This window comes from Pseudomonas sp. AOB-7 (assembly GCF_003696305.1).
Taxonomy (GTDB): domain Bacteria; phylum Pseudomonadota; class Gammaproteobacteria; order Pseudomonadales; family Pseudomonadaceae; genus Aquipseudomonas.
Genome location: NZ_RFFK01000014.1, coordinates 1 through 54,910 on the forward strand (window position 1 = coordinate 1; position 54,910 = coordinate 54,910).

At 64.7% G+C, this 54,910-nt stretch carries 58 protein-coding genes and 2 pseudogenes (1 of these 60 cut by a window edge); 44 read left to right on the plus strand and 16 right to left on the minus strand.

Annotation, left to right across the window (positions count from 1 at the left end; genetic code table 11):
* Window positions 1-213 (plus strand): annotated as a pseudogene (locus EA796_RS19980) (JAB domain-containing protein); the annotation flags it as partial.
* A gap of 372 nt (window positions 214-585) precedes the next feature.
* On the opposite strand, the gene EA796_RS19985 reads toward EA796_RS19980, so the two are convergent.
* Window positions 586-1,092: a putative adhesin gene (locus tag EA796_RS19985; RefSeq protein WP_122109859.1), complete on the minus strand. Its 507-nt coding sequence runs from the start codon at window positions 1,090-1,092 to the stop codon at window positions 586-588.
* Between the two features lie 176 nt (window positions 1,093-1,268).
* Between EA796_RS19985 and EA796_RS19990 the strand changes: the two genes are divergently transcribed.
* The 8 genes from EA796_RS19990 to EA796_RS20025 all read left to right on the plus strand — a co-directional run bounded on the left by EA796_RS19990 (window position 1,269) and on the right by EA796_RS20025 (window position 8,248).
* Complete coding sequence (locus tag EA796_RS19990; RefSeq protein WP_122109860.1) at window positions 1,269-1,790, plus strand: GNAT family N-acetyltransferase; 522 nt, start codon at window positions 1,269-1,271, stop codon at window positions 1,788-1,790.
* Window positions 1,791-2,074: 284 nt separating this feature from the next.
* Window positions 2,075-2,587 (plus strand): antirestriction protein ArdA, encoded by a 513-nt coding sequence (locus EA796_RS19995; protein ID WP_122109861.1) that lies wholly within the window; start codon window positions 2,075-2,077, stop codon window positions 2,585-2,587.
* A 505-nt stretch (window positions 2,588-3,092) separates the two neighbouring features.
* Complete coding sequence (locus EA796_RS20000; protein ID WP_122109862.1) at window positions 3,093-3,464, plus strand: AlpA family transcriptional regulator; 372 nt, start codon at window positions 3,093-3,095, stop codon at window positions 3,462-3,464.
* Window positions 3,465-3,475: 11 nt separating this feature from the next.
* Window positions 3,476-4,303 (plus strand): replication initiator protein A, encoded by an 828-nt coding sequence (locus tag EA796_RS20005; RefSeq protein ID WP_122109863.1) that lies wholly within the window; start codon window positions 3,476-3,478, stop codon window positions 4,301-4,303.
* A 244-nt stretch (window positions 4,304-4,547) separates the two neighbouring features.
* Window positions 4,548-5,186: a ParA family partition ATPase gene (gene parA / locus EA796_RS20010; RefSeq protein WP_122109864.1), complete on the plus strand. Its 639-nt coding sequence runs from the start codon at window positions 4,548-4,550 to the stop codon at window positions 5,184-5,186.
* Window positions 5,183-5,425 carry a hypothetical protein gene (locus EA796_RS20015; protein ID WP_122109865.1) on the plus strand — a complete coding sequence of 81 codons (243 nt, stop codon included), beginning with the start codon at window positions 5,183-5,185 and terminating at the stop codon, window positions 5,423-5,425. The genes parA and EA796_RS20015 overlap by 4 nt, the downstream gene beginning before the upstream one ends.
* Window positions 5,422-5,949, plus strand: coding sequence for a S26 family signal peptidase (locus EA796_RS20020; RefSeq protein WP_122109866.1), 528 nt, complete (start codon window positions 5,422-5,424; stop codon window positions 5,947-5,949). The genes EA796_RS20015 and EA796_RS20020 overlap by 4 nt, the downstream gene beginning before the upstream one ends.
* Window positions 5,950-6,298: 349 nt before the next feature.
* Window positions 6,299-8,248, plus strand: coding sequence for a relaxase/mobilization nuclease and DUF3363 domain-containing protein (locus EA796_RS20025; protein ID WP_122109867.1), 1,950 nt, complete (start codon window positions 6,299-6,301; stop codon window positions 8,246-8,248).
* A 17-nt stretch (window positions 8,249-8,265) separates the two neighbouring features.
* Here EA796_RS20025 and EA796_RS20030 read toward each other — a convergent pair whose 3' ends face one another.
* Window positions 8,266-9,120, minus strand: a complete 855-nt coding sequence (locus tag EA796_RS20030; protein ID WP_122109868.1) for a helix-turn-helix transcriptional regulator — start codon at window positions 9,118-9,120, stop codon at window positions 8,266-8,268.
* Between the two features lie 156 nt (window positions 9,121-9,276).
* On the opposite strand from EA796_RS20030, the gene hemA reads away from it, so the two are divergent.
* The 6 genes from hemA to EA796_RS20060 all read left to right on the plus strand — a co-directional run bounded on the left by hemA (window position 9,277) and on the right by EA796_RS20060 (window position 16,185).
* Complete coding sequence (hemA, locus tag EA796_RS20035; RefSeq protein ID WP_122109869.1) at window positions 9,277-10,509, plus strand: 5-aminolevulinate synthase; 1,233 nt, start codon at window positions 9,277-9,279, stop codon at window positions 10,507-10,509.
* A 1-nt stretch (window position 10,510) separates the two neighbouring features.
* Window positions 10,511-11,014: a GNAT family N-acetyltransferase gene (locus EA796_RS20040; RefSeq protein WP_122109870.1), complete on the plus strand. Its 504-nt coding sequence runs from the start codon at window positions 10,511-10,513 to the stop codon at window positions 11,012-11,014.
* Window positions 11,011-12,081, plus strand: coding sequence for a Gfo/Idh/MocA family oxidoreductase (locus tag EA796_RS20045; protein ID WP_122109871.1), 1,071 nt, complete (start codon window positions 11,011-11,013; stop codon window positions 12,079-12,081). The genes EA796_RS20040 and EA796_RS20045 overlap by 4 nt, the downstream gene beginning before the upstream one ends.
* 22 nt (window positions 12,082-12,103) lie before the next feature.
* Window positions 12,104-13,957, plus strand: coding sequence for an asparagine synthase (glutamine-hydrolyzing) (gene asnB, locus EA796_RS20050; RefSeq protein ID WP_122109872.1), 1,854 nt, complete (start codon window positions 12,104-12,106; stop codon window positions 13,955-13,957).
* Window positions 13,958-14,042: 85 nt separating this feature from the next.
* Window positions 14,043-15,242: an MFS transporter gene (locus EA796_RS20055; RefSeq protein ID WP_122109873.1), complete on the plus strand. Its 1,200-nt coding sequence runs from the start codon at window positions 14,043-14,045 to the stop codon at window positions 15,240-15,242.
* Between the two features lie 13 nt (window positions 15,243-15,255).
* Entirely contained in the window at window positions 15,256-16,185 is a 930-nt protein-coding gene (locus EA796_RS20060; protein ID WP_122109874.1) for a LysR family transcriptional regulator, read from the plus strand.
* A 725-nt stretch (window positions 16,186-16,910) separates the two neighbouring features.
* On the opposite strand, the gene EA796_RS23155 is transcribed toward EA796_RS20060, so the two are convergent.
* Window positions 16,911-17,675 (minus strand): histidine phosphatase family protein, encoded by a 765-nt coding sequence (locus EA796_RS23155; RefSeq protein WP_147459066.1) that lies wholly within the window; start codon window positions 17,673-17,675, stop codon window positions 16,911-16,913.
* 764 nt (window positions 17,676-18,439) lie between these two features.
* Here EA796_RS23155 and EA796_RS20070 point away from each other — a divergent pair.
* The 15 genes and pseudogenes from EA796_RS20070 (at window position 18,440) to EA796_RS20140 (ending at window position 30,885) form a co-directional block, all read left to right on the plus strand.
* A complete protein-coding gene (locus tag EA796_RS20070; protein WP_122109875.1) occupies window positions 18,440-20,428 on the plus strand; it encodes a conjugal transfer protein TraG in 1,989 nt (662 codons plus the stop codon).
* Window positions 20,425-20,859 (plus strand): CopG family transcriptional regulator, encoded by a 435-nt coding sequence (locus tag EA796_RS20075; protein WP_122109876.1) that lies wholly within the window; start codon window positions 20,425-20,427, stop codon window positions 20,857-20,859. Before EA796_RS20070 ends, EA796_RS20075 begins: the two co-directional genes overlap by 4 nt.
* A complete protein-coding gene (gene trbB / locus EA796_RS20080; protein ID WP_122109877.1) occupies window positions 20,856-21,863 on the plus strand; it encodes a P-type conjugative transfer ATPase TrbB in 1,008 nt (335 codons plus the stop codon). Before EA796_RS20075 ends, trbB begins: the two co-directional genes overlap by 4 nt.
* Entirely contained in the window at window positions 21,860-22,201 is a 342-nt protein-coding gene (locus EA796_RS20085; RefSeq protein ID WP_122109878.1) for a TrbC/VirB2 family protein, read from the plus strand. Before trbB ends, EA796_RS20085 begins: the two co-directional genes overlap by 4 nt.
* Complete coding sequence (locus tag EA796_RS20090; RefSeq protein ID WP_122109879.1) at window positions 22,198-22,470, plus strand: VirB3 family type IV secretion system protein; 273 nt, start codon at window positions 22,198-22,200, stop codon at window positions 22,468-22,470. Before EA796_RS20085 ends, EA796_RS20090 begins: the two co-directional genes overlap by 4 nt.
* 11 nt (window positions 22,471-22,481) lie before the next feature.
* Window positions 22,482-24,910 (plus strand): annotated as a pseudogene (gene trbE, locus EA796_RS20095) (conjugal transfer protein TrbE).
* Window positions 24,907-25,641 carry a P-type conjugative transfer protein TrbJ gene (gene trbJ / locus EA796_RS20100; RefSeq protein WP_122109880.1) on the plus strand — a complete coding sequence of 245 codons (735 nt, stop codon included), beginning with the start codon at window positions 24,907-24,909 and terminating at the stop codon, window positions 25,639-25,641. The pseudogene trbE and the gene trbJ overlap by 4 nt, the downstream one beginning before the upstream one ends.
* Before the next feature lie 11 nt (window positions 25,642-25,652).
* Window positions 25,653-25,838, plus strand: a complete 186-nt coding sequence (locus EA796_RS20105; RefSeq protein ID WP_122109881.1) for a hypothetical protein — start codon at window positions 25,653-25,655, stop codon at window positions 25,836-25,838.
* Window positions 25,835-27,010 carry a P-type conjugative transfer protein TrbL gene (gene trbL / locus EA796_RS20110; RefSeq protein ID WP_122109882.1) on the plus strand — a complete coding sequence of 392 codons (1,176 nt, stop codon included), beginning with the start codon at window positions 25,835-25,837 and terminating at the stop codon, window positions 27,008-27,010. The genes EA796_RS20105 and trbL overlap by 4 nt, the downstream gene beginning before the upstream one ends.
* A 12-nt stretch (window positions 27,011-27,022) precedes the next feature.
* On the plus strand, window positions 27,023-27,730 hold the full coding sequence (trbF, locus tag EA796_RS20115; protein WP_122109883.1) for a conjugal transfer protein TrbF: 708 nt from the start codon (window positions 27,023-27,025) through the stop codon (window positions 27,728-27,730).
* Window positions 27,727-28,713, plus strand: a complete 987-nt coding sequence (gene trbG, locus EA796_RS20120) for a P-type conjugative transfer protein TrbG (protein ID WP_122109884.1) — start codon at window positions 27,727-27,729, stop codon at window positions 28,711-28,713. The genes trbF and trbG overlap by 4 nt, the downstream gene beginning before the upstream one ends.
* 2 nt (window positions 28,714-28,715) lie before the next feature.
* The gene (locus EA796_RS20125) at window positions 28,716-29,978 is read left to right on the plus strand and encodes a TrbI/VirB10 family protein (protein WP_122109885.1); all 1,263 of its coding nucleotides are present in this window, start codon (window positions 28,716-28,718) and stop codon (window positions 29,976-29,978) included.
* Window positions 29,975-30,208: a DUF2274 domain-containing protein gene (locus EA796_RS20130; RefSeq protein WP_122109886.1), complete on the plus strand. Its 234-nt coding sequence runs from the start codon at window positions 29,975-29,977 to the stop codon at window positions 30,206-30,208. Before EA796_RS20125 ends, EA796_RS20130 begins: the two co-directional genes overlap by 4 nt.
* Window positions 30,209-30,301: 93 nt before the next feature.
* Window positions 30,302-30,580, plus strand: a complete 279-nt coding sequence (locus EA796_RS20135) for a type II toxin-antitoxin system RelE/ParE family toxin (RefSeq protein WP_019339397.1) — start codon at window positions 30,302-30,304, stop codon at window positions 30,578-30,580.
* 17 nt (window positions 30,581-30,597) lie between these two features.
* Window positions 30,598-30,885 (plus strand): HigA family addiction module antitoxin, encoded by a 288-nt coding sequence (locus tag EA796_RS20140; RefSeq protein WP_003108490.1) that lies wholly within the window; start codon window positions 30,598-30,600, stop codon window positions 30,883-30,885.
* Between the two features lie 309 nt (window positions 30,886-31,194).
* Here EA796_RS20140 and EA796_RS20145 read toward each other — a convergent pair whose 3' ends face one another.
* Both EA796_RS20145 and EA796_RS20150 read right to left on the minus strand, forming a co-directional pair.
* Window positions 31,195-32,391 carry a type II toxin-antitoxin system HipA family toxin gene (locus EA796_RS20145; RefSeq protein ID WP_122109887.1) on the minus strand — a complete coding sequence of 399 codons (1,197 nt, stop codon included), beginning with the start codon at window positions 32,389-32,391 and terminating at the stop codon, window positions 31,195-31,197.
* Window positions 32,391-32,642: a helix-turn-helix transcriptional regulator gene (locus tag EA796_RS20150; protein WP_122109888.1), complete on the minus strand. Its 252-nt coding sequence runs from the start codon at window positions 32,640-32,642 to the stop codon at window positions 32,391-32,393. The genes EA796_RS20145 and EA796_RS20150 overlap by 1 nt, the downstream gene beginning before the upstream one ends.
* A gap of 201 nt (window positions 32,643-32,843) precedes the next feature.
* On the opposite strand from EA796_RS20150, the gene EA796_RS20155 reads away from it, so the two are divergent.
* Window positions 32,844-33,128, plus strand: a complete 285-nt coding sequence (locus tag EA796_RS20155; protein WP_122109889.1) for a pyocin activator PrtN family protein — start codon at window positions 32,844-32,846, stop codon at window positions 33,126-33,128.
* On the opposite strand, the gene EA796_RS20160 is transcribed toward EA796_RS20155, so the two are convergent.
* Window positions 33,094-34,296, minus strand: coding sequence for a site-specific integrase (locus EA796_RS20160; RefSeq protein WP_122109890.1), 1,203 nt, complete (start codon window positions 34,294-34,296; stop codon window positions 33,094-33,096). The two genes, EA796_RS20155 and EA796_RS20160, sit on opposite strands and share 35 nt — an antisense overlap.
* Window positions 34,297-34,362: 66 nt before the next feature.
* On the opposite strand from EA796_RS20160, the gene dusA reads away from it, so the two are divergent.
* The gene (gene dusA, locus EA796_RS20165) at window positions 34,363-35,373 is read left to right on the plus strand and encodes a tRNA dihydrouridine(20/20a) synthase DusA (protein WP_122109891.1); all 1,011 of its coding nucleotides are present in this window, start codon (window positions 34,363-34,365) and stop codon (window positions 35,371-35,373) included.
* On the opposite strand, the gene EA796_RS23220 is transcribed toward dusA, so the two are convergent.
* Window positions 35,343-35,486: a hypothetical protein gene (locus EA796_RS23220; RefSeq protein ID WP_158603103.1), complete on the minus strand. Its 144-nt coding sequence runs from the start codon at window positions 35,484-35,486 to the stop codon at window positions 35,343-35,345. The genes dusA and EA796_RS23220 overlap by 31 nt on opposite strands.
* Window positions 35,487-35,600: 114 nt before the next feature.
* On the opposite strand from EA796_RS23220, the gene tal reads away from it, so the two are divergent.
* Window positions 35,601-36,527: a transaldolase gene (tal, locus tag EA796_RS20170; RefSeq protein ID WP_122109892.1), complete on the plus strand. Its 927-nt coding sequence runs from the start codon at window positions 35,601-35,603 to the stop codon at window positions 36,525-36,527.
* A 51-nt stretch (window positions 36,528-36,578) separates the two neighbouring features.
* Here the strand turns inward: tal and rssC are convergent, their stop codons facing one another.
* Entirely contained in the window at window positions 36,579-37,061 is a 483-nt protein-coding gene (rssC, locus tag EA796_RS20175) for an anti-sigma factor antagonist RssC (RefSeq protein ID WP_031302906.1), read from the minus strand.
* Window positions 37,062-37,069: 8 nt separating this feature from the next.
* Window positions 37,070-38,254, minus strand: a complete 1,185-nt coding sequence (gene rssB / locus EA796_RS20180) for a two-component system response regulator RssB (protein ID WP_021443175.1) — start codon at window positions 38,252-38,254, stop codon at window positions 37,070-37,072.
* Window positions 38,255-38,467: 213 nt separating this feature from the next.
* On the opposite strand from rssB, the gene EA796_RS20185 reads away from it, so the two are divergent.
* On the plus strand, window positions 38,468-38,767 hold the full coding sequence (locus tag EA796_RS20185; protein WP_031302907.1) for a PilZ domain-containing protein: 300 nt from the start codon (window positions 38,468-38,470) through the stop codon (window positions 38,765-38,767).
* 55 nt (window positions 38,768-38,822) lie between these two features.
* On the opposite strand, the gene EA796_RS20190 is transcribed toward EA796_RS20185, so the two are convergent.
* Complete coding sequence (locus EA796_RS20190) at window positions 38,823-39,527, minus strand: VacJ family lipoprotein (RefSeq protein WP_021443177.1); 705 nt, start codon at window positions 39,525-39,527, stop codon at window positions 38,823-38,825.
* Window positions 39,528-39,632: 105 nt separating this feature from the next.
* Here EA796_RS20190 and EA796_RS20195 point away from each other — a divergent pair, with 105 nt between their 5' ends.
* The 3 genes from EA796_RS20195 (at window position 39,633) to EA796_RS20205 (ending at window position 41,222) form a co-directional block, all read left to right on the plus strand.
* Window positions 39,633-40,043, plus strand: a complete 411-nt coding sequence (locus EA796_RS20195) for a thioesterase family protein (protein ID WP_021443178.1) — start codon at window positions 39,633-39,635, stop codon at window positions 40,041-40,043.
* Window positions 40,044-40,118: 75 nt separating this feature from the next.
* Entirely contained in the window at window positions 40,119-40,838 is a 720-nt protein-coding gene (locus tag EA796_RS20200) for an HAD family phosphatase (RefSeq protein ID WP_122109893.1), read from the plus strand.
* A 117-nt stretch (window positions 40,839-40,955) separates the two neighbouring features.
* Entirely contained in the window at window positions 40,956-41,222 is a 267-nt protein-coding gene (locus tag EA796_RS20205) for a DUF4404 family protein (protein WP_021441956.1), read from the plus strand.
* Window positions 41,223-41,397: 175 nt separating this feature from the next.
* On the opposite strand, the gene queF is transcribed toward EA796_RS20205, so the two are convergent.
* Window positions 41,398-42,228: an NADPH-dependent 7-cyano-7-deazaguanine reductase QueF gene (gene queF / locus EA796_RS20210; RefSeq protein WP_122109894.1), complete on the minus strand. Its 831-nt coding sequence runs from the start codon at window positions 42,226-42,228 to the stop codon at window positions 41,398-41,400.
* Between the two features lie 255 nt (window positions 42,229-42,483).
* On the opposite strand from queF, the gene EA796_RS20215 reads away from it, so the two are divergent.
* The 3 genes from EA796_RS20215 (at window position 42,484) to EA796_RS20225 (ending at window position 43,776) form a co-directional block, all read left to right on the plus strand.
* A complete protein-coding gene (locus EA796_RS20215) occupies window positions 42,484-43,206 on the plus strand; it encodes a 1-acylglycerol-3-phosphate O-acyltransferase (protein WP_122109895.1) in 723 nt (240 codons plus the stop codon).
* 112 nt (window positions 43,207-43,318) lie between these two features.
* The gene (locus EA796_RS20220) at window positions 43,319-43,513 is read left to right on the plus strand and encodes a hypothetical protein (RefSeq protein WP_122109896.1); all 195 of its coding nucleotides are present in this window, start codon (window positions 43,319-43,321) and stop codon (window positions 43,511-43,513) included.
* Between the two features lie 17 nt (window positions 43,514-43,530).
* Window positions 43,531-43,776: a hypothetical protein gene (locus EA796_RS20225; RefSeq protein WP_122109897.1), complete on the plus strand. Its 246-nt coding sequence runs from the start codon at window positions 43,531-43,533 to the stop codon at window positions 43,774-43,776.
* A 45-nt stretch (window positions 43,777-43,821) separates the two neighbouring features.
* Here EA796_RS20225 and EA796_RS20230 read toward each other — a convergent pair whose 3' ends face one another.
* Complete coding sequence (locus EA796_RS20230; RefSeq protein ID WP_021441961.1) at window positions 43,822-44,547, minus strand: amidotransferase; 726 nt, start codon at window positions 44,545-44,547, stop codon at window positions 43,822-43,824.
* Between the two features lie 870 nt (window positions 44,548-45,417).
* Here EA796_RS20230 and EA796_RS23755 point away from each other — a divergent pair.
* From EA796_RS23755 to EA796_RS20245, 3 genes are all read left to right on the plus strand, one after another.
* Window positions 45,418-45,597, plus strand: a complete 180-nt coding sequence (locus tag EA796_RS23755; protein ID WP_371921482.1) for a hypothetical protein — start codon at window positions 45,418-45,420, stop codon at window positions 45,595-45,597.
* 361 nt (window positions 45,598-45,958) lie between these two features.
* Window positions 45,959-46,150 (plus strand): type III secretion system co-regulatory protein PtrC, encoded by a 192-nt coding sequence (gene ptrC / locus EA796_RS20240; protein WP_122109898.1) that lies wholly within the window; start codon window positions 45,959-45,961, stop codon window positions 46,148-46,150.
* A gap of 10 nt (window positions 46,151-46,160) precedes the next feature.
* On the plus strand, window positions 46,161-46,388 hold the full coding sequence (locus EA796_RS20245) for a PepSY domain-containing protein (protein WP_122109923.1): 228 nt from the start codon (window positions 46,161-46,163) through the stop codon (window positions 46,386-46,388).
* Between the two features lie 54 nt (window positions 46,389-46,442).
* Here EA796_RS20245 and EA796_RS20250 read toward each other — a convergent pair whose 3' ends face one another.
* The 3 genes from EA796_RS20250 to EA796_RS20260 all read right to left on the minus strand — a co-directional run bounded on the left by EA796_RS20250 (window position 46,443) and on the right by EA796_RS20260 (window position 51,416).
* Window positions 46,443-48,587 carry a 3-hydroxyacyl-CoA dehydrogenase NAD-binding domain-containing protein gene (locus tag EA796_RS20250; protein ID WP_122109899.1) on the minus strand — a complete coding sequence of 715 codons (2,145 nt, stop codon included), beginning with the start codon at window positions 48,585-48,587 and terminating at the stop codon, window positions 46,443-46,445.
* Between the two features lie 159 nt (window positions 48,588-48,746).
* The gene (locus tag EA796_RS20255) at window positions 48,747-49,952 is read right to left on the minus strand and encodes an acetyl-CoA C-acetyltransferase (RefSeq protein ID WP_122109900.1); all 1,206 of its coding nucleotides are present in this window, start codon (window positions 49,950-49,952) and stop codon (window positions 48,747-48,749) included.
* A gap of 576 nt (window positions 49,953-50,528) precedes the next feature.
* The gene (locus EA796_RS20260; RefSeq protein ID WP_021441968.1) at window positions 50,529-51,416 is read right to left on the minus strand and encodes an AEC family transporter; all 888 of its coding nucleotides are present in this window, start codon (window positions 51,414-51,416) and stop codon (window positions 50,529-50,531) included.
* 110 nt (window positions 51,417-51,526) lie between these two features.
* Here EA796_RS20260 and EA796_RS20265 point away from each other — a divergent pair, with 110 nt between their 5' ends.
* Window positions 51,527-52,321 carry a cytochrome c gene (locus EA796_RS20265; protein WP_178082581.1) on the plus strand — a complete coding sequence of 265 codons (795 nt, stop codon included), beginning with the start codon at window positions 51,527-51,529 and terminating at the stop codon, window positions 52,319-52,321.
* Between the two features lie 158 nt (window positions 52,322-52,479).
* On the opposite strand, the gene EA796_RS20270 is transcribed toward EA796_RS20265, so the two are convergent.
* Window positions 52,480-54,910 carry the 3' portion of an RND family transporter gene (locus tag EA796_RS20270; RefSeq protein WP_122109901.1) on the minus strand. It continues 50 nt past the right edge of the window, so 2,431 of the gene's 2,481 nt are visible here — the last part of the coding sequence; its start codon lies off the right edge, out of view — the gene reads right to left on this strand; the stop codon is at window positions 52,480-52,482.

Genomic DNA, 54,910 nt, shown 5'->3' on the forward strand with positions numbered 1-54,910 from the left:
AAGGTGATCGATCAGAAGGTTCAGCGAGGAGCAGCCTTCACGTCTTCGGAGTTGGTCAAGGACTACCTGATCGCGAAACTGGGTGGCTTTGAGCACGAGGTTTTCGCAGCGCTGTTTCTGGATGCCAAGCATCGCCTGATCCAGTACGTCGAGATGTTTCGCGGCACCATCGACAGTGCCTCTGTGTACCCGCGCGAGGTGATCAGATCTTCGCCGCTGTCGTGACGTAAAAGCTCGGCATACGCCTCCAGGCAGGTTTGCCGTTCCCGATTGCAGATGATCTCGACACCGTTGAAGGTGCCGGGTTCATAGCCCTCAACCGTACGCCAACTGCCCCATACCAGCAGATTATCGCCCTGCAGGATACGCAGCGGTGGCACCGTCACGGGCTGAGATTTCAGAGGTGTTGGTGCGGATAGCCACATGGTTGTGTACACAACGACCAAAGCGGCGGCACAAGCAACATAGAGGTAGCGATGATAGGCGGGCATGGTCGAATCCCCTTCGTAGCGTCGGCTGTCCTAGCCAAGAGATGGTTCAGAACCTGAGAGCAGTGCAGCTACGGCGCGAGCTCCAAGTCAGATCTCAACTCGCCTTGAAGTAATCAGGCTCACGCGTGTAGTTGAAGCCATCGACAAACAAATTGTCCTCCACGCCTCTGACAGCTCTGCAAGGTAGCCAGAGATAGGTGGCGGGGCCGGTGCCATATTGCTTAAAGAGCGCCTCAAGCCGCTCGCCTTCGGGCTTGGCCGTGGTAATGATCTGGCAGACTGCGGCGACTGTTGGATCAAGCGGGTCAGGCGCGTAGACATCCCCCGAGGGAGGTAGCAGTCGATAGTTCCGAATTCGTGCGCCCTCGGGTTTGATACGGCGCAAGTTCCGCTCCTCATGAAGATCGAAATAATCGTTCTTGATGATGTTCTCGACGCCTCGATCAATCCCTTCGGTCACCGCGTACAAAATGCTATCCATTCGTTTCGTGTTGATCTCTTCCTTGTGGCGAGCGAAAAAGTACAGTTGGCTGCCTTGCGGAATGAAGGTATGGCCGTCTTCCGGCCCCCAGTCACCATGCCCCCAGAAAATGAAATACATGACCGCCTCCATGCTGAAGTGATGAACGCCCAATAGACTGTAGCTCCGATCAAGAAACCTGTGACCGCCATTGACGCGGCCTGTAGGCGCTCTGAAGGGCGCTCTTTTGATAACCAGAGGGATGGTATGACTAGCTACTGCAAGACCTGTCGGCGTAGCCGGCTTAGGGCGATACTTTGAACATTCGCCAAGCCACTGACTCCTGTATCGCCCTGCTCGCCCGATGCGATTTCTCGTTTCTGGTGGATGCTAAATTTGCCGAGCCGTTCGACGACACACGAACCGTTCCGGTCGTACCTCCTTACCAAAAGGCGTATGGCTTTGATCCTGACGAACTAACCGAGTATCTGGAAGGACCAGACTCGGAGCTTTTTGTCGCCGAGCTAAACGGGAGGCCTGTGGGCTATCTCGCCGTTTCCCGTGGCTGGAATCACTTCGCTGTCATTGAGGACATAGCAGTCGATGCTCAGCACAGAGGCAGCGGCATTGCCCGCCGTCTAATGGATGCCGCCGTTGGCTGGGCACGCCGAGAAGATCTTGCAGGTGTGCGGCTCGAGACGCAGTCGAACAATGTCACCGCATGCCGCTTCTACAAACGCTACGGATTCAAACTGGGCGGTTATGACCGCTACCTGTACAGCGGGATGGACTCCGGCAGGCAGGAGATCGCAATGTTCTGGTATCTGTTGAATCCGTGACGCTGCCCTCCTCTTGATCCCCATAATCAGATGGCTCGCGGACGATGACCTAGCCAAACAGGCTCCCCTTATCGTTTGGAACCTCCATCAGTCGTGGGTCAAAAAATGCAGGGGTTCTTGCCCCCTCAAAATCAAGAAAAATAGACGGTTTCCACCCGGCCGCTGCGCTGGGTGGAGCCTCCGCGATTTTTCCTGATTTTTTCACGACCGCCTTAGTCGCCCTAGTCGGCAGGGGTTCATGCGCAGCGCAAGCGCAGAACCCTGAAGACGAAGGAGCGAAAGCCATGAGCGAACACATCAAGATCTACGTTGCCGACCTGGCCGCCTACAACACCGGTTACCTGCATGGCGTCTGGATTGATGCCACCCTGGAGCTGGACGACATCCAGGCGCAGGTCGACGCCATGCTGGCGGCCTCCCCGGTCGAGAGGGCGGAGGAATACGCCATCCATGACTTCGAGGGCTTCGACGGCTATCGCCTCGGCGAACACGAGGGCCTCGAGAACGCCCATGAGATCGCGTGTTTCATCGAGGAGTACCCCGCATTCGGCGGCGCCCTGCTCGCTCATTTCAATGACCTTGAGCAGGCACGCAAGGCAGCCGAAGAAGATTACTGCGGCTGCTACAGCTCGCTGGCCGAATATGCCCAGGAACTGACCGAGGAAACCACTAGCATTCCGCAACACCTGGCCATGTATATCGACTACCGCGCCATGGCCCGCGACATGGAGTACAGCGGCGACCTGTTCACCCTGGAGACCGGATTCGAGCAGGTGCATGTGTTCTGGAATCGCTAGGCCAGCGGAAGGCACCAGGGCGACCCGGTGCCTTGTTTTTTGCGCCCCTGTCCTGCCGGCCACCCGCGCGCCCACCCGGAAGGCTGATGCTAGGGGGCGAACACACGGTGATCAGTCTGGAGCAACCGCGTTGTGCTGCCAGTTGATTGAGATCGTTACGGTCTTACGGTTTTGCCCAAATCCGTCGATCCGTATCCACGGATTTACGGATCTGTGGGGAAGCGGATTTACGCTTTTACGGATTTACGGAAATCCGCCGATGCGGTTTTCCGGTTTTGTGGAAAGCCGCAGATCCGCAAATACGTAGGGCTTCGCCAATGCGGCTTTGCGCGCTTGGGCACCGTGACCGGTGATGTGCGTAGATGGGCGTACCCGGTCAGCGTCCAGACCTTCCCGGTATTAATCCTCGCCCCTCCTGCCTGCGCATTCGCCCAGACCCAACCCGGCATGATCGGGCGCGACGGCTGCCGCACGGTGCACCTCCCACGTCAACGGAGGACACACCATGTCGCACTCAACCGATCTTTCCCGCCAGCCGCGTCGCATCGATCTCGACGCCCCACTGCACCGCAAGGCCGGGCCGACGGCGCATGCCATGCGGCCCGTGGAGGGCGCTGACGAGGCCCAAGCGCCACAGACCTGCCCTGCCCCTCGCTACCTCACCAACAACGAAGCAGCGGCCTTCCTGCGGCTGTCTCCGCGCACGCTGGAGAAGCAGCGGGTAATCGGCGGAGGGCCGCGCTTTCACAAGTTTGGCCGGCGGGTGATGTATGCGCTCACTGATCTCGAAGCCTGGGCCAGTGAGCGCAGTTTCGAGACCACCTTCGATCCCGAGTACATCGACCGCCACCCGGGAGCGCAGCGTGATGATCAGTGAAACCTTCGCCTATGAATTGTCGGCATCTCGATTTGACTTCGCAGAGCGAGCAACTGGATCTGTTCCGCGCCCTGCCGGGGGATATGGCGCCACGCGACGCCCAGGATCTGATGGCACATCCGTTCTTCTCGCTGGCCAAGTCGCGGCGCACCGTGCCCATCGACTTTCGCTCGGGCGAGGTGACGGTGCGTGTGGAGGGCACGCTGGAGCATGGCATCGCCACGATCTGGGATGCCGACATCCTGATCTGGGCAGCCAGCCAAATCGTCGAGGCGCGCGATGCGGGCATTCCCACTTCGCGGCTGATGCGCGCGACGCCCTACCAGATTCTGCGATTCATCGGCCGTGGTACCTCGCTGCGCGACTACCAACGCCTGAAGGCCGCCTTGGATCGGCTGCAGTCGACCAGCGTAGCTACCTCGATCCGCGAGACCACTGGCCGGCGGCTGCACCGTTTCTCCTGGATCAACGAGTGGAAGGAGCTGGCCGCGGCGGATGGCCGGCCACTGGGTATCGAGCTGATCCTGCCGGACTGGTTCTACAGCGGGGTGCTGGATCAGGCCCTAGTGCTAACCATCGACCCGGCCTATTTCCGCCTCACCGGCGGTATCGAGCGCTGGTTGTATCGCCTGGTGCGCAAGCACGGCGGCAAGCAGGAGGACGGCTGGCAGTTCGACTTTCGCCACCTGTACCGCAAATCCGGCAGCTCGGCGCGCTATTCGGACTTTGCTTTGGATGTGCGTGCTCTGGTGGCCCGGCAACCACTTCCGGGGTATCGCCTGGAGGTCGTTCACCTGCCCCCATCGACCGAGCTGCTCGCCTTCCGGCGCGTGCCGTAGACGGCACGGGGATAACTTGCGCAAAAGCTGTGAATGCAGTCGTGCTATCAGGCGCACGCCGGCACGTGCTATCAGGCGCATCCCCCTCGTGCTATCAGGCGCACGAACTCCGCTGCAGGCCACGGCTGGCGGGGCTTCCAGCCGCCCTTAACTTAACTAACTTAAAAGCTCTAACTTGTTATTGGGGCAGCGCCTGTGTGTGGACAGGTGCTGATCGGGGCGGTTTGGCCAGGGGGAACCGGCCATGATCATCGCCCTGCTCAACCAGAAAGGCGGGGTGGGCAAGACCACCCTGGCCACCCATATCGCCGGCGAACTGGCCCTGCGCGGGCAGAACGTCATCCTGCTCGATGCCGACCCGCAGGGCTCAGCACTGGACTGGACGCAGCGGCGCAGCCAGCAGGGCTTGCCCAGGCTGTTCAGCGCCGTCGGCCTGGCGCGCGAGACGCTGCACCAGGAAGCCCCGGAGCTGGCTCGTCGTGCCGATCATGTGATCATCGACGGGCCACCGCGCATCGCCGCCCTCGCCCGCTCGGCGTTGCTGGCGGCAGATCGCGTGTTGATCCCGGTGCAGCCCAGCCCCTACGACCTGTGGGCCAGCGCGGAGATGGTCAACCTGATCCGCGAAGCGCAGGTGTTCAGGCCAACGCTGCGCGCGGCATTTGCCATCAACCGCCGCGTCAGCACCACGGTGATCGGCCGCGAAGCGCGCGGCGCCTTGGCCGACCAACCGCTACCGGCGCTGCAGGCGGAAGTACGCCAGCGCATCGTCTTCGCCGAGAGCGTGGCAGCCGGTCGCCTCGCGCGTGAACTGGCGCCGGACAGCGCCGCCGCGCGCGAAGTCAGCAGTCTGGTCGACGAGCTGCTGAGGTGGTCGCCATGAGTGGCAAACGCATCGGTATCGGCGCACGTCCCTCGGCCGACCCGCAGGCCGAAGCCTGGATACGCCAGGGCGCTGGCGTCGCCCATGGCAAGGCCGAGCGCTACAGCGCCCGGCTGACGCTGGACGTGACGCCGGCACTGCGCACGCGGATCAAGCTGGCGGCCTTCGAGCGTGGCATGACGATGGCGGAGATGCTGCGTGAAGTGCTGGAGCGGCAGTTTCCTGAGGCCACGTCATGATGCAGGGTGCTCACGGCGTGCGCTGGCCACTGGCGCTGCTCGCCGGCAGCCTGGCAGCACTGGGTTGGGCAACGATTGCGACGTCGCCACCCCAGCTGATCTACAACGCCTCCGACAGCGTGCCCGTCGGCTGGTACCGCATTTCGCCGGCCAACTCGTTGGCGTCTGGCGACCTGGTGCTGGTTCATCTGCCGCCGGAGGTGAGGCCGCTGGCAGCGCAGCGCGGCTACCTGCCGGCGAACGTGCCGTTGCTGAAGACCGTGGCGGCGATGGCGCCGCAGCAGGTATGCGTGCTGGGCAATCAGGTGCGCATTGATGGCGTCGTGGTTGCCAGGCGCTTGAGGTGGGATCGACAGGGGCGCGCGCTACCGACTTGGCAGGCCTGCCGGCGCCTGGTTGGCGATGAGCTGTTCCTGCTCAGCAGCAGCAACCCGGCGTCGTTCGACAGCCGCTACTTCGGCCCGGTCTCCGCCGAGGCAGTGCTCGGCCAGGCGCAGCCCCTGTGGTTGGAGTCGCGTCGATGAACAGGCCTTCTCCGTGTCGACCCGCCTGCCGCCCTCACGCGCTCGACGTGCGCAGTCGCGGGCCGCCTGGCTGCAGATACCTCTACCCTCGCCTGCCGGCCAGGGGCTGTGGAAGTCGTCGTCCCGCCTCTCCTGATTACCCAACCCAGCAGCGCCAAGGCACGGAAAAAGCGGAGGGCAAGATAAAAGGGGGCGGCACTTCGTTGGCCCGGAAAGCAGTCTGCACGGGGGGTGGCGGCGACACGGCGCCGGTGTCGGCAAGTGCCGAAATCGTGTTCGCCCCACAGCGGAAACGGCCTGGGAGCGTGCCTGATACGCCGTACTGCGATCAACTTGGAGGAGTCTAAACATGAGCAAAGGAAGCCGTCCGGACGACGAATTGCGCTTTCGGCCGCAGCCGGGCAAACCGCAGCAACGCGGCCAACACTTCGTCAACCAGGTGCTGCGCCAGGCCAACAAGGCCGGCACCGGCAAGCCGCGCAAGGCAGGCCACCAGCCTGGCGCCCGCCTCGGCCGCGGGCATGTCGCCGCTCGTTTCAGCGCGCAGCAACTGCCGTCCAACGCCCGCCGCGTCACCATCAAGACGCGCCTGGTGAACCTGCGCCAGGCCGGCAAACGCTCGACGCTCAGCCACCTACGCTACATCGAGCGCGACGGCGTCAGTCGCGAGGGCGATCCGGGCCAGGCCTACGGGCCGCTGACCGACCAGGCTGACCTCAATGCGTTCGAGGAACACGGCCGGGACGACCGCCACCAGTTTCGCTTCATCGTCTCGCCCGAGGATGCCGAGCAGCTCGACGACCTACGCACCTATACCCGCCACCTGATGAACCGGATGGAGGCCGACCTCGGCACCCGCCTCGACTGGGTGGCGGTCGACCACTGGAACACAGACAACCCGCACACCCACATCGTCCTGCGCGGCAAGGACGACACCGGCAAGGACCTGGTGATCGCTCGTGACTACATCGCCGAGGGCATGCGCAACCGCGCCGCGGAGCTGGCCACCGAATGGCTCGGCCCGCGTACTGAATTGGAGATCCGGCAGAGTCTGCAGCGCGAGGTGCAGCAGGAGCGCTTTACCAGCCTGGATCGCACCCTATTGCGCGAACGCCAAGCCGGCGTGCTCAGCCTGAAATCGCTTGCCAACCATCCACGTCGGCAGCTACTGATAGGCCGCCTGCAACAGTTGCAGCGGCTCGAGCTGGCCCATGAAGTTCGACCCGGACAATGGATCCTACGTGACGACGTCGAGGCCACTCTGCGCGCCATGGGCGAGCGCGGCGATATCGTGCGCACGATGCAGCGGGCCATGGGTAGCCTGCAGCACGAGCTGGCTGTATTCGAGCCGGGCAAGGGTACTCCCAGGGTGGTCGGCCGGATCGTGGCCAAGGGCCTGGCTGACGAGTTGCGTGACCGCGGCTACCTGGTGGTCGACGGTCTCGACGGCAAGGCGCATTACCTGACGCTGCCGGCCCGTGCGGAGCTGGCCGACTACCCCATCGGCGGCGTGGTGGAAACACGCAGCCTGAGCGAGCCGCGCGCGGTGGATCGCTCGATTGCGGCGTTGGCTGCGGGCGGCCTTTATCGCACCGATCATCACGCGGCCCTGGCACGATCACAGGCAGTCGAAGGACAGGATCCCGAGGCATTGGTTGAACGCCACATCCGGCGACTGGAAGCCTTGCGCCGGGCCGGAATCGTCGAGCGGCTGGCCGAAGGCGTCTGGCGGGTGCCGACCGATCTGCCCGAGAAAGGCCGGCAGCATGACGCCCGTCGCCTGGGCGACGTCGCCGTCGAACTGCGCACGCCGCTGCCCCTTGAGCAGCAGGTGCGCGCCGTCAGCGCGACCTGGCTGGACCAGCAGCTGCTCGGTGGCAACCGCGAGCTGAGCGACCAAGGTTTCGGCAAGGAGGTGCGCGAAGCGTTGCGGCAGCGCGTCGACTTCCTGGTGGAACAGGGCCTGGCCCAACGCCAGGGCCAACGCGTGGTGCTCGCACGCAACCTGCTGGCCACCTTGCGCGGTCGGGAGCTGACCGCGGCGGCGCGCGAGATCTCGGCGCAGACGGGCACGAAGTATCGCCCTGCGGTCGAGGGCAAGCGCGTCAGTGGGATCTACCGGCGCAGCGTGCAGCTGGCCAGCGGCCGCTATGCCCTACTCGACGATGGTGTAGGCTTCAGCCTGGTGCCGTGGAAGCCGGTGATCGAGCAGAGGCTCGGGCAGAGCGTGTCGGCGGTGATCCAGGGCAACAGCGTCTCCTGGCAACTGGGTCGCCAGCGCGGGCCGTCGATTGGTTGAGCAACAGGCGCCGGGCCCTATACCAGCGCCGGCTCCTGCTGCAGCCACTGCTCGAACGATCGGCTTTGCGGCTTGCCCTCCTTGGCCGCGTAGTAGACCAGCCGCAGGTGGCGATCCTCGTCGATGGTCAGCGTGGTGTGTTCGAACACCACCTGGCCAACCGCTTCGATGTGCAGGTGGCGTATCCCCTGGCACGGGCCGTGGATGTCCTGCTGCCGCCACCAGTCCCTGAAGTCCGGCGAGGCCTTCTCCAGATCCCTCACCAGCGCAGCGATATCCGGATCCTGGGTCGCCCGCACGAAGTCGCGGCGGAAGCTGGAGAGGATCTGCAGCGCCTGTTCTTCCCAGGGGTCGAACAGCTCGCGCATGGCCGGACTGGTGAACAGCATCCACAGCAGGTTGCGGCGGTCCGCCGGCAGCGCGGAGAAACCGAACACCCGATCCGCTGCGGCGTTCCAGGCCAACACATCCCAGCGCAGGTTGAGTACGTAGGCCGGACGTGACGGCAGGTCGGCCATCAGCCGGTGAATCAGCGCCGGCACCGTGCACCAGGTCTTGCCCGGCTCGGGCGGCAGGCGCTGGTGGGCGAGCAGGAACAGGTGACGACGCTCGGTGGCATCCAGCTTGAGCGTGCGCGAGAGGTTGTCGAGGAAGGTAGCGGACACGCTGATGTCCCGTCCTTGTTCCAGCCAGGTGTACCAGGACAAACCCACCCCGGCCAGGGCTGCGACCTCCTCGCGGCGCAGCCCCGGCGTGCGCCGCCGACTACCGGCGGGCAGGCCCACCTCCTCCGGCGAAATGCGTTCGCGGCGACTACGCAGGAATTCGGCCAGCTCTACCCGAGTGCGTTCGGCTGTGCGGGGCGCGCTCATCCGGTTACCTCCAGTAATAGGATAAACAGTCAAATTGTAACCCCTATAAATCCCGAGAAGAATACCCCGACCTGGCCGCGAATGCCCGAGCCAGGGCTCTTGCTTGATGAGGAACCACACAGAGACGTGTCATCAACTCGCTAAGGAGATAAACGGATGTACCAAGCACTTCTTCGGGAACAACTGGAGACATTGAAGTCTTCCAACCAGTACCGCACCTTCACCACCCTCAGCCGCATCTGCGGCCAGTACCCACTGGCCAAGCTGGATGGTCGCAAGCAGGAGCCGGTGGTGGTCTGGTGCAGCAACGACTACCTCGGCATGTCGCAACACCCCGCCGTGCGCGAGCAAATGCACGACGCGCTGGAGACCTACGGCGCTGGCTCCGGCGGCTCACGCAATATCGGCGGCTCGCACGAGCTGTACGCCAGCCTGGAGGCGAGCCTGGCCGACTTGCACGACAAGGAAGCGGCGCTGGTCTTCCCCACCGGCTTCGGCTCTAACGATGCCACCCTCCAGTGCCTGCTGCGGCGCATCCCCGACTGCGTGGTGATCAGCGACGAGCTGAACCACGCCTCCATCGTCAATGGCATCCGCTCGACGCCCAACGAACGCAAGATCTTCCGCCACAACGATGTCGCGCACCTCGAGCAGATCCTCGCCAGCTACCCGCAGGGCCAGCCGAAGATCGTGGTGTTCGAGTCGGTCTACTCGATGGACGGCGACATCGCCCCTATCGCCGAAATCGTCGCGGTCGCCAAGCGCTACAACGCCCTCACCTACCTCGACGAGGTACATGCAGTGGGCATGTACGGCCCACGCGGCGCCGGTATCGCCGCCGAGCTGGGCGTGGCCGATCAGGTGGACATCATCCAGGGCACCATGGCCAAGGCCATCGGCGTGATCGGCGGCTATATCGCCTCGGACCAGGTGATCGTCGATGCTGTGCGCTCCTTCGCGACCGGGTTCATCTTCACCACTTCGCTGCCGCCGGCGATCACCGCCGGCTGCCTGGCCAGCGTCGAGCACCTCAAGGCCAGCCGCTTCGAGCGCGATCGCTTGCATGCCCAGACCGCCAAGCTGCGCGAGCGGCTCAAGCACTACGACGTGCCAGTGATGCCCTGCTCGCAGACCCACGTGCTGCCGGTGCTGGTGGGCGAGGCCAAGCGCTGCAAGGCGGCGGCAGAACGCCTGCTGCATACCCATGGCGTGTACCTGCAGCCGATCAACTATCCCTCGGTACCGGTGGGCACCGAGCGTTTCCGCGTCAACGCCACGCCGAACCACAGCGATACGCAGATCGAGCACCTGGCGCGGTCGCTGCGCGAGACCTTCGAGCATTTCAGCATTCCGCTGGCCTCCGAGGCGTTCGCTGCGGAGGTGGCCTGAGATGGAGCAATCCTTCCTCACCGTGCGCCCGGCGATCCAGGCCGACCTGGCCAGGTTGGTGGAGCTGCGCGCGTATCTGCTGGACGGCACCACCGCCAGCTATTCGAGCAAGACGCCGGAGGACGCAGCGCGCTGGCGAGCGGCCTACCGCACCTGGCTGAGCAGCCGCCTGAGCGAGAGCGACTGCGTGCAGATCCTCGCCGCCGAGCACAGGGAATCCGGCCAGGTGCTGGGCTGCGCGACGGCCATCATCGACCAGCGCGCGCCGGCGCCAGGCTGCCTCAATGGCCTGTCCGGCTGGGTGCAATCGGTGGTGGTGGAGCCGCAGTGGCGCGGCCGTGGCATCGCCCGGCAGTTGATGCAGCACCTGCTGCGCTGGTTCGCCAACCGCGGCGTCGGCTGCGTGGTACTGCAGAGCACCGAGGCCGCGGGCACGCTCTACCAGGCCCTGGGCTTCGTCGCCAGCGACGAGCGCCTGCTGATCCGTCAGGAGGCCTCGGCATGAAGATCCTGATCATCGGCCTGGGCTACGCCGGCAACCGCTACCGCCGCGCCTTCGAGCATATCGCCACGAGCACTGGCCTGCCGCTGTCGCTGGCCTATGTCGGGCGCCAGCAGAAGACGACCGAGCTGCCCTACTTCGACAGCGTCACCCGCGCACTGGAAGGCTTCGCGCCGGACATCGTCGTGGTCAGCGTCAACGACCACAGCCATGCGCCGGTGCTCAAGCAGCTGGCCGGCTACCGGGGCTTCGTGCTCTGCGAGAAGCCGCTGGTCACGCCCAGTGACGACTTGGACGAGCTGCTCGCCGCACTGGAGCAGATCGGCGGCTTTGCCCTAGACCTGGTAGAGCGCTATTCGGACGCGACCCAGCAGTTGCGTGAGTGGGTCGAGCGTCACGACTGGCAACTGGTCCGCGCCAACTTCCACTGGGGCAAGGACCGCATCAACGACTACCGCCCCACCTGCGGCGTGACCAGCGAGGTGATCCATGCCCTGGACCTGCTCGGCTGGATCTGCCCTCGCGCCGGCCAGCTCCGGCTCGATGGCGTGCTCGGCGTGCGCTCGGATTTCTCGGTCTCCGGCGCAGAGGTACTCGACACCGTGCAGCTCACCGCCAGCCTGGGCGAGGCGCGGGTCACCGGCTACGCCAGCTTCGTCAACATCGTGCGCCAGCGCACCGTGGATTTCAGCTTCGTCGATCGCGATGCTCGGCTGATCCATGCGCGCCTGGTGTTCGACACGCCGCGCTGGGATCACGACCAGCTGCGCATCTGGACGCGCGGCACCAACGGCACCGAGGAGCTGCTGCACGCGTTCGCCACCGCGCCCGACGAGCCTGGCCTGGACACCCTGCACAAGCTCTCACGGCTGTGCCGGCAGGTGGTGCGCGCCGTGGCGCTCAAGGAGCCGCCCCGCCAGCCCTTCGCCGGCCTCGACACCGCAGTGGCGCTGCAGCGCCTGCTCAACGACCTGGAAACCCACGCCCAAACCCCAGCACCGGCGCGCTACGTCCATGGCGAGACGCGCGTGCTGCTGGCCGAGGACAGCGACCTGGAAAGCCTCGGGTAACCCAATCACAAGGAGAACGACTATGTGTGGAATCGCTGGATGGCTGTCCTACAGCCAGAACCTGGAAACGCAACGCGACACCCTGCAGCGCATGACCGACACCATGGCCCTGCGCGGCCCGGATGCTGGCGGTCTGTGGATCGAGGGCCCGGTGGGCCTGGGCCATCGGCGCCTGTCGATCATCGACCTGGAGGGTGGTCGCCAACCGATGACCGCCATGCACGGTGGTCCGCGCGAAGCCGCCGCCATCACCTACAGCGGCGAGGTCTACAACTTCCGCGAGCTGCGCACCGAGCTGCAACGTCTCGGCCACCGCTTCGAGACCCGCAGCGACACCGAGGTGGTGCTGCGCGCCTATGTCGAATGGGGCGAGGCCTTCGTCGAGCGGCTCAACGGCATGTATGCCTTCGCCATCTGGGACCTGCGTTCGCAAGAGCTGCTGCTGATCCGCGACCGCATGGGCGTCAAGCCGCTGTACTACTTCCCCACCGCGGACGGTGTGGTGTTCGGTTCAGAGCCCAAGGCGCTACTGGCCAACCCGCTGGTACCGCGCAAGGTGCGTGCAGACGGCCTGCGCGAGATCCTGGAGATGGTGAAGACGCCGGGCCATGCCGTGTTCGACGGCATGCGCGAGGTGATGCCAGGCGAGATCGTGCGCATCAACCGCCAGGGCCTGGGTCGCCGCCACTACTGGAAGCTGGAGGCGCGCGAGCACGCCCACTCGCTGGACGAGACCATTCGCCATACCCGCGACCTGCTGGAGGACATCGTCGATCGCCAGATCGTCGCCGACGTCCCGCTGTGCAGCCTGCTCTCCGGCGGCCTCGACTCCTCGATCATCACCGCGCTGGCATCGAAGAAGCTGCTGGCCGCCGGCAAGGAGAACATCCGCTCCTTCTCCGTCGACTTCGTCGATCACGGCAGCGGCTTCACCGGCGACGCCGTGCGCGGCACCCAGGATGCACCCTTCGTGCGCGACCTGGTGGAGAAGACTCGCTCCAGCCACCAGGAGATCGTCCTCGACAGTCGCGAGCTAGCCGATCCGGCGCTGCGGGCACAGATCGTCCGCGCCCTCGACCTGCCGCCGGCCTTCTGGGGCGACATGTGGCCGTCGCTCTACCGGCTGTTCCAGGAGGTGCGCAAGCACTCGACGGTGGCACTGTCGGGCGAGAGCGCGGACGAGGTGTTCGGCGGCTACCGCTGGTTCCACGATCCCGAGGCGATCCAGGCCGACAACTTCCCCTGGCTGGCCTCGGTCACCGGCAAGTACTTCGACGGCAAGACCCTGTTCGACCCGGGCCTGCTGACCCATCTCGACATGCACAGCTTCCTGCGCGACAGCTACGCCCAAGCCATCGCCGAGGCGCCGGTACTGCCAGGCGAAAGCGCGCTCGACCAGCGCATGCGGCAGATGAGCTACGTCAACCTGACCCGCTTCGTGCAGACCCTGCTCGACCGCAAGGATCGCATGAGCATGGCCGTCGGCCTCGAGGTGCGGGTGCCGTTCTGCGACCACCGCCTGGTCGAGTACGCCTTCAACATCCCCTGGGCGATGAAGGCCTTCGACGGGCGGGAGAAAAGCATCCTGCGCGCGGCGACCCGCGACCTGCTGCCGGAGTCGATCAGCGAGCGGGTCAAGAGCCCCTACCCCTCGACCCAGGACCCGGCCTACGAGCAGGCGCTGCGTGATGCCCTGGCCGCCATTCAGGCGGATCGCAACGCGCCGGTGACGCCCCTGCTCGACAGCGGCCGTATCCAGCAAACCCTGGCCAAGCCGCTCGGCAGCGTCTCGCCCATGTACGAGCGCATGGGCATGGAGCTGGCGGTCGGCCTCAACACTTGGCTGAACGAGTACGACGTCAGCCTCGAACTCTAGTCCCCAACCGGATGCGGCCCCGGTGCGGGGCCGCATCCCTTCGCTGTACCACCCACGCGTTCCTGCAACGCAAGCGAGTCCGAGCATGCACACACCCAACCAATCACCCATCTACCTCATAGCGCTGGGGGCCTTCGCCCTCGGCATGGCCTCCTACGTCACCGCCGGGTTGATCCCGATGATCGAGGCCTCGTTCGCGGTCTCCGTCGCGGTGGCCGCACAGCTGGTCACCGCCTTCACCCTGGCCTACGGCCTGGGTTCGCCGATCTTCGTTGCCCTGACCCCGGCGCATCGTCAGCGCGCCGGCTTGTTGCTGGCCCTGGGCCTGTTCGTCATCGCCAACGCCGCCAGCGCGTTGGCCGAGAGCTTCACCGCGCTGATGGTCTGGCGCGCCATCGCCGGTATCGGCGCCGGTGTCTACCTGGCCATGGGCATCGGCGCCTCGGCCGCCGTGTCTTCTCCTGAACGCCGTGGCAAGGCCATCGCCATCATCATGGGTGGCATGGCCAGTGGCGTAGTGCTGGGCGTGCCGCTCAGCCTGTTGATCGCCGAACAGCTCGGCTGGCAGGCCGCCCTGTGGCTGGTCACCCTGCTTGGCCTGGTGGCCTTCTTCGGTCTGCTGCTGAAGCTCCCGTCCCTGCCGGCAGCCACCGCCACCACGCTTGGCCAGAAGCTGGCGATCCTCGGCGACGGCCATGTGCTGGTCATCCTGCTGGTGTCGCTGCTCGCCGCCATCGCCAGCCTGGGCATGTACACCTTTATCGCCCCGCTGCTGGCTGACCCGGCCTACGGCGCGGTGCGTTCGGTCACGCCCTATCTGTGGGTCTGGGGCATCGGCGGTGTGCTGGGCAGCTTCCTGATCGGCCCGCTGGTGGATCGCATCAAGGGCCCGGTGCTGACCTTCGCCATCATGCTGATCCTCGCCGTGTCGCTGTTCGTGCTGCCGCTGGCGGCGGCCCTCAGCACCTGGCTGGTGATGCTGCCCATCGCCCTTTGGGGCGCGGTCGGCTGGGCGCTGCAGGTGCCGCAGAACAACGAGCTGATCCTGGCCCGCCAGGCTCAAGGCGACGGCAACCTGGCCATCGCCCTGAACGAGTCGGCGCTCTACCTGGGCAGCGCCATCGGCGCCGCGGCCGGCGGCTTCGTGCTGCTGTTGCAGATGCCCACCTGGACCCTGGCCGCCAGCGCCGGTGGTGTCGCAGCCCTCGGTGCCCTGCTGCAGATCGTCAACCTGCGTCGCCAGCCGACCTGGAACGGCGACGTGCAAGCCGAACCCTACAACTGACGGAGGAAAGGCCGTGGAACTGCGCCACCTTCGCTGTTTCATTGCCGTAGCAGAAGAACTGCATTTCGCCCGTGCCGCCGCACGCCTGCATATCGAGCAATCGCCCCTGTCGCGGATCATCAAGGAACTGGAATACCGCCTGGGCGTCCAGCTGTTCGAGCGCACTACGCGGCGCACGCGCCTGACCTGGGCCGGCAAGGTGCTCTTGGAAGAAGCGCGCCGGGTGCTGGCCGTGGTCGACCAGGCCAAGGCCAGCGTCAAGAGCGCGGCGGCCGGCTACCGCGGGCGCATCCGCGTCGCGCTGTCCGACGGCATCCCCCAGGCGCGCCTTGCCGCCCTGCTCGCCCAGTGCCGCGAGGAAGAACCCGAGGTCGAGATCTGCCTGTCGGAAGTAACCTTCAGCGAACAGGTCAGAGGCCTGAGCGACGACCTGTTCGACATCGGGCTTGCACAGTCCGACGAGGTTGGTGATGGCCTGGTGGCCGAGCCAGTCTGGTTCGATCCGCTGGTAGTGGCGGTGCCGGCCCGCCACCCACTGCTGACTTATCGGCGCGTACCGCTCGACGAGGTGGTGCGCTACCCGCTGGTGCTCTGCGATCCGCAGGTGTGCGAAGGCTTCTGGCAACAGTTGCAGCGGGTGCTTGGCGCCGCAGATACGCGACTGACTATTGCCGACCGCGTTCCAACCCTGGACCTGATGATGGCGCTGGTCGCCGCTGGTTACGGGCTGGGTTTTTCCAGCCTGGCGCGCATCACCGAGCTCAACAATCCGGACGTCGTAGCCCGCCCACTGGCCGGTTGCCCCACGATGCTGACCACCTACTTGGTGCGGCGCGAAGGCGAGCCGGCCGAACAATTGGCGCGGTTTATCGGGCGGGTATGCCCGGCGAAAAACGAGGCGTTGCTGCCGGATCACGCTTCCCGCGAGGAGATCGCTTGTTGAAGAGGATATTGTTGCTGCTGACTGCCTTGCTGTTAAGCGCATGCGAAAAGCCGACGCCGTTTGAGTCGGCTGAAGCGCTGGCGGAAGACCCCGAGCGGCTAAAGGAGCTGCGATTGCAGTGCTGGGACAATAGAGAAAAGCTGGGTGAGGCCCAATGCAACGCGGTTGGCGACGCCGAGCGCATATGCTTTATGGGCAAAGGCACACCCTACACTCCGCACTCCGCACTCCGCACTCCGCACTCCACCAAATTCTTCCACTCTGACACTGAAAAGTGGAGGGCCTCCTGCGAGCAAGACTGCTGGGGGCTGCGGATTTCCCGCACCCCCTATCTCCGCGGCAGCCGAAAGGATTCGGCCGGGGAGGTGAGCCTGCACGCTAAAGCCGCGCTAGACCTGCTTGGCTCTCCTCCGCAACCAATCACAACCGGCTGAAATCGGCCCAGGCCGCGTAAACCCGTCGGCATCGACCTTGCTATGATTTGATGGATTCAAATCAGCGAGGGATATCAATGGCGCGTTATATCAAGGGAGAGCATGGAGACCACAGCGCGCTGCTTCCTAGAGTTTGGTCATCACTGCAACGTCGCCCCATCTTTTGTTGTGGCGGAGAAACAGGTCTGCGGTCAGTTCCAAGCAGCATCCGGAAATTTGTAACGCCACCATGCAGCCCCTAACTTGTCATCACGCTTATTCTAGCTACTCGGATTTTTCGCGCAGAACCTACTAGTCCTGCGCAAATACGGGATGCACATTGTCCTGCACTGCTTGCCTGCTTTTCACATCTGAGGGACTTGCTTGGCTAACCCTCTGCGCGTATAGGTTCAGTGCAACGCTCCAGTCGTCAGCGTCAAGAAAACCTAGGGCATCCAAAGATCCCGAGCCAGAACTATAGATAAAGAACAATGAAGTCCCATAAGCAGGCTTGTCACTGTCATAACCCAACTCCCGCTCGAAAGCGGAGATACAACTGCTATGAGTAACGAGAATCAAGTTTTTACTAGGCACTTTATGCCGTAGAGCGTCACTCACCATCGTCTCTCGACATTTATACAACCAGTCTTTATCTACTCCCACGTCGTCAAATACGATTGCTTCTGTCTGGGCCGTCCGCTTGAGCGGACTGTTGTAAATGTCGGTTTTACCGAGGCCAAGCTGGGCGAAACTGTCGGCTAGAACATTTCCAACCGCCACAGACCTAGAGGTGACACCTTCCGTACCCTCCAGACAGGGATAGCTTTCCTTGTCGCACCTCTCAAGGTGTCGGAGCAAAACAATCACATTGCCATTTTCCCATTGGGTTAACAGGTCGGGCAACTTGCCCCTTCCCTCCGCTGAGAGATCTACTATTTCAGGCGGATGAAATATAAGCGCACCAGCTGCAACCGCAAGAGAAACTCCGACCGACCAGATCAGTGCCCGTTTGCGCTGACTGGCATTGAAGTCGTGTAACCATTGCCTGGACAGGCTTAGCAATGAAACCTGAAACATGACACCTCTTCATGTAAATCGTGTGCAGTGAGAGGCGCATCCTGCGACAATGAGCCCACAGAGCCCATAGGAATGGTCTGAAAACGTTACCCCTATAAACTATGAGCCAATAACCATACTGATTACAGACCTCAATTTCCAAAAAATTAGGCCTTATCAGAGCGCCCTGACATGTAATTAGTTACGACAAAAATTTTAAAAATACTATCGAAGACTTGCTACGCATAATTAATCACACTGATCCGAGCCGGCTTTCCATTACTCCATAGGTGACGCAGTCGCCTGTTCCCATATTCCACCGGGGCTATCACGAACCACAGCATGTAATTAATCACTGGAAACTAGGAATGGTCTGAAGTAGCCCTGCATTTTCGGTCGACTTCAGGCCCGCCGTTTTTTTTGAAAGCGGAGAGTTGATCAGAAACGATCAAAACACCCGCTTATTTCTGTGCTTGTAGCCACCGCGAGCACCTCAGGGCGATCATTTCCCCGCATTGAAAACGTACCTTTCCTGCATTCGTTAGCAAATATCGGCGCGCCATCCACAGGTGTGAGATTGAGGATCGCCAATTAGCGTTGCATTCATTCGTCAGGTCGTATCTGTCCCCCTGACCGCCTCTCCTCCACCCTGCAATTGGATATGCCGTCCCCTCGACGATAATCCTCCACGAAACGGTCTTTGACCCTTCCTCCCCCAGTACCGAACCTCTCGCCCGCGGCACATCTGCGTGCCGTGCGTTTTGCCAGGGAGGTTGGGTTCAGGGATGCAAGCGACTACGTTGCTGTACGGCCAGGTGCTGGTGGTATTGGCCATTACCCTGTCCGGGGTGTGGAGTGCCACGCAGTGGACGGCTGCCGCGCTCGGCTACCAGGTGCGCCTGGGGGCACCTTGGTTCGAACTGCTGGGCACGCCGGTGTATCATCCCTGGCGTCTGTTCGAGTGGTGGTTCGTCTTCGATGCCTATGCGCCGGACGTCTTCAACGTCGGCGGCAGCATCGCCGCCTGCAGCAGTCTGCTGGCATTGGTGGTGGCCATCGGCATGGCGATCTGGCGGGCGCGCCAGGCACGCCGCGTCACCACCTACGGCTCGGCGCGTTGGGCCGATGCGGATGAGGTGCACAAGGCCGGCCTGACCCAGCCCGCGGGTGTGTTCCTCGGCCAGCTCGACGACCAATACCTGCGTCACGAAGGCCCCGAACATGTGTTGACCTTCGCACCGACGCGTTCGGGCAAGGGCGTCGGCCTGGTGGTGCCCACCCTGCTCTCCTGGCCGGCCTCGGCGGTCATCCACGACATCAAAGGCGAGAACTGGAGCCTGACTGCGGGCTGGCGATCGCGCTTTTCCCACTGCCTGCTGTTCAACCCCACCGACCTGGCATCGGCAGCCTACAACCCGCTGCTGGAAGTGCGTCGCGGCGCCCATGAGGTGCGCGACGTGCAGAACATCGCCGACATCCTGGTCGACCCAGAAGGCGCGCTGGAGCGGCGCAACCACTGGGAGAAGACCAGCCATGCGCTGCTGGTCGGCGCCATCCTTCACGTGCTCTACGCCGGCCAGGACAAGACCCTGCGCGGCGTCGCCAACTTCCTTTCCGATCCGGCCTGCACCTTCGAGCTGACCCTGCATCGGATGATGACCACGCCGCACCTGGGCGATGCACCGCATCCAGTGGTGGCCTCGGCCGCGCGGGAAGTGCTCAACAAGAGCGACAACGAGCGCTCGGGCGTACTGTCCACTGCGATGTCGTTCCTCGGCCTGTACCGCGACCCGACAGTGGCCGAGGTCACCTCACGTTGCGACTGGCGCATCGCCGACCTGATCTCGGCCGAGCATCCGGTTTCGCTGTACCTGGTCGTGCCGCCCTCGGATATCAGCCGCACCAAGCCGCTGATCCGCCTGATCCTCAACCAAGTCGGCCGGCGCCTGACCGAGTCGCTCGACGGCTCTGACGGCATCGAGCGTCGGCACAAGCTGCTGCTGATGCTCGATGAGTTTCCAGCGCTAGGGCGGCTGGATTTCTTCGAGACAGCGCTGGCCTTCATGGCCGGCTATGGGCTGCGCGCCTTCCTCATCTCGCAGTCGCTGAACCAGATCGACAAGGCCTACGGCCAGAACCACTCGATCCTCGATAACTGCCACGTGCGGGTGACCTTCGCCACCAACGACGAACGCACCGCCAAGCGCATCTCCGAGACCCTCGGCACCGCCACCGAACTGCGCGCGCAGCGCAACTACGCCGGCCACCGCCTGGCGCCCTGGCTGGGCCATTTGATGGTGTCGCGCCAGGAAACCGCACGCCCGCTGCTGACCCCAGGTGAGGTGATGCAGCTGCCCAGCGACGAGGCCGTAGTGATGCTCTCCGGCCTGGCGCCAATCCGCGCGAAGAAGCTGCGCTATTTCACCGATGCCAACTTCCAGAGCCGGGTGCTGCCCGCGCCGCGTTTGCAGCCGGGCCGCTACGTCGACGCACCGGCGCCACGCGCAGACGACTGGAGCGGCATGGCCGTGCCTATGGTCGTCGACGCTTCACCGGCCGGGCTGACCGACGACGAGACCGTCGAGGACGGCGGCCCGCGCCGTCAGCCCGAACTGGCGGAACTCGCCCAGTTGCCGGATCACGACGAGCTGGCCAGCGACCTGCTGCTCGACGAGGACGACGTTCTCGCCGCCTTCCCCACCCAGCCGGATCCACGCCTGCAGCGCGTGGCACGGCTGGCCGCCCTCGACCCTGACGATGGAATAGCCCTATGAGCCGAGCCCGCCTCAACCTGTTTATCCAACCCGAGCACGCCAAGCGCCTGAACGAACTGGCGATCACCAAGGGCGTGTCTAAGTCCTCGATCATCGCCGCGGCGCTGGCCTCCTGGCTGTCGCCCGAGTCAGGTGAGCAGCGCGAGATGGCCATGGCCAAGCGCCTGGATCGCCTGTCACGTCAGTTCGAGCGCCTGGAGCGCGACCAGCACATCCTGATCGAGACTGTGGCGCTGTATGTGCGCTACTACCTCACGGTCAGCACGCCTGTACCCGAGGCACATCAGGACGCAGCACGCGCGCAGGGCAAGCTGCGCTTTAGCCAGTTCGTCGATCAACTGGGGCGCCACCTAAAGCGCGGACGCAGCCTGGTCAGAGATGTGCACGAAGAGGTTCAAGCAGAAGCTCAGGTCTCGGGAGAGCTTCCATGACTGCCGCCTCCTCCCCAATGCTGAGCGCTGCGGCAACGTCCCTGAATCGGCGCACCCGCATGTTGCGCACGGCGATGAGCCCGCTGATCGCGGCGGCCCTGGATGATCCGGACGTGGTTGAGGTGATGCTCAACCCCGACGGTCTGCTCTGGCTGGATCGCCTGTCAGTTGGCCGCGCCCGGTTGGGCACGCTAGCGGCTGGCGACGGTGAACGGATCATCCGCCTGGTGGCCGCGCATGTCGGCCAGGAGGTACATCGCAACAAGCCGCTACTGAGCGCCGAGCTGCCAGAGACTGGCGAGCGCTTCGAGGGTGTACTGCCGCCAGTGGTGGCCGGGCCGACCTTCGCTCTGCGCAAACGCGCCGCCGGCGTCATCCCGCTGCAGCAGTACGTGGCCGACGGCATCCTCAGTGCCGCCCAGGCCGAGTACCTGCGCGTGGCCGTGCGTGAGCGGCAGAACATCCTGGTGGCCGGCGGCACCAGCAGCGGCAAGACCACCCTGGCCAATGCACTGCTGGCCGAGGTGGCCGGCAGCGGCGACCGCGTACTGGTGCTGGAGGACACGGTCGAATTGCAATGTCCGGCCCTCGACCACGTCGCTCTGCGCACCAAGCCCGGCGTGGTCTCCATGGCTGATCTGGTGCGCAGCACGCTGCGTCTGCGCCCCGACCGCGTGGTGGTCGGCGAGGTGCGCGGCGGTGAGGCACTGGATCTGATCAAGGCCTGGGGCACCGGCCATCCAGGCGGTATCGCCACCCTTCATGCCGGCTCTGCACAGGGCGCGCTGCTGCGCCTGGAGCAACTGATTCTGGAAGTCGCCCTGACCGCGCCGCGGGCGCTGATCGCCGAGGCGGTCAACCTGGTGGTGTTTCTCGCCGGGCGTGGCCGCGCCCGCCATGTCCAGCAGATCGCCCGCGTGATCGGCCATGACGAGCGCGGCTACCAGCTCAGCTCCATCGACTCCCTCCTTCGCTCCACCTCTGCCTCAGGAACTCAGCCATGACTGTGCTTCAGCTTTCCGCTGCTTATCGTCGCCACATCGTCGGTGCCTTGATGCTCGGCGCCTTCTGCCTGGGCGCTTCCCTGCCCGTGCTCGCCGCTGGCTCCGGCATGCCTTGGGAGGGACCGCTGCAAGCAGTCCTCGAATCCGTACAGGGCCCGGTGGCGCGCATCATCGCGGTGATCATCATCATTTCAACCGGCCTGACGCTGGCCTTCGGCGACACCAGCGGCGGCTTCCGCAAGCTGATCCAGATCGTCTTCGGCCTGTCCATCGCCTTCGCCGCGTCGTCGTTCTTTCTCAGCTTCTTCAACTTCGCCGGCGGGGCGGTGGTCGCATGACGGGCGAACGTGAACTCATCCTCGGCTTCGAGGTGCCACTGCACCGATCGCTGGCCGAGCCGATCCTGCTCGGCGGTGCGCCACGCAACGTGGCGATCCTCAACGGCACCCTGGCGGCCGTCGTCGGCCTGGGCCTGCAGCTGTGGCTGCCAGGCTTGGCGCTCTGGCTGGTCGGCCACTCGCTGGCGGTGTGGGGCGCCCGGCTGGACCCGCAGTTCCTGCAGGTGTTCGCCCGGCATATCAAGCAGCCCCCGCTGCTGGATGTGTGAGGAGCGCCGCCATGCTGAACCTCACCGAATACCAGCGCCGCCCCGCCCAGCTCGCCGACTGGCTACCCTGGGCCGGCCTGGTCGCCCCCGGCGTGGTGTTGAACAAGGACGGTTCGCTCCAGCGCAGCTTGCGCTTTCGCGGGCCGGATTTGGACAGCGCCACCCAGGGCGAGCTGGTAGCCACCTCGGCGCGCCTGAACAACGCCCTGCGTCGCCTCGGCTCGGGCTGGGCGCTGTTTATCGAGGCCGAGCGTCTGGCGGCGGCGGATTACCCCGATAGTGACTTTCCCGAGCCACTGTCCTGGCTGGTGGACGAGGAGCGCCGCGCGGCCTTCGAGGCTCAGGGTAGCCACTTCGAGAGTACCTACCACCTGACGCTGCTCTACCTGCCGCCGGAGGAGTCGCGCTCGCGCGCCGCCGGCCTGCTCTACGAGCATCGGACGCAGCGTGGCGTCGACTGGCGCGAACGGCTGGCCGCCTTCGTCGCCGAGACGGATCGCTTCTTCGATCTGCTGGACGGGGTGATGCCGGAGCTCGCCTGGCTCGACGACAGCCAGACGCTGACCTACCTACACGCCACGGTATCGACCCACCGCCAGCGGCTGGCGGTGCCCGCAGTGCCCTTCCACCTCGATGCCCTGGTGGCCGACAGCCCCCTGACTACTGGCCTGGCGCCGCGTTTGGGTGAGCAGCATCTGCGCGTGCTGTCGGTACGTGGCTTCCCCACCTCGACCTGGCCCGGCGTGCTGGACGACCTCAACCGTCTGGGCTTCGCCTATCGCTGGTCGACCCGTTTTATCTGCCTGGACAAGGACGAGGCCGAGAAGGAACTGGTGCGCCTGCGCCGGCAGTGGTTCGCCAAACGCAAGGGCGTCCTGGCGCTGCTGCGCGAAGCGATCTTCCAGCAGGAAAGCCCACTGCTCGACAGCGACGCTGCGAACAAGGCCAGCGACGCCGACGCGGCGCTGCAGGAGCTTGGCGCCGACCAGGTCGCCTTCGGCTATGTGACGGCCACCGTGACGGTGAGCGATGCCGACGCCCAGGTCGCCGACGAAAAGCTGCGCCGGATCGAGCGGGTGATCCAGGGTCGTGGCTTCGTCACCATTGCCGAGGGCCTCAACGCGGTGGAGGCCTGGCTGTCGTCGATCCCCGGCAACGTCTACGCCAATGTCCGCCAGCCGTTGATCTCCACGCTCAACCTGGCGCACCTGATGCCGGTCTCGGCAGTCTGGGCCGGCCCCGCGCGGAACGAACATCTGGACGGCCCGCCACTGGTGATCACCCGCACCGATGGCGCCACGCCGTTTCGCCTGGTCACCCACGTTGGCGATGTCGGCCACACCCTGGTGGCCGGCCCCACTGGCATGGGCAAGTCGGTGTTGCTGGCGACCCTGGCCCTGCAGTTCCGGCGCTACCCGGGTTCGCACCTGTTTCTGTTCGATATGGGTCGCTCGCTGCGTGCAACGGTGCTGGGCCTGGGTGGCGAGCACTACGACCTCGGCGGCGACGGCGACCTGGCCTTCCAGCCCCTGGCGCGCATCGACCAGCCCGGCTACCGCGCCTGGGCGGCGGAATGGCTGGAGGCGCGCCTGCTGCAGGAAGGCGTGGCCGTCGGACCCGAGCAGAAGGCCGCGCTGTGGACGGCGCTGGACAGCCTGGCCGGCGCACCCGAGGCGCAGCGCACGCTGACCGGTTTGTCCGTGCTACTGCAGGACAACGCCCTGCGCCAGGCGCTTCAGCCCTACGTGCTGGGCGGCGCCCATGGCCCGTTGCTGGATGCCGATCAGGATCGGCTGGGCTGGCCGACGTGCAGTGCTTCGAGATGGAGGAGCTGATGCACAGCAAGGCGGCGGTGGCCGCAGTGCTGAGCTACCTGTTCGCCCGTTTCGAGGAGCGCTTCGACGGCGCGCCGACCCTGCTGATCCTCGACGAGGCCTGGCTGTTTCTCGACGATCCGCTGTTCGCTGCACGTATCCGCCAATGGCTCAAGACCCTGCGCAAGAAGAACGTCAGCGTCATCTTCGCCACCCAGTCGCTGGCCGACATCAAGGACTCCAGCATCGCTGCGGCGATTATCGAAAGCTGCGCCAGCCGCATCTTCCTGCCAAACCCACAGGCGGGCGAGCCGCAGATCCGTGGCATCTACCAGGGCTTCGGCCTCAACGAACGGCAGATCGAGATCATCGCCCAGGCCACGCCCAAGCGTGATTACTACTACCAGTCGCGCCTGGGCAACCGCCTGTTCGATCTCGGCCTGGGGCCGGTGGCGCTGGCCTTCGCCGCCTCGGCCAGCCCGGCCGAGCAGCGCGAGATCGACCGCATGCTGCAGGCGTCCGGCGCTGCCGACTTCGCCCCTGCCTGGTTGCGTCACCGTGGCCTGGACTGGGCCGCCGACCTGCTCACCACTTATCCCTCGCCACGCAAGGAGTGCCTGCCATGAGATCCCCTGTCCACCATTTCCCCTGCACCACGCTGCTGGTGCTTGGCCTGCTGGCCGTGCAGCCAGCCAGCGCCCTGACGGTGATCGATCCGACCAACCTGGCGCAGAACACCCTGACCGCGGTGCGAACCCTGGAGATGGTCAACAACCAGGTCCGCCAGCTGCAGAACGAAACCCAGATGCTGTTGAACCAGGGCCGTCACCTGGCGCGTCTGGACTACAACGTGGTCAACCGCCTGCGCGTGAGCCTGGCCACTACCGAACGACTGCTGGCCGAGGCGCGGGGACTGGCCTACGAGGTGCAGCGACTGGATCAGGAGTTCGCCCGCCTCTATCCGGCCGAGTACACCGGCGACGTCAGCAGCCAGCGCCTGGCCGAGGAAGCCCGAGAGCGCTGGCAACAGGGGCTCGACGGGCTGCACACCGCCCTGCGCGTGCAGGCGCAGGTGACGCAGAACCTGGCCGAGGACGAGCACGCGTTGGCCGAGCTGGTGCAGCAGAGCCAGTCCGCGGGTGGGGCCTTGCAAACCGCCCAGGCCACCAACCAGTTGCTGGCCCTGCAGGCCAAGCAGTCGATCCAGGCGCAGCAGCTGCAGATCACCCAGAACCGCGCCATCGCCCTGGAGCTGGCCCGCCAGGCTGCCGCGGCCGAGGAGGCGCGCGAACGGCGGCGGCGCTTTATGGGCAGCGGCACGCCCTACACCCCCTACCCCGTGCAGTTCTATCGGTAGGGAGGCCCCACATGAAAATCCTGGTACTGCTGCCGCTGCTCGCGCTGGCCGCTTGTGGGCAGGGCGACGATGGCGTCGTGGCACGGCAAGACGATTCGACTGAGCGCTTCTACTCCGGCTGCGCCGGGCCCGGCGAGTTTCTCCGGCCTACCGACTTGCCCGCGATCCCCCCGAGCTTCGACGAGGACGTGCAATGAACGACGTCAGCGTGATCGACCGTTTCCTCGAGGTGTTCGGGTTGTACATCGACACCGGCTTCGGTTTGCTCGCCGGCGAGGTGGCCTTTCTCACCATGACCCTGGTGGTGATCGACATGACCCTGGCCGGGCTGTTCTGGGCCATGGGCGGTGAGGACGTTAGCGCCAAGCTGATCCGCAAGATCCTTTATGTCGGCGCCTTCGCCTTCATCATCGGCAACTTCAATGCCCTGGCTAAGATCGTCTTCAACTCCTTCGCCGGGTTGGGCCTGCTGGCGGCTGGCTCGGCGCTGAGCCCAGCCGAGCTCCTGCAGCCGGGACACCTGGCTTCGATCGGTATCGAGGCCGGGCGGCCGCTGCTCGAGCAGATTCGTCACCTGAGCGGCTTTCCCAAGGTGTTCGGCAATCTGGACAGCATCCTGGTGCTGTTTCTGGCCTGGCTGGTGGTGATCGTTAGCTTCTTCTTCCTGGCGATCCAGCTGTTCGTCACCTTGATCGAGTTCAAGCTGACCACCCTCGCCGGCTTCGTGCTGGTGCCTTTCGCGCTGTGGAACAAGACCGCCTTTCTCGCCGAGAGGGTGTTGGGCAACGTGGTGGTGTCCGGCATCAAGGTGCTGGTGCTGGCGGTGATCGTCGGCATCGGCAGCGGGCTGTTCGCCGAGTTCCAGGCCGTGCCGGACGAGCCCTCCATCGACCATGCGCTGGTGGTCATGCTCGCCTCGCTGGCATTGCTCGGCCTGGGCATCTTCGGCCCGGGCATTGCCACCGGCCTGGTCTCCGGCGCGCCGCAACTGGGTGCTAGTGCCGCAGCCGGCACCGCGCTCGGCGCGGCGGGCATGGCAGCAGGTGCTGCTGCAGTAGCTACAGGTGTCGGCGGCGCGGTGCTGGCCGGTGCACGCATGGCGCCCAGTGCGGCGCGCCTGGCCATGGGTGGAGCCCGCTCTTTGGCTGGTGTGTCTTCTGGAACTGCAGCTGGCGGTACTGCGGCTGCTGGAACGTCCGCCGCCGCTGGCTCATCGGCGGCCACCGCCAAGCCGCCTGATTGGGCCAGGCGCCTGCAGCGCAGGCAGCAACTCTCACAGGCCACCAGCACGGTCGCCCACACCCTGCGTGGTGGCGATGGCGGTGGCTCATCACCTGGGCCGCAGATCCGCGACCCATCGAATTCGTAAAGGAGGACGAGGATGCGATTCAGACGTCCACGGGTGCGCTACAGCGACACCCCACAACCCATCACGCCCTACCAGGCCGCGGCACAGGCCTGGGATCTGCGTATGGGTAGCAGCCTGGCGCAGGCACGCAACTGGCGACTTATGGCCTTCGGTTGCCTGGGCCTGGCGCTGCTGATGGCTGGTGGCCTGGTCTGGCGTTCGGTGCAGTCGACAGTGACGCCCTACGTGGTGGAGGTCGACAACCTCGGCCAGGTGCGCGCCGTCGGCGAAGCCGCCAGCCCTTACCAGCCCCTGGATGCGCAAATTGCCCACCACCTGGCGCGCTTTATCGAGCAGGTGCGCTCGCTATCAATCGATCCGGTGGTGATACGGCAGAACTGGCTGGAGGCCTATCACTCCACCACCGACCGAGGCGCGGCCACCCTCAATGATTATGCCCGCGCCAACGATCCCTTCACCCGGGTCGGCAAGGAGACGGTATCGGTCGAGGTCACCAGCGTGGTGCGTGCCAGCGACAGCTCGTTCCAGGTGCGCTGGACCGAACGCCGTTTCGTGAATGGTTCGGCCGCCGGTCTGGAGCGCTGGACCGCGGTGATCTCGCTGGTGCTGCAGCCTCCGCGCACCGAGGAAAAGCTGCGCCGCAACCCGCTCGGCATCTACGTCAACGGCCTGTCCTGGAGCCGCGAGCTGGACACTACGGAAGGAGCCAACAAACCATGAAAACCGCCCTGAACCTCTACGTCTGCCCGCTGCTGCTGAGCGTGCTGGCCGGCTGCGCCAGCCAGGAACCGCCAGTGATCGCGCTGGATGAACCAGTCGAGGCGCAGCGCCTGCCGGAGCCGCCCAAGCCCATCGAGGTGGTGGAAGTCCCCAAGCCCCTGGCCCTGCCCGCGCAGCTCAAGCCGCTGCCGGAAACTCAGCGCAGCAAGCAGGCCAAGGAGCCGGCCGATGAGCGCGTGCGGGTCTCGCGCGCCAATCGCGACGCTCGAGTCGCGCCGAGCCGCGAGGGCTATATCAACGCCATCCAGGTCTGGCCCTACTCCGATGGCGCGCTGTATCAGGTGTACGCCAGTCCGGGCCGGGTGACTGCGATCAACCTGCAGCCTGGTGAGGAGCTGGTCACCGTGGCCGCCGGCGACACCGTGCGCTGGATCGTAGGCGACACCACCAGCGGAAGCGGAGACGAGCTACGCACCAGCGTGCTGATCAAGCCGACACGCGTCGATCTCAAGACCAACCTGGTGATCACCACCACGCGCCGCACCTACCTGATCGAGCTGAGTTCTACCGAGCAGGCCTGGATGGCGTCGGTGTCCTGGGACTACCCCCAGGACCGCATGCTCGCGCTGCAACGTCGCGCCGGCGCCGCCCAGGCCGCGGCGCCGGTGGATACCGGCCTGGCGCTGGAGCAGCTGCGCTTTCGCTATGCGATCAGCGGCAGCAATCCGCCTTGGAAACCGCTGCGCGCCTTCGATGACGGCCGCAAGGTGTATATCCAGTTCCCCGCCGGTATCGCCCAGGGCGAGCTGCCGCCGCTGTTCGTAATTGGCCCGGAAGGCGACGGACAGTTGGTCAACTATCGCTTCCGCTCGCCCTACTACATCGTCGACCGCCTGTTCGGCGCGGCCGAGCTGCGCCTGGGTGCCGACAAGGGTGACGTGGTGCGGATCGAGCGCACCGATGGCGTGGCACGGAGGCCCTGAGCATGACGGCCAAGGACGACAAACAAACCGCGGCAACCTCGCTACCGCCCAAGGAAGCGCCGGAGTCGCTGGAGCTGCGCGCCAAGCCGCGCCCTGTCACTCGCCTCAACCCGCGCATGCTGGCAGCGGTGGTCGGTGGCCTCTCGGCCGCGGTGCTCGGGGCCATGCTGTGGTCGCTGCAGCCGCAACAGCGCCGCCAGGGTGTCGAGCCGAACGAGCTATACAACGTCGACCGCGTGACGCGCTCCGAGGGACTAGAGCAGTTGCCGGCAGACTACTCGCAGTTGCCACCACCTGCTCCCGAGATACCGCAACTGGGCCCACCGCTACCCGGCGACCTGGGCGGGCCGATACTCAGGGCCGAACAGCAGGCGCAGGGCTACGGCCAGGGTCCGGACGCTGCTGAAGCCGAGCGTCTTGCCCGGCTCAAGGAAGCCGAGGAGGCGGCGCAATCCTCGGTGTTTTTCCAGACCAACAGCGCGAGGAAATCGAATGTCGCACCCACTGGGGACGCCCAACAAGATCCCATGATCCTGGGTATGGCCTCGTCAGGCGCGGTAGCCGCAACTGCAGGAACGCCGACCCAGCAGGAACGGAATGAGGCGTTTCTGAGTAAATCCATAAACGCACAAATCCGTAATTCCGGCTTGCTGCAGATGCCTGATTCGCCCTACCAGGTGATGGCCGGCACCGTCATCGCGGCGGCCCTGGTCACCGGTATCAAGTCGGATCTACCCGGCGATGTGATCGCCACGGTGACCGAACCGGTCTACGACAGCGCCACCGGCCAGCACGTGCTGATCCCTCAAGGCGCCCGCCTGCTGGGCCGCTACAACAGTCAGGTGAGCTACGGGCAAAGCCGCGTGCAGGTGGTGTGGCAGCGGGTGATCCTGCCGGACACCTCGTCCTTCCAGCTCGACAACCTGGTCGGTACCGACGCCGCCGGCTATGCCGGTCTCGAGGATGGCGTGGACTGGCATTGGGATCGGGTCGTCGCCGGCGCGGCCATGACAAGCCTGCTGGGCATCAGTGCAGAGTTGGCAGCACCGACCAGTCGCACCGATGGCGACCGCATCATCATCGCCGGACGCGACAGCCTGCAAGACACGGTGAACCAGGTCGGCCAGGAGGTCACCCGCCGCAACCTCGATATCCAGCCCACGCTGACCCAGCGTCCCGGCCTGCCCCTGCGCGTGATCGTCAACCGCGACCTGGTGCTGCGTCCCTATCAGCCCTTCTCCGCTCAAATGAGGAGCCCACAATGAGTACGACCAAGCTGCGCCTCGGCCCGCTGCCGAAAACCGAGAACCTGAAGCTGACCTTCACCTGCCCGGCCAGCCTGAAGGCTGACCTCGATCGCTACGCGGCGCTGCACTCACAGACCTACGGTGAAGAGGTCGACGCCCTGACGCTCATTCCGCACATGCTGGAGGCCTTCATGGCGAGGGATCGGGTGTTCAGGAGAACAAATACACAATCTTGCACCGGCAATTGATAAGCCTGCATCCCCTCCCAGCTGCCGTGATGACAACGGCAGAAAACCCACACACGGTTGAAAACCGTGACCTAATACATCACACTTATCACCATGATCGTAAGCTTCCGGCACAAAGGTCTACGCATTTTCTTTGAATCCGGCTCAACCAAAGGCATTCGGGCCGACCACGCAAAGCGTCTGGGTCGAATGCTGAGTTTCATGGATAGAGCCAATGAACCCGCCGACCTCGACATCCCCGGTTGGCGGCTACATCCCCTCAAAGGGGAACTGGAAGAGTTCTGGTCACTCACCGTCAATGGAAACTGGCGAGTGATCTTTCGATTCGTGGGTAGCGACATCGAGCTCGTCGACTACCTTGACTACCACTAAGCAGGAGGGGGTTATCCATGACCATGTTCAACCCACCGCATCCTGGTGAAACCCTGCTTGAGGACGTGCTCCCCGAACTGGGCATCAGCATTGCCGAACTTGCCCGCCGCCTTGGCTTTGCGCGCGAATCCCTGTCTCGGATCTTGCACGGCCATGCGCCGGTCAGCCCGGACTTGGCTGTTCGCCTAGAACTGGCCGGCATCGGCAAAGCTCGCACCTGGCTCGGCGTGCAAGCCGACTACGACCTTTGGCAAGCCAGACATCGCGAACAACCGCACATCGAACGCTTTGCTGCGATTGCTTAGTTCCGTATGGAAGGTGACGACTGATACCGAGGGAGGCGACTACGATGAGAAGAAAGGCCGTTGGGCGCAACTCAAGCCCGCTGTCGACCGTCTTCAGGAGCAGCTCTGATACAGCCAAGCGAGCGGCTTACGGCGCAGCAGCTGAGCGTGCCATCGAAAGTCAGCGCAAGGTACTCGAAGAAGCGAAACGCGTAAGAGAGCTGACTCTACCAGTACGACCGGCTTGAGGCCGACCTTGAGCGGTATGCGATATTGCGCTCAAAAACCTTTAGCGGAAGCCTGCCATATATCAGGGCCTGCACTGCCGTTCTAGCCAAAGGTTTTCATGAACGGCTCAGCGCAATGCCTGATCGCCGCTACCACATGCGGTGCTTGCTCGCTCAGTTCAGTTGAGCGTGCTAGTACCTTCTCAAGCGCGCTCAACTGCCCGCGAATTACTTCTTCTGGCCGCGCTACATCACAGATTTGGGCGAAGTCCAGCAGCCCTTGGCGCGACGCAAAGAGCGATTTGTTGCCCACAAGATCCAGCGCTAATACGTCCTCAGGAATATAGGCAGTGGTGTTGACGATATCGTAGGCTGGGGCGAGCCGCGCGTCGCGCTGAGTGGGGTTAGAATACAGGAGTCCGAAGTTTTTCAGATGGGCGTCGCCGTTACCAACGATGCAGCTCAAGGTCACGATGGCGAAAAGCTGTGCCAGCGATTCTTGCACCTGCTCAGGCGCGCAGAACAGGCGTATGGCTTTGGCGATGGCCGAATAGCTCTTGCTGTACTTTTGCTCCGCAGCCAGCCCCATTAATGCAGCCATGTCTTCGAAGCCGATAGGATTGAGCTGCTTATCCCGATCGAAGCGGCGCATGACGAATAGCTTGGCATTGTCGGAGAGATAGAATTCCGGCACAGCAATGCCCACCTCCTTTGCCACGGACATGCAAAGGAACTCGTTGATCGCCAGCCCCGGAAACTCATCCCGACCGCTCTTGATGATCAGGTCAGAGGTTTTCGAGGTGAAGCGCTGTGGCACTGAGTCCTGATGCTCCGGCACCAGCACCTTAGGCTGGACTCCCGATATACCAGCACGCAGGATGTAGCGATCCACCAGGCCGGCAAAAATATCTTCTGCACCGTCCCAGGCGAGGATTTCTTCCAGTTTTTCTCCGGGGAACCGCTGCCTGCGTAACAGCGCATCGACCTCAGGCGAACTGACCGCCACCCGCCCGATAGGCGAACTGCTGCCAGACAGTGCCAACAGCAACATCGGGTCAACGTTCGCCACCTTGGCCAGACGGTTGCGCAGTTGCTCCAGGACGTAGCCTTCCGGCAGGTTCATCTGGAAAATGGGGTGCAGCTCCCGATGGCGGTATTCGTCCAAGCGCACCGGCATGAGCAAGCTGATTGCTGCCTGCGCCTTGGCGTCCTCGTGGTAGCGGAACAGATAGTCTGTGCCGCTGCTAAGAATCTTCCCACTGTCACCCTCAGGCGTTGCAACCTGCAGCACGGCCGTCATCAGTCGAATACTCCATGGATTTCGTCCAGAGTGGGCATGGCTGCCGGCACCACGTTGAGTTCAGAGTCGAGGGCGGCCAGCACTCGCGCATAGGCAATCATCCCCACCGAGAGGTCGCCCTTCTCGATGGCGATAACCTTTTGCCGGGTGATGCCCGCCAGGGAAGCGAGCGCGGCCTGCGTCAGCCCGCGATTCAGACGGCGCTGCCGAAGCTGCTCGCCAAGTCGCTGTGTGATGAGGGAATAGTCCATGTTCTGTATACGAGACAATTTACCTTATATGTAACGTATACCGAACCAGCGGAGAAATCAAAGCGAATGGGCTGATAAGATCAAGAATTGACGCTGCCCGGATCACCCGCTCTCCCGCGCCCCTCTACGACATAGCTGGTTTGCCACCAAACCTAGCGTCAATAGGCTGAATTCACTGGAATGGCGCTATGGCATGGAGCAATGAAGACACTATTGTTACTGATGGCTCAGTACGACGGGAAAGCAATAATCCCGCTTGATCAAGTTTGCCAGGACTACTTTTCGCATCTCAGCCCCGAAATGTTCCAACGCAAGGTACTGAGCGGTGTGCTAAGGATCCCCATCGTACGCCTCGAACCGAGCCAGAAAGCCGCCAAGGGAATACACCTTGAGGACCTGGCCGCTTATCTCGATATCCAGCGCGCAGAAGCGCTCAGAGAGCGCGACCAACTCAGCGGCGGCCTCCGCGCCGGGAGAGGCCGTTGATAGTACGGTCTCCATACTCGACACTCGACGCCAACAGCCGCGGCAGCCACGCCCACCCCGCATAAGAATCGCCACGCCCATTCAGATGGGTATAACGCCGCAACGAGTTCCAATCCCTATGACCGGAAACACTTGCCACACGGGGGATATCCCACCCCATTTCGAATAACCGGCTAACTCCGTCGTGGCGAAGATCATGGAAGTGCAGATCCGGGATGCCTGCACGCTCGCAGGCTCGTCTCCATGCAGTGGACACCGACTCACTGTTGTAGGGAAAAATTTCGTCGCATGTGCGCGGCATGCTCTTCACGATCGCCCAGGCCTCATCCGGCAAATGACACCACACGTTATTGCCGATCTTATCGCCCGGATTCTTCATATCCCGCACCATCACCATCTGCCGTGACTCGTCCAGGTCATCCCAGCGGATACGGCAAATCTCGTCCTGCCGGCGCGTTGAAAAGATCGCGAAGCCCGAAACTTTCAGCATATTGATGGAGGTAGGCCGACTTGCCAGAACCTTCTGGAACTCCATGAAAACCAGGTCGAGCTCCTTTAAAGAAGGTCGGCGGTCTCGCTCACGGCTCTTAAGCTTGTAACCTAGCTTGGCCAACACTTTCCGCGCATCCGCCATGGCGTGCGGGTCGACATCACACCCCCAAGCTGGGCGAGCAACAGACAGCACCGCGCCGAGATGAGCAAGATCATTACCAGCCGTTTGCGGCTGAACCCCACCCCCTTCAGCACTCATACGCCAGAGAGCGTAATCGACCAGCACCTGAGCATTGACCTTACGGTCTTCGCACTCGCCCAGATAGCTCTTGGCAATAGCCTCCAGCGTCGCCTTCTTGGTCTTACCCATCGGCCGCGCTTTGCTGTACTCCTCCAAATAGGTCTCAATCATGGAAGCAACGGTAGTCCCGGAGCGATTTGCCCGTTCGATGGCACCTGGCTCGCTCAGCTCGGTCTCTCGTCGCTTGGCCCAAGCCTGTGCAGCCTGTTTGCGGGTGAAAGTCTGGCTCTCTTGGTAGACTTGCGCCCCATTCTTCTTGATCCGGATTTGCACGGTGTAGCGGAGCGAGCCGTCCGCACTCTTTCGGGCTCGGATGGTTGCCACGGCAGTCTGCCCTCCTGGCTGGTGGTACAAGAAGTTTTTCAGGTGGTACATTTTACCACCTGCTTTAGGAAAATGCCCGGAAACCCCTGAAAACCCGTTGAGAACGCGACACGCGAAATGCCTCTAGAATCAGCCTCAAACCCAGCAACCACGCGCCCTGCCCTGTCCCGCCGCTTCTCCGTGGCGCCGATGATGGACTGGACCGATCGCCACTGCCGTTTCTTTCTGCGCCAGCTGTCGCGTCACGCCCTGCTGTATACCGAAATGGTCACCAGCGGTGCGCTGATCCATGGCGATCGCGAGCGCTTCCTGCGTTACAGCGAGTGCGAGCATCCGCTGGCGTTGCAGCTGGGCGGCAGCAACCCGCAGGACCTCGCCGCCTGTGCCAAGATGGCCGAGCAGCATGGTTACGACGAGGTCAACCTCAACGTCGGCTGCCCCAGCGACCGGGTGCAGAACAATATGATCGGCGCCTGCCTGATGGGCCACCCGGCGCTGGTGGCCGACTGCGTCAAGGCCATGCAGGACGCGGTGAGCATCCCCGTGACGGTCAAGCACCGCATCGGCATCAACGGCCGCGACAGCTATGCCGAGCTGTGCGATTTCGTCGGCCAGGTGCGTGATGCCGGCTGTCGCAGCTTCACCGTGCACGCGCGCATCGCCATTCTCGAAGGCCTGTCGCCGAAGGAGAACCGCGAGGTGCCGCCGCTGCGCTACGAAGTCGCCGCCCAGCTCAAGCAGGATTTCCCCGACCTGGAGATCATCCTCAACGGTGGCATCAAGACCCTGGAAGAATGCGAGGCGCACCTGAGGACCTTCGACGGCGTAATGCTCGGCCGCGAGGCCTACCACAATCCCTTCCTGCTGGCGCAGGTGGACAACCGTCTATTCGGCGCCGCGGATAGCGGCATCACCCGCATGGACGCCCTGCTCGCGCTGCGCCCCTATGTCGAGCAGCACCTGCGCGAAGGCGGCACCCTGCATCACATCACCCGCCATGTGCTCGGGCTGGCCCAGGGTTTCCCCGGCGCACGGCGCTTCCGCCAGTTGCTGTCGGTGGACATCCACAAGGTCAAGGACCCGCTGGCGCTGCTCGATCAGGCCGCCGAGCTGCTGCGCGGGCACTGAGCCAGCGGCAGCGGTTCGCCGGCTTTGCTCAGCTGGCGGTGCAGCTCGCGGCTGGGGATACCCCGCTCGTCATCGGCGCCGGACAGCGCCTCGGCCACCTTCAGCTGCGACATGCAGCAGCGCAGCCCGCACGCGCAAACATTGTCAGTGCGACAGCCCTCGCTGCCCGTTGAGCCGCCCAGGCACCTCGGGTAAGGTCGTGACATCCGCAACGACAAGGCTCCGTCATGACCTCCAAGCTGGAACAACTCAAGCAGTTCACCACCGTGGTTGCCGACACCGGCGACCTAGACGCCATCGCCCGCCTGCAACCGGTGGATACCACCACCAACCCCTCGCTGCTGCTCAAGGCCGCCGCGCTGCCGCGTTACGCCGAGCTGCTGGGGCGCGCGGTGACAGCCGGCCGGGGCGACCTCGGCCTGGCCTGCGACCACTTCGCCGTGGCCGTCGGTCAGGAGATCCTCAAGGTGATTCCCGGGCGTATCTCCACCGAGGTGGACGCCCGCCTGTCCTTCGACACCAACGCCACCCTGCGCCGCGCCGAACGCCTGATCGGCCTCTACGAGCAGGCCGGCATCGGCCGCGAGCGGGTGCTGATCAAGATCGCCTCGACCTGGGAAGGCATCCGCGCCGCCGAACAGCTGGAAAAAGCCGGCGTGCAGACCAACCTGACCCTGTTGTTCGCCTTCGCCCAGGCCCAGGCCTGCGCCGATGCCGGGGTGTTCCTCATCTCGCCCTTCGTCGGGCGCATCTACGACTGGTACAAGAAGGCCGAGGGCCGCGACTTCGTCGGCGCCGAGGACCCCGGCGTGCAGTCGGTGGCGCGCATCTACGACTACTACAAAGCCAACGGCTACCAGACCGTGGTGATGGGAGCGAGCTTCCGCAATCTGGGCCAGATCGAACAACTGGCCGGCTGCGACCGCCTGACCATCAGCCCGGAGCTGCTGCAGCAACTGGCCGACGACCAAGGCCAACTGAGCCGCCGACTGGCCCCCGGCGCCGCCGGCGAAACCCGCCGCAGCCTGGATGAAAGCGCCTTCCGCTGGGCGCTCAACGAAGACGCCATGGCCACCGAGAAACTCGCCGAAGGCATCCGCCTGTTCGCCCGCGATCAGGAAAAGCTCGAAGCGCTGCTCGCCGCCAGGGCCTGAAACGCAAAAAGGGGCGCCCGCATGCGGGCGCCCCTTTGCATTGTTCGCCTGTCAGTGCCGCTCGAGGGCGCTGACCAGATCGTGGAAGGCCTCGCGGTTGGAGTCGTTGAGCCCCATGAGGATGCGGTGGGCCTCCAGCACCTTGGCCTTGACCACCTCTTCGGACTGATCCTGCGACGGCAGATCGTCCAGCGCCTCAGGGCACGGCACCGGCCGGTCGACGATATTGAACACCTGATCGAAGCCCATCGACTGCAGCAGGCGGGTGATGTCGTCGTGGGTGGTGACCACGGTGGGCAACAGACCGACCTTCTGCCGCGACAGGATCGACAGCTTGGCCAGCAGGCCGAGGGTGGTGCTGTCGATACTGCGGGTTTCGGTCAGGTCGATGACGATGGCCGAGAAATTCAGCGCGGTGAAGATCTTTTCAATCGTGGCATCCAGCGCCGAACAGAGCGTCAGGCGCACTTCGCCGACGAATTTGAGGACGAAGGTCCCGTCCTGCTCGGCGAATTGGATACGACCGGGGCTTATCCCAGGATTCATGCAAGGTTCCTGCTTAACACCAGCAAGGCGATATCATCCGGCATCTCGCCCAGATTGGCCAGACCGAGAACTTGACGCAAACCGTCTAGACTGCCGCCAGCCTGGCTAACCAGTTGTGGCAGCGCCAATTCCTTGTCCTTCAGCGTCTCGCCCGGCAACAGGTCGAGAATGCCGTCCGACAACAGCGTCAGGCTGAACGACTCGGGCAGTGGCATGACGTGATCGGCGTATTCGGCCTCCTCGAACAGCCCCACCGGCAGCCCGCGGCCTTCCAGGTAACGGGCCTCGCCTTTCTCGAACAGCACCGGCAACGGCAGGTGGCCGCCGATGCTGTAGGTCAGTTGTCCGCTCTGCTCGTCGATCACCCCGCCGAGCATGGTCACGTGCTTGCCCAGCTTGCAGTTGATCAGCCCGCGGTTGATGTGGCCGAGCACTTCCGAGGGCTTGAACTCCGGCAGCAGGCCGCCGCGGCGCGACTCGTAGAGCAGCCGGGTGGTCATGAACTTGAGCAGCACGGTGACGAAGGCCGAGGACGCGCCGTGGCCGGACACGTCGGCCAGATAGAAGGCGATGCGTCGCTCGTCGACGCGGAAGTAGTCGACGAAGTCGCCGGACAGGTACAGCGAAGGGATGATCTGGTGGGCGAAGGTCAGGCTGTCGACCTGCCAGGGCGTCACCGGCAGCATGTTCATCTGCACCTGACGCCCGGCGTTCTGGTCTTCCTGCAACAGGTGCAGGCTGGCCTGCAGCTCGCGGTTGGCGGTTTCCAGCTTCTCGCGGTAGCGCTGGTTCTCCAGACGCAGGCGCGAGCGATCGAGGGCGCGGCGCACCGAGTGCTCGAGCACCGCCAGGTCTTCCAGGGGCTTGATCAGGTAGTCGGCGGCGCCCAGGCGCAAGGCCTCCACCGCATCGTTCATGACGCCGGCGCCGGACACCACGATCACCGGCACCTCGACGCCGAGGGCGTTGATCCGGCGGATCAGTTCGAGGCCATCGACCTGCGGCATGCGCAGGTCGCAGATCATCAGGTCGGGCTTGGCCTGCTGGAACACTTCCAGCCCCTGCAGGCCGTTGCTGGCCTGCAGCACCTTGAAGCCGCTGTCCTCGAGGTAGGCCGCGAGGCTGGCACGCACGACTTCGTCGTCATCGATGATCAGCAGAGTGGCACTGGTTTTGTGCATGGGGTATCCAGGCAAACTGCGCCGGGGCAATTGGGTGACGGCCCGTGGCGCGGCGCCGCGTAGGTGGCGTCAGGGCGAATTCAAGGGGCAGACGGTACTCCCATCCGTCGACCGATTCAAGCCGGCGCCAGTCGTCGTTCGGCGACTTTACAGGGCAAATCGGCGAGGGTTATAAGAGCCGCAGGAGAACCTTATAACAAGAGGACAGCGTCCATGAGTCAGAGTGATCGAGCGTACAGCGAGAAACGTGACTACATCCGCATGCGACTGGAAGCGCCAGTAACCCTGCACCATGGCGGGCGGGAAATTTCCGCGCTGTGTCTGGATCTGTCCAGTACCGGCATGCAACTCGAGGCCGAAGTCGCGCTGAGCATGGGCGACCGGGTCAAGGTCCACATCCCCTCCGAGCACAGTGAGCTGGCCGGCCTCGACGCCCAGGCCGAGGTGGTGCGCATCGCCGACCTGGGCGACGGTCGCCAGTCGCTGGGCCTGGCCATCCTGTCGATGAGCTGACATCTGCACTTACGAAAAAGGCGGCCAAGGGCCGCCTTTTTCATGCCCGCCAAACTCAGAAGTCGTCTTCGACCTGGCCGTCCTGCACCTTGAACTCGCGGTTCTGCAGGTAGGCGTTGCGGATGAAGATGTACTTGTCGCCGCTGATCAGCTTCTCCGCCGACAGCAGGCTGGCGCGGGTGTCGACCACATCCACGGCGCGGGTGACGTTGCGCGTCGGCACATGGCCCATGTAGGGATAGGGCTCGAGGAAGCTGTCCGGCAGCTTGCCGGTGGCGTCGCGCACGCTGCTCGGGCCGAGGAACGGAATCACCAGGTAGGGGCCGCTGCCCAGGCCCCAGGCGCCGAGGGTCTGGCCGAAGTCCTCGTCGTTCTTCTGCAGGCCCATCGGCGTGGCCACGTCGAAGAAGCCGAGCAGGCCGAAGGTGGTGTTGAAGATCAGGCGCCCGGTATCCACTCCGGCGTCGTGCATCTTGCCCTGCAGCAGGTTGTTGGCCAGGTTGCCGACGTCGCCCAGGTTGCCGAAGACGTTGTGCACGCCGTCTTCCAGAAACTGCGGGGTGACTGCCTGATAACCCTGCGCCACGGGCTTCAGCGCGTAGGTGTCGAGGGTGTCGTTGAAGCGGAACATGGCGCGGTTGAAGCCTTCCCAGGGGTCGTCCTCCGAGGCGGCCTGCGCCATCGCAGGCAGCAGACTCAGGCCGACGAGCGCCATCAGGCCGCCGAGGCGCACGATCCAGCGAGCACCGTTCACATGCATTGCAGTCTCTCCTTGAGAAAAGTAGTGTGGCGACCCGCCAGCGGCCACCGAGGCCGCGCAGTATATAGCCTGAGCCCCCTGATGGCAGCATAGCGGACAACCCCGATGATCGAGAAAATGCTTCTGCACACCGCCCATATCCCCGTGCGCTGGGGCGACATGGACAGCTACGGGCACGTCAACAACATCCTCTATATGCAGTACCTGGAAGAAGCGCGGATCGCCTGGTTCGAACGCGTCGGCGTGGCGATGAACGACGCCCCGCAGGGCCCGGTGGTGCTGCAGACCCAGCACACCTACCTGAAACCCGTGGTTCACCCCGCCACCGTGGTGGTGCAGCTGTATGCCGGCGCCCTGGGCCGCAGCAGCCTGGTGCTCGAACACCGCCTGTCGACCCTGGAAGATCCGCAGCGCTGCTATGGCGAGGGCTACTGCAAGCTGGTCTGGATCGAGCATGCCAGCGAACGCTCGGTGCCCCTGCCCGAGCACCTGCGCGCCCTGCTCGGCGGAGGCTAAGCGGCGTCATCGCCCGGTCATCCTGTGGTCATCTGCGCGCCCTAGAGTGGCCTAGACCATCGCAGGGATGACCCTATGCCTCACACCGCCCCCACCGCCCTTCTATTCGAGCTTTCCGGCTGCCTGGTCGACTTCGGCGCCCGCACCCTGCCGGTCGCCCTGCAGCGTCTGCATCCCGATACCGAACTACCCGCTGGCGCTCACTGCCCCGAGCAGGCCCTGGCCGAACTGCTCGGTCGTCCGCCGCAGGCCCAGGAACGGCAGGCGCTGCAGCAGATGCTGGCGACCGTCGCCGACGAGCACGCCGAACTCACCCCCGGTGCCGCGCCGTTGCTGCAACAGCTGCAAGCTCAGGGCACGCCCTGGGCCTGGCTGGACAGCCTGCCCGCGGACGCCAGTGCGCGCCTGGCCGAGGCCCTGCCCGCGCCGCTGGCGACCGGCGCCGGGCGCAGCGCCCGGCCCTGGCCGGCGCCGGACGCCTGCTGGCAGGCACTCAGCCAGTTGCAGGTCGAGCGCCTGGACGGCTGCATCCTGGTCAGCGGCAACCCGCTGCTGCTGCGCGCCGGACTCAATGCCGGCTGCTGGACCATCGGCCTGGCCGCCTGCGGCCCGCTGTGCGGCCTGGCGCCGGCCGACTGGCAAGCCCTGAGCGGCAGCGAGCGCGAATGCCTGCGGGCGCAGGCCACGCTGCAGCTGTATCGCCTCGGCAGCCACTCGGTGATCGACCACCTCGGCGAAATCGGCCCGAGCCTGGCCGATATCGGCATGCGGCGCAGCAAGGGGGAAAAGCCTTGAGGCGGTTTGATCGAGATCAGGCAAAGCCGGCAGGCTTGGAGTACCCTTGAACACAGGTAGAAACCTTGGACCGCAGTTCGAGGTCAATGCCTATGTCTTCAGACAAGGGAGAACCCCATGCCAGCACGCGACCTGCAGCAGCAACTGGAAACCCTGCGCGATCAACTGGCCCAGGATCCGCCGCTCAGCGAGGAAGAACGGGCATCGCTCTACGTCCTGACCCAGGAGATCGAACTGCAACTGGCGCGCCAGGCGGCGGCCGCCCCCGACGCCACCCTGGTGGACGGCGTCAACCTCGCGGTGGAGCGTTTCGAAGCCAGCCACCCGACCCTCGCCGGCACCCTGCGCAACATCATGCAGAGCCTGGCCAATATGGGCATCTGAACCGGCCAGCGGGCTCGCTGCACGCCAGGAGCATCGCACAGACCGCAACCCGGATTGCATCCGGGCTACGACGCCGAATGCCGCTCGCCCGCTGCCGGGGCAGCGGCATTTTTCATCACTGGGTTTTACCGGACACCCAGGCCGCAGCATGCGCTGCAGCCGTTCCTGCCATCGACTACTGGCGCACCAGGCGGGCATTGTCCGCGGCGAGCGCCTCGGTACTGCGGTAGGGATTGATATCCAGCCCGCCGCGGCGCACGTAGCGCGCGTAGACCGTCAGCGCCTGCGGCTGCAGCAGGCGCTGCAGGTCGAGGAAGATGCGCTCGACACACTGCTCATGGAAATCGGCATGCTGGCGAAAGCTCACCAGATAGGCCAGCAGGCTGGCGTGATCCAGCGCCGCGCCGCGGTACTGCACCACCAGGCTGCCCCAGTCCGGTTGGCCGGTGACCGGGCAGTTGGACTTCAGCAGGTGGCTATGCAGGCTCTCCTCCACCACGCGTTCCGGGTCGCAACGCAGCAATTCGGGTTGCGGCTGGTCGTAGCGGCTGACGCTGATGTCCAGCTCGTCGATACAGACGCCGGGCAAGACCGCCACGCCCTCGTCGGCCACCTCGGCCAGGCTGCGCAGGCGCACCGCCACCGGCTTGCCGGCCACCGCCGAGAGGTCGCGCACCAGGGTCGCCTGCACCTCGTCCCAGGTCGCGTAGGACGTCTGGTTCAACGAATTGAGGTAGAGCTTGAAGGATTTCGACTCGATGATGTGCGGCGAGTCGGCCGGGATGGCGAACTCGCCGATGGCTACCACCGGCTTGCCCGAGGGCAGCAACCAGGACAGCTCGTAGCAGTTCCAGTAGTCCACGCCCCGGTACGGCAAGTGCTCGCCATCCAGGCCCAGCTCGGCCCATTTCGCCGCACGTGGAATGGGAAACAGCAGCGCAGGGCTGTACTCGGCGATGTACTGGCTGGACTTGCCCAGCGGGGAGTGTTCGGCGGGGTGCTGCATGGCGGGGGATCCGGGTCGGCAAAAACCCGGCGAGTTTAATCGCTTTGCCGCCAGCTTGTCGTTGCCGGGCGATGGCCGCCAGGGCTGCCGGCCCCGCATGAGCGCGCTGGAGATCACCCAGAGCCGGCCCAAGGGCCGCGCGCCCCCTGACATTCCCGGACGTTGCCGCTCGCCAGCCGGCCGTTCGGCGCAATTGCCCGACAGAGTGAACGCCCGTACACTGCGCGGCCTTTTTCCCTGACGGTCGTACCAATAATGCTCTTCGTTCTGCGCATGCTGCTGATGGGCGTGCATTTCATCCTCGCCGGGCTGGTCGGCCTGCTGATTGGCCTGTGCCGACCGTTCAACCCGGACAACAGCCGCCTCTGCGCCCGCCTCTATTCCCTGCCGGCCCTGTGCCTGCTGCGCCTTAAGCTTAAAACCGAGGTACGCCCGCTGCTGGAGCATCGGCGCGCCTGCGTGATCATCGCCAACCACCAGTCCAACTACGACCTCTACGTGCTCGGCCGCGTGGTGCCGCGGCGCACCGTGAGCATCGGCAAACAGAGCCTGAAGTGGCTGCCCTTCTTCGGTCAACTGTACTGGCTGGCCGGCAACGTGCTGATCGACCGCAGCAACCCGGCCGCCGCCAAGCGCGCCATGCTGACCACCACCGAAACCCTGCGTCAGCGCGACACCTCGATCTGGGTGTTCCCCGAAGGCACGCGCAACCTGGGGCGCGGCCTGCTGCCGTTCAAGAAAGGCGCATTCCAGATGGCCATCGCCGCCGGCGTGCCGATCATCCCGGTGTGCGTCAGCAACTATGCCAAGACCATGCGCCTGAACCGCTGGGACAGCGGCCGCATCCTGATCCGTTCGCTGCCGGCGATCCCCACCGCCGGCCTCAGCCTGGACGACATGCCCGCCCTGATCGAACGCTGCGAGCAGGCGATGAACGACTGCATCGCCGCCATGGATCGCGAGCTGGCACAGGCCTGACGCGACAAAGCATCAGCCTGATCGATAGTTACTCTTAAGATCATCCATTATTCGTTCGAAATGACTTGAGCGACTCTGTGCCCATGCGATCCCATCGACGTGGAGCACAGAAATGTCCAACCTCGCTCAAGCCGCCCGCAACGGTGCCCTCGCCGCCATCGGCCTGTACCTGATCGTCACCTCCATTGTGCTGGCGCTGAGCTACGCCAGCCTGCAGCAGAACGCCCCCAGCATCGACCAACCGGGGCCGCTGCACAGCCTGGCCAGCCGCTTGCCGCCGCTGCTCGGCGCCCTGTCGCGCAGCTGAAGCCGGAGCCCGTCACCATGAGAAGGCAACGCGGCCGCCTGCTGCTGCTCGCCAGCCTGGCCCTGCTGACCACCCTGTTCGCCCTGCTCGGCATCGGCAAAGGTTCGGCCGGCGCCATCGCGCGTAACATCGAATGCAGCCACAAGCTGGCGCACCAACTCGATCTGGCCGAGAGCCTCAAGCTGCAGCCCGGGACCCCGCCGCCAGCGGGGAGCAGAAGGCTGTCGCCGCACTTCGTCCTGCAACATCCGCTACAAGCATGAAAAAGCCCGGCATGCCGGGCTTTTTCAGGTTGCTGGGGCGAGGACTCAGGCCTTGGCCTGCTTGCCCTGGGCGACGAAGCGCATCATCCACTCGGCCACCGTACTGCCCTGCTGGTGATGCTTCAGGCTCTCCACTCCCTGCTGGTAGACCTGCTCGCCGAGATGCTGCTGACGCAGGTCGAGCAGCGCCTTGGAGTAGTCGTGGACGAACTCGGGGTGGCCCTGGAAACACAGCACCTGATCCTCGATGTGGTAGGCGCCGATCGGGCAGAAGTCGCTGGTGGCCAGCAGCGTGGCCTTCTCCGGTAGGCGGGTGACCTGGTCCTGGTGGCTGATCAGCAGTTGCAGCTCGTCCAGCGCCGGGCTCATCCAGGCCGGCTGGTTCTCCAGACGGTAGCTGTGCACGCCGACGCCCCAGCCCTGCTCCGCACGCTCGGCCTTACCGCCGAGCAGCAGCGCCAGCAACTGATGACCGAAGCAGATGCCGAGCAGCTTGTCGCCGCGCTGATAGCGCTCCAGCAGGTAGGTCTTGAGGGTCTGAATCCAGGGCTCGGCGCCGAAGGAGTCGGCCTTGCTGCCGGTCACCAGGTAGGCGTCGAACTGCTCGCTGTCCGGCGGGTAATGCCCCTCCACCACGTTATAGACACTGAACTCCGCCGCAACCGGCTGCTGGGCGAACAACTGCTCGAACATGCGGCCATAGCCCTGATACTGGTCGACCAGTTCGGGGCGGAGGATGTCAGTTTCCAGGATGCAAATACGCAGTGACATGAGGTTTCCTGAGGTGAACGCCGAGGGAGGGTGATTCGTGCGTTTTTCTTAACATATGAACCTGCCCAAGGAAATAGCGTTGCCGCCCAAGGGATGGGTTATCGCCGCCGCCCGCGACGACCGGAATCGCCGCCCCTATCGTCAAGAAAATTTGACGAACCGCTCGATGCCCCCACGGGGGGCGCCCCCCGTCGTGCCGACTCAACGGCGCCGGGAAAGCGGCAGACGCAACCAGAATGGGCTTTCTGGTCAAAAAATGCTCAGCTGAGCACAGAACCGGGGGCCAATGTCGACGAACGGCTGCTCAACAATTGAACTATGGCCCTCATCATTATCCCTGCTGTCGTGGGCCCTCCCCGGCTTGAGCATTCGCCCCCCTCCTCGAACTCCGCACTCCCCCTGAATCTGGAAGATTCCTTGACCGCAAGAGCTTGCGGTCGATGGCTGGTTATTGCCCAGACAAAGGAGAACTACTGCAACTCATAACTAGCACAACCGCGACAAACGACATTTATTAATCGAATAAATCCGAGCCAGCACCGACTTAGCAAGTTCAGGCAAACGCACATTTTTTACTTATTAACTGCAGAACACGAGATACCCCCCGTGGATATTCACACTTTCTGATTTCGGCACTGCAGCAAAAGGAAACCATGGAGTTGATGCGCCAGGGACAGTCTAGGTTCACCTGATCGACTGCTACGCTGCAGGCCACGATCAGCATTGCCGTGCTGCTGACCATCAACGGCGTGGTGCTACATAGCCTGGCGCTGCCGGCCCCGCAGAAGACCGGCTCGCTGCTCAAGCTGCCGGTGAGCATGCGCAACCTGGCGATTTTCTCCGGCACGCTGTACGGTGTGTCCTGGTTCTATGCCGTCCTGCTCGGCGCTGGCCTGGAAATACTCGCTGGTCGAACTGATGGCCGCCTACCCGCTGATGATCCTCGGCGGCGCCCTGGCCATGCTGGCCCTGACCAAGTGGTCGATGAGCCGCAGCGATGAGCATCATCAGAACTGGATGCAGAGCAACTACGCCCTGGCCACCCGTTGACCGAAAAGGGCGAACAGGGATGTTCGCCTTCACTTATAAAGTTGCCACTCGCGGCAACTTTACTTTTATATATAGCCCCCGCCTTCGTATAACTTTCCCGCGCAACTTATAACCCCCCGCCTTATTCGTCTGCGGCTCTTATCAGCGCGCTCGATAGTCACCATAAATGCCTTCGACTTCTGTCGTCCGCGCGCCTGTCGGATGATCGCGGCATCGGGCCCCTGCCCACTCGCCCAGAAGGACAATGCCATGAGCCGTTACGCCGCCCTCGCCAGCCTGTTCGCCGTCACTGCCTACCACGGCAGCAGCGCCCCACGCCCCGCTCCGGCGGACAAATCCAGCGTCAAGTGAGGCCGTCATCATGCATAGCCAGCTCAGCCTGGACGCCTACGGCGTCACCTATGCCCAATTCGACGGGCACCGCCTGCAGTTCGAAAGCGAAGCCGCCCTGCAACTGGAAGACGGCAGCATGCTGACCCTGCGCATGCCGACCCGCCACAGCGAAGTACTGGCGATCCACGAAGCGGTCCGGAGTTGGCGCCAGGCCGCCTGATGCTGGCGGCCTGCTGCTGGCCGGCAACGCCCTGGCGGATCGTCCCGGCAGCGACTGGATCAGCATCGAAGATGCCCTGAGCAAGGCCCGCACGGCCGGCTACACCGAGCTGCACAAGATCGAGGCCGACGACGAGGGCTACTGGGAAGGCGAAGGCCTGAAGCAGGACGGCCGGCTCTACGAGTTCCACATCGACGGCAAGAGCGGCCAGATCACCCGCGACCAGCTGGAAAACTGATCCAGCCAATGAGAACGGCCCTTGCAGGCCGTTTTTTATCGGGCCTGCTCAGCCTCAGAAGCTCTCGCCCCTGGCGGCCTTCTCCAGCAACAGCGCCGGCGGCAGGAAGCGCTCGCCGTACTGCTCGGCCAGGTACTGGGCGCGGGCGACGAAGTCCTTGACCCCGTACTGATTGATGAACTGCAGCGCCCCGCCGGTCCAGGCGGCGAAGCCGATGCCGAAGATCGAGCCGATATTGGCGTCCGCGACGGACTTCAATACGCCCTCCTCCACGCAGCGCACCGTCTCGATCGCCTGGATGAACAGGATGCGGTCGCGCACGTCCTCCTGGGAGATCTGCGCATCGGCCTTCTCGAAGCGTGCCTTGAGCTCGGGCCACAGGTGCTTCTTGCCGCCTTCCGGGTAGTCGTAGAAACCACCGCCGGCGGCCTTGCCCGGGCGCTTGTACTCCTTGAGCATCAGGTCGATCACGGCGAACGCCGGATGCTCGGGAATGCTCTTGCCCTCGGCGGCGAGGTCGGCCACGGTCTGCTTGCGGATATGGTCCATCAGGCTCAGCGACACTTCGTCGCTGATCGCCAGCGGGCCCACCGGCATGCCGGCCTTGCGTGCCTCGGCCTCGATCATCGCCGCGCTGACGCCCTCGCCGAGCATGGCGATGCCCTCGTTGGTGAAGGTGCCGAACACCCGCGAGGTGAAGAAGCCGCGGCTGTCCTCGACCACGATCGGGGTCTTCTTGATCTGCAGCACGTAGTCGAAGCCACGGGCCAGGGTCTCGTCGCTGGTCCTGGCGCCCTTGATGATCTCCACCAGCGGCATCTTGTCGACCGGGCTGAAGAAGTGCAGACCGATAAATTTGTCCGGACGCTGAACTGCAGTCGCCAGGCCGGTGATCGGCAGGGTCGAGGTGTTGGAGGCGATCACCGCATCGGCCAGCGCGGCGGCCTCGGCGGCAGCAGTCACCTTGGCCTTGAGCTCACGGTCCTCGAACACCGCCTCGATGATCAGGTCGCAGCCGGCGAAGTCGGCCTCGCTGGCGGTCGGCTTGATGCGGGCGAGGAAGGCGTCGCGCTTCTCGGCAGTCATATGGCCCTTGCTGACCTTCTTGTCGAGCAGCTTGGCCGAGTAGGCCTTGCCCTTCTCGGCCGCCTCGACGGACAGGTCTTTGAGCACCACCTCGATGCCGGCGGCCGCCGACACATAGGCGATGCCCGCGCCCATCATGCCGGCGCCGAGCACGCCGACCTTCTTCGTCACGTACTGCGCGATGCCCTGCGGGCGCGAGCTGCCGGCGTTGATCTCGTTGAGCTGGAACCAGAAGGTGCCGATCATGTTCTTCGCCACCTGGCCGGTGGTCAGCTCGGTGAAGTAGCGCGCCTCGATGATCTGCGCGGTGTCGAAGTCGACCTGGGCGCCCTCCACGGCGGCGCACATGATCTTCTCCGGCGCCGGGAAGCAGCCCTTGGTCTTGTCACGCAGCACGCTCGGCGCGATGGCCAGCATCTGCGCGACGTTCGGCGAGCTCGGCGTGCCGCCGGGAATCTTGTAGCCCTGCACGTCCCACGGCTGCTTGGCGCTCGGATTTGCGGCAATCCAGGCGCGGGCCTTGGCCAGCATCTCCTCCGGGGTGGCGGCGATGTCGTGGATCAGGCCGGCCTTGAGCGCGGCGTCCGGGCGTACCTTCTTGCCTTCGGCCAGGTACGGCAGCGCCTTCTCCAGGCCGAGCAGGCGCACCATGCGCACCACGCCGCCACCGCCCGGCAGCAGGCCGAGGGTCACTTCCGGCAGGCCCAGCTGCACGCTGGCGTTGTCCAGGGCGATGCGGTGGTGGCAGGCCAGGCAGATTTCCCAGCCGCCGCCCAGGGCGGCGCCGTTGATCGCGGCCACCACCGGCTTGCCCAGGGTCTCCAGGCGGCGCAGCTGGCCCTTGATGCCCAGGACCATGTCGTAGAACGGCTTGGCGTCGGCCTTGGTGACCTTGATCAGCTCGCCCAGGTCGCCGCCGGCGAAGAAGGTCTTCTTCGCCGAGGTGATGATCACGCCGGCGATGGCGTCCTTCTCGGCCTCCAGGCGCGCGACGGTCTGGCCCATGGCCTCGCGGTATACCGCGTTCATGGTGTTGGCGCTCTGGCCGGGCATGTCGATGGTCAGGACGACGATATTGTCCTGGCCCTTTTCGTAACGGATGGCGTCAGTCATTTTTCATTCCTCAGCTTCGAGGAGCGATTCAGCCGCGTCGCGAGCGAAGGTCTGGCTAGGCGGAATTTGGCGAAGAAGCGCAGTTTGCTGTAGCAAATGAGCATTCTGATGCCAGATTCCAACAACGCCAGGCCGAGCGCAGCAGCGGCTGGACGCTCATCAGATTCGTTCGATGATGGTGGCAATGCCCATGCCGCCGCCCACGCAGAGGGTGGCCAGGCCGTAGCGCAGCTCGCGCTTCTCCAGCTCGTCGAGCAGGGTGCCGAGGATGGCGCAACCGGTGGCGCCCAGGGGGTGGCCCATGGCGATGGAGCCGCCGTTGACGTTGACCTTGCTCTCCGGCACGCCCATGTCCTTCATGAACTTCATCACCACCGAGGCGAAGGCTTCGTTGACCTCGAACAAGTCGATGTCCTCCACCGACAGCCCGGCCTTGGCCAGCGCCTTGCGCGTGGCCGGCGCCGGGCCGGTGAGCATGATGGTCGGGTCGGTGCTGGTCACGGCGGTGGCAACGATGCGCGCGCGCGACTTGAGGCCCAGCTCCTTGCCCTTGGCCGCGGAGCCGATCAGCATCAACGCCGCGCCATCGACTATGCCGGAGCTGTTGCCCGGGGTGTGCACGTGCTCGATGCGCTCGACATGGCTGTAGACGCGCAACGCGGTGGCGTCGAAGCCCATCTGGCCCATCATCTCGAAGCTCGGCTTGAGCTTGCCCAGGCCTTCGAGGGTGGAATCGCCGCGGATAAATTCGTCGTGGTCGAGCAGGACGATGCCGTTCTGGTCGGTGACCGGGATCAGCGACTTGGCGAACGAGCCATCGGCACTGGCGCGCGCAGCCTTGTGCTGCGAGCGCAGGGCGAAGGCGTCGACATCGGCGCGACTGAAGCCTTCCAGGGTGGCGATCAGGTCGGCGCCGATGCCCTGCGGCACGAAATTGGTGTGGATATTGGTTTCCGGGTCCATCACCCAGGCACCGCCGTCCGAGCCCATGGGAATGCGCGACATGGACTCCACGCCGCCGACCACCACCAGGTCCTCGAAGCCCGAGCGCACCTTCATCGCGCCCAGGTTCACCGCCTCCAGGCCCGAGGCGCAGAAGCGGTTGAGCTGCACGCCGGCGACGCTGACGTCCCAGTCGGCGACCATCGCCGCGGTCTTGGCGATGTCGGCGCCCTGGTCGCCCACCGGGGTCACGCAGCCAAGGACGATGTCGTCGACCTGGCTGGTGTCCAGCTCGTTGCGCGCTTGCAGGGCGCCCAGCAGGCCGGCGATCAGGTTGACGGGCTTGACGCTGTACAGCGCGCCGTCCTTCTTGCCCTTGCCGCGGGGCGTGCGCACCGCGTCGAAAATATATGCTTCGGTCATGGCGTCCTCGAGGGTCGTGCGGCGCTCGGCAGCGCCTGTTCTTATTGAGCCTCCCTACCATAGCGCCAGGCGCCAAGCGCTCAATGACCGAAGCGCTCAGGCCCATTGACCGCTGAGCTCAGACGAACGGTCGTTTAGTCCGCGCACGCCGGTGAAGCCCAAGCAAGGCGTCTGCCTCCGGGCTCGCTGGTGGATGGCCAGAGGCCATGCATAGCCCGAAATTCCTAGCAGCCCGCTGCTAGCAACCAAGTCATCTAAAGGATCTGTGACGCCAGCCCTAGAGTTACTCCTGCACCCGTCGCGAAACGGGCGCAGGGAACCGCCGCCGGGTCATGCCGGGGCGGTGAGTCAGACCACGCTAAGGCGTGACGCTGCAGCCCGCAGTGCGCTATCGCGGGCATCCGACGCCACACCAATAACAACAAAAGGCATGCGGCCATGTTCAAACAGCCGAAATACCGCCAAGCCGGCGTAATTCTTTTCGCCACGGCGGTCGTCCTGATCCTTCCCAACCTGACCCGTCTGGTCAGCTGAACTCGTCAACCACCCCGCACGCGCGCTGTCGCCGTGGCGCGCTCAGCGCAGTGCGGGCATCCACCACGCCAACAGCAGCGGAATCAGCGCGAACGCCAGCAGGGTCGAGCACAGCACCAGGCTGGCCACCTGCTCGGGCGAGCGTCCGGCGCGTACGGCGAACAGGTAGTTGAACACCGCCACCGGCATCGACGACTGCAGCACCAACACCGCATGCACCAGCGGCGGCAGCGCCAGCAGCCAGCCGATGGCCCAGGCCAGCGCGGCGCCGCAGAGGATGCGCAGCAGCCCCAGCAGCAGGCCGCTGCCGATATGCTGCACGCGGATGCTGGCCAGCGACACGCCGAGGGTGATCAGCATCAGCGGGATGGTCATGCCGCCGAGCAGGTCGACGGTATTGGCCAGCCAGCGCGGCAATTGCAGGTCGAGCAGCAACACCGGCAGCACCAGCGCCAGGCTGATCATGATCGGGTTGACCAGCAGGCCCTTGAGCGAGCGCTCGGCGCCGGACAGCAGCATGCCCAGGCTGAAATGCCCCACCGAGAGCACCAGGAAGAACGCCACCGCCAGCGCCAGGCCGGGCTCGCCGAAGGCGAACAGCGCCATCGGCAGGCCCATGTTGCCGGAGTTGGGGAACAGGTAGGCCGGCACCAGCACCTTCCAGTCGATGGCAAACAGGCGGCTCAGCAGCAGGCCTATCAGGCCCATGCCCAGGGTCACCAGCACGCAGGCCTGGGCCATCTCGGCGAAGGCGGCGCTGTCCAGCTCGGCGCGGCTGAGGGTCGACAGCACCAGGCAGGGCGTGCCGATATTGAGCACCATGCGCGCAACGAAATCGGTCGGGTAGGCATGCCCCTTGCGCGCCCAGCCATAACCGATGCCAGCGGCGATCAGCACCGGGGCCAGAACAGCGAACAACTCGGCCAGCATGGGGCTCTCCCGCCAATCAAAAGGACGCATGCTAGACCGCCGAGGCGGCGCGGGCAATTGTGCTAGGGTGGCATCGACACGACGCCTCAACCCATGACGGAGCCCCAGGTTTGAACGCACTCGCGCCCCTGCTCGCCCTCTTTCTGCTCGGCACCGCCCAGGCTGCCGAACTGCATATCCAGCTCGGCAGCGGCGAGCGCACCTGGCAAACCGCCGAACTGCTCGCTCACCCGCAGGCGCAGAGCGTGGAGATCGCCGAGGACGTCAGCTACAAACGCGGCATGCGCTACCGCGCCGTGCCGCTGAGCGCACTGCTCGATGGCATCGCGCCGGGCGACCACCTGCAGGCCGTGGCCCTGGACGGTTTCGCCGCCGAGCTGCCGGCCGCCAGCCTGCTCGCCAGCCAGGGCGCCAAAGCCTGGTTGGCGGTGGAAGACCCGGCCCAGCCGTGGCCGCCGCTGGGCCAAGGCAAACCCAGCGCCGGCCCCTTCTACCTGGTCTGGACCGACCCGGCCGCCAGCCAGATCGGCCCGGAGCAATGGCCGTTCCAGGTATCGCGCATCCGCCAACTGGCGCCGGTGGCGCAACGCTTCCCCGCCCTGCTGCCGACCGCCGACGCCAGCGCCGAGGTGCAGGCCGGCTTCGCCCAGTTCCAGAAACACTGCCTGGCCTGCCACCGCCTCAACGGCGCCGGCGACTCCGCCTTCGGCCCCGACCTGAATATCCCGCACAACCCCACCGAATACCTCGGCGAGGCGTTCCTGCGCCTGTACATCCGCGACCCGCAGAGCCTGCGCAAGTGGCCGCAGGGAAGGATGCCGGGGTTCAGCGAAGCGGTGCTGAGCGAGCGGGAGCTGAACGAGTTGCTTGGCTATCTGCAGCACATGGCCAAGCACAGGCGCTGAACCCTCGCCGGCGGGCCGAATCAGGCCGCGCCCCTCGAGCTCCCGCCGCCCCGACCGCTACAGGAGCGGCTTCAGCCGCAAGCATCGCGGGCAACTCCGCGCCTACCCTGCGATTCCGCGTGGGCGCAGCCCTGGCCACCAGGCTGCGCCGCCCATCGCTAGGCTCCGCTGGCGCTGGGCTCGGGCTGCGCGACGGGCTGCGCCACGCCCTTGCCCGAGAGCAGGAAGTGCGACAGCGCCGGGATCAGAATCAACGCGCCCAGCATGTTCCACAGGAACATGAAGGCCAGCAGGATGCCCATGTCGGCCTGGAACTTGATCGGCGACCAGGCCCAGGTAATCACCCCGGCAGCCAGGGTGATGCCGACCAGCCCCACCACCCGGCCGGTGAAGGCCACGGCGTTCTGGTAGGCATCGGCCAGCGACATGCCCTGGCGCTGGTAGTGCAGCTGCACGCTGAGCAGGTACAGCGCGTAGTCCACGCCGATGCCCACGCCGAGGGCGATCACCGGCAGGGTCGCCACTTTCACGCCGATGCCCATGGCCACCATCAGCGCCTCGCAGAGGATCGAGGTGAGCATCAGCGGCAGCAGCGCCACCAGGGTCGCGCGCCAGCTGCGGAAGGTGAACAGGCAGAACAGCGCCACCGCCAGGTAGACGTACAGCAGCATGGTGCGGTTGGCCTCGCGCACCACGATGTTGGTCGCTGCCTCGATGCCGGCGCTGCCCGCGGCGAGCAGGAACTGGCGCTCGGGCGTGCTGTTGTTGCGGGCGAACTGGTCGGCGATGGCCACCACCTCGTCCAGGGTCTCGGCCTTGTGGTCCTTGAGGAAGGCGATCACCGGCATCAGCGAGCAGTCGGTGTTGAACAGCTCCGGGGCATTGACCGAGGCTTGCTGCGCCGCGTAGTTGAGCATGTCCTGGTTGCGCTGGATGCTGGCCAGCTTGGGGTTGCCCTCGAAGCTGCCGGCGGTGATCTGGCGCACCGCATTGACCAGCGACACCGTGGTCTGCACCGACGGGTGCTGCTGCAGCTCCCAGGCCAGGCGGTCGGCCAGGACCAGGGTCTGGTAGTTCAGGCAGCCTTCCGGCGCGGTCTTGATCATCACCGCGAACAGGTCGCTGGACAGCGCGTAGTGGCTGGTGATGTAGGCGTTGTCGCGGTTGTAGCGCGAGTCCTGGTGCAGCTCCGGGGCACCGCTGTCGAGATCGCCGATCTTCAGCTGCAGGCTGACCATAAAGCCGCCGATGCCCAGCACGGCCGCCACCAGAACCGCGCCGGTGGCCCACTTGCGGGTGGTGAAACGGTCGAGCAGGTCCCACAGACGGCCGAAGCCGCGGTGCTGGGAGGCGCGGGTATCGATGCGCAGGGCCCGCGCGGCGGCTTTCTCGCCGACGCCGACGTAGGACAGCGCCACCGGCATCAGCAGCAGCGCGCTGAAGATCAGCACGGCCACGCCGATGCTGGCGGTGATCGCCAGGTCCTGGATCACCGGGATGTCGATCAGCATCAGCACGGCGAAGCCCACCGCATCGGAGAGCAGCGCGGCGACCCCGGCGACGAACAGGCGGCGGAAGGTGTAGCGCGCCGCCACCAGCTTGTGGGTGCCGCGGGCGATGTCCTGCATGATGCCGTTCATCTTCTGCGAGGCATGCGACACGCCGATGGCGAACACCAGGAAGGGCACCAGCACGGTGTAGGGGTCGATGGCATAGCCCAGCCAGGCGATGATGCCCAGCAGCCAGACCACCGCCACCAGCGAGGACAGGATCACCAGCAGGGTGCTGCGGATGCAGCGGGTGTAGAGCAGGATGATGAGCAACGAGCTGACCACCGCCAGGGCGAAGAACAGCATCACCTGGATCAGGCCGTCGATCAGATCGCCCACCAGCTTGGCGAAGCCGATCACGCGGACCTTGTACTTGCCGCTGCCCTCCTCGCCGGCCTGGCGCGCGGCGCTGTCGCCGGCGAATTCGATCTGGTCGCGCAGCTGCTCCTCGAGCACCTGGGAGAACAGGTGGTAGTCGATGCCCTGGCCGGTGGCGGTGTCGCGGTCGAGCAGCGGCACCACGATCATGCTCGACTTGAAGTCGTTGGCCACCAGGCTGCCGACTATGCCGGCACGCACGATGTTCTGCCGCAGCTGCTCGATGTCCCCGGGCTTGCCGGCGTAGTTGTCGGGCATCACCGGACCGCCCTGGAAGCCTTCCTCGGTGACCTCGGTCCAGCGCACCGCCGGGCTCCACAGCGATTTCATCCAGGCGCGGTCGACGCCCGGGGTGAGGAACAGCTTGTCGCCGACCTGCTTGAGCGTCTCCAGGTATTCGGGGTCGAAGATGTCGCCTTCGCTGTTCTCCACCACTACCCGCACCGAGTTGCCCAGGCCGCGCAGCGAGGCGCGGTTCTCCAGGAAGTTCTGGATGTAGGGCTGGCTCTGCGGAATCATCTTCTCGAAGCTGGGCCGCAGCTCCAGGCGGGTCACCGCCATGTAGCCCAGCACCAGCGTGACCAGCGCCATGAGCAGGATGAACGGCACGCGATGGTTGAACACCATGCGTTCCAGCAGGTTGCCAGTGTTCGTGTCGAAA

Coding starts and splice junctions, on each gene's coding strand:
- EA796_RS19985 (WP_122109859.1), bottom strand. CDS start 1,092: ATGTATTTCATTTTCTGGGGGCATGGTGACTGGGGGCCGGAAGACGGC.
- EA796_RS19995 (WP_122109861.1), top strand. CDS start 2,075: ATGAGCGAACACATCAAGATCTACGTTGCCGACCTGGCCGCCTACAAC.
- EA796_RS20000 (WP_122109862.1), top strand. CDS start 3,093: ATGTCGCACTCAACCGATCTTTCCCGCCAGCCGCGTCGCATCGATCTC.
- EA796_RS20005 (WP_122109863.1), top strand. CDS start 3,476: ATGAATTGTCGGCATCTCGATTTGACTTCGCAGAGCGAGCAACTGGAT.
- parA (WP_122109864.1), top strand. CDS start 4,548: ATGATCATCGCCCTGCTCAACCAGAAAGGCGGGGTGGGCAAGACCACC.
- EA796_RS20015 (WP_122109865.1), top strand. CDS start 5,183: ATGAGTGGCAAACGCATCGGTATCGGCGCACGTCCCTCGGCCGACCCG.
- EA796_RS20020 (WP_122109866.1), top strand. CDS start 5,422: ATGATGCAGGGTGCTCACGGCGTGCGCTGGCCACTGGCGCTGCTCGCC.
- EA796_RS20025 (WP_122109867.1), top strand. CDS start 6,299: ATGAGCAAAGGAAGCCGTCCGGACGACGAATTGCGCTTTCGGCCGCAG.
- EA796_RS20030 (WP_122109868.1), bottom strand. CDS start 9,120: ATGAGCGCGCCCCGCACAGCCGAACGCACTCGGGTAGAGCTGGCCGAA.
- hemA (WP_122109869.1), top strand. CDS start 9,277: ATGTACCAAGCACTTCTTCGGGAACAACTGGAGACATTGAAGTCTTCC.
- EA796_RS20040 (WP_122109870.1), top strand. CDS start 10,511: ATGGAGCAATCCTTCCTCACCGTGCGCCCGGCGATCCAGGCCGACCTG.
- EA796_RS20045 (WP_122109871.1), top strand. CDS start 11,011: ATGAAGATCCTGATCATCGGCCTGGGCTACGCCGGCAACCGCTACCGC.
- asnB (WP_122109872.1), top strand. CDS start 12,104: ATGTGTGGAATCGCTGGATGGCTGTCCTACAGCCAGAACCTGGAAACG.
- EA796_RS20055 (WP_122109873.1), top strand. CDS start 14,043: ATGCACACACCCAACCAATCACCCATCTACCTCATAGCGCTGGGGGCC.
- EA796_RS23155 (WP_147459066.1), bottom strand. CDS start 17,675: ATGTTTCAGGTTTCATTGCTAAGCCTGTCCAGGCAATGGTTACACGAC.
- EA796_RS20070 (WP_122109875.1), top strand. CDS start 18,440: ATGCAAGCGACTACGTTGCTGTACGGCCAGGTGCTGGTGGTATTGGCC.
- EA796_RS20075 (WP_122109876.1), top strand. CDS start 20,425: ATGAGCCGAGCCCGCCTCAACCTGTTTATCCAACCCGAGCACGCCAAG.
- trbB (WP_122109877.1), top strand. CDS start 20,856: ATGACTGCCGCCTCCTCCCCAATGCTGAGCGCTGCGGCAACGTCCCTG.
- EA796_RS20085 (WP_122109878.1), top strand. CDS start 21,860: ATGACTGTGCTTCAGCTTTCCGCTGCTTATCGTCGCCACATCGTCGGT.
- EA796_RS20090 (WP_122109879.1), top strand. CDS start 22,198: ATGACGGGCGAACGTGAACTCATCCTCGGCTTCGAGGTGCCACTGCAC.
- trbJ (WP_122109880.1), top strand. CDS start 24,907: ATGAGATCCCCTGTCCACCATTTCCCCTGCACCACGCTGCTGGTGCTT.
- EA796_RS20105 (WP_122109881.1), top strand. CDS start 25,653: ATGAAAATCCTGGTACTGCTGCCGCTGCTCGCGCTGGCCGCTTGTGGG.
- trbL (WP_122109882.1), top strand. CDS start 25,835: ATGAACGACGTCAGCGTGATCGACCGTTTCCTCGAGGTGTTCGGGTTG.
- trbF (WP_122109883.1), top strand. CDS start 27,023: ATGCGATTCAGACGTCCACGGGTGCGCTACAGCGACACCCCACAACCC.
- trbG (WP_122109884.1), top strand. CDS start 27,727: ATGAAAACCGCCCTGAACCTCTACGTCTGCCCGCTGCTGCTGAGCGTG.
- EA796_RS20125 (WP_122109885.1), top strand. CDS start 28,716: ATGACGGCCAAGGACGACAAACAAACCGCGGCAACCTCGCTACCGCCC.
- EA796_RS20130 (WP_122109886.1), top strand. CDS start 29,975: ATGAGTACGACCAAGCTGCGCCTCGGCCCGCTGCCGAAAACCGAGAAC.
- EA796_RS20135 (WP_019339397.1), top strand. CDS start 30,302: ATGATCGTAAGCTTCCGGCACAAAGGTCTACGCATTTTCTTTGAATCC.
- EA796_RS20140 (WP_003108490.1), top strand. CDS start 30,598: ATGACCATGTTCAACCCACCGCATCCTGGTGAAACCCTGCTTGAGGAC.
- EA796_RS20145 (WP_122109887.1), bottom strand. CDS start 32,391: ATGACGGCCGTGCTGCAGGTTGCAACGCCTGAGGGTGACAGTGGGAAG.
- EA796_RS20150 (WP_122109888.1), bottom strand. CDS start 32,642: ATGGACTATTCCCTCATCACACAGCGACTTGGCGAGCAGCTTCGGCAG.
- EA796_RS20155 (WP_122109889.1), top strand. CDS start 32,844: ATGAAGACACTATTGTTACTGATGGCTCAGTACGACGGGAAAGCAATA.
- EA796_RS20160 (WP_122109890.1), bottom strand. CDS start 34,296: ATGTACCACCTGAAAAACTTCTTGTACCACCAGCCAGGAGGGCAGACT.
- dusA (WP_122109891.1), top strand. CDS start 34,363: ATGCCTCTAGAATCAGCCTCAAACCCAGCAACCACGCGCCCTGCCCTG.
- EA796_RS23220 (WP_158603103.1), bottom strand. CDS start 35,486: ATGTCGCAGCTGAAGGTGGCCGAGGCGCTGTCCGGCGCCGATGACGAG.
- tal (WP_122109892.1), top strand. CDS start 35,601: ATGACCTCCAAGCTGGAACAACTCAAGCAGTTCACCACCGTGGTTGCC.
- rssB (WP_021443175.1), bottom strand. CDS start 38,254: ATGCACAAAACCAGTGCCACTCTGCTGATCATCGATGACGACGAAGTC.
- EA796_RS20185 (WP_031302907.1), top strand. CDS start 38,468: ATGAGTCAGAGTGATCGAGCGTACAGCGAGAAACGTGACTACATCCGC.
- EA796_RS20190 (WP_021443177.1), bottom strand. CDS start 39,527: ATGCATGTGAACGGTGCTCGCTGGATCGTGCGCCTCGGCGGCCTGATG.
- EA796_RS20195 (WP_021443178.1), top strand. CDS start 39,633: ATGATCGAGAAAATGCTTCTGCACACCGCCCATATCCCCGTGCGCTGG.
- EA796_RS20200 (WP_122109893.1), top strand. CDS start 40,119: ATGCCTCACACCGCCCCCACCGCCCTTCTATTCGAGCTTTCCGGCTGC.
- EA796_RS20205 (WP_021441956.1), top strand. CDS start 40,956: ATGCCAGCACGCGACCTGCAGCAGCAACTGGAAACCCTGCGCGATCAA.
- queF (WP_122109894.1), bottom strand. CDS start 42,228: ATGCAGCACCCCGCCGAACACTCCCCGCTGGGCAAGTCCAGCCAGTAC.
- EA796_RS20215 (WP_122109895.1), top strand. CDS start 42,484: ATGCTCTTCGTTCTGCGCATGCTGCTGATGGGCGTGCATTTCATCCTC.
- EA796_RS20220 (WP_122109896.1), top strand. CDS start 43,319: ATGTCCAACCTCGCTCAAGCCGCCCGCAACGGTGCCCTCGCCGCCATC.
- EA796_RS20225 (WP_122109897.1), top strand. CDS start 43,531: ATGAGAAGGCAACGCGGCCGCCTGCTGCTGCTCGCCAGCCTGGCCCTG.
- EA796_RS20230 (WP_021441961.1), bottom strand. CDS start 44,547: ATGTCACTGCGTATTTGCATCCTGGAAACTGACATCCTCCGCCCCGAA.
- EA796_RS23755 (WP_371921482.1), top strand. CDS start 45,418: ATGCCGTCCTGCTCGGCGCTGGCCTGGAAATACTCGCTGGTCGAACTG.
- ptrC (WP_122109898.1), top strand. CDS start 45,959: ATGCATAGCCAGCTCAGCCTGGACGCCTACGGCGTCACCTATGCCCAA.
- EA796_RS20250 (WP_122109899.1), bottom strand. CDS start 48,587: ATGACTGACGCCATCCGTTACGAAAAGGGCCAGGACAATATCGTCGTC.
- EA796_RS20255 (WP_122109900.1), bottom strand. CDS start 49,952: ATGACCGAAGCATATATTTTCGACGCGGTGCGCACGCCCCGCGGCAAG.
- EA796_RS20260 (WP_021441968.1), bottom strand. CDS start 51,416: ATGCTGGCCGAGTTGTTCGCTGTTCTGGCCCCGGTGCTGATCGCCGCT.